At 39.1% G+C, this 57671-nt stretch carries 41 protein-coding genes (1 of these 41 running past the window's edge); 24 read left to right on the forward strand and 17 right to left on the reverse strand.

All coding sequences use genetic code 11. From position 1 onward, the window contains the following. Positions 1-767: 767 nt before the first annotated feature. Entirely contained in the window at positions 768-1466 is a 699-nt protein-coding gene (locus tag ACFSTG_RS09855; protein ID WP_380751854.1) for a DUF4294 domain-containing protein, read from the reverse strand. Between the two features lie 103 nt (positions 1467-1569). Between ACFSTG_RS09855 and ACFSTG_RS09860 the strand changes: the two genes are divergently transcribed. Continuing rightward, entirely contained in the window at positions 1570-2658 is a 1089-nt protein-coding gene (locus ACFSTG_RS09860) for a M42 family metallopeptidase (RefSeq protein ID WP_380751856.1), read from the forward strand. Between the two features lie 132 nt (positions 2659-2790). Further along, complete coding sequence (locus tag ACFSTG_RS09865; RefSeq protein WP_380751859.1) at positions 2791-3873, forward strand: DNA topoisomerase IB; 1083 nt, start codon at positions 2791-2793, stop codon at positions 3871-3873. 66 nt (positions 3874-3939) lie between these two features. Here the strand turns inward: ACFSTG_RS09865 and acs are convergent, their stop codons facing one another. After that, positions 3940-5844 (reverse strand): acetate--CoA ligase, encoded by a 1905-nt coding sequence (acs, locus tag ACFSTG_RS09870; RefSeq protein ID WP_380751862.1) that lies wholly within the window; start codon positions 5842-5844, stop codon positions 3940-3942. A gap of 213 nt (positions 5845-6057) precedes the next feature. Between acs and ACFSTG_RS09875 the strand changes: the two genes are divergently transcribed. From ACFSTG_RS09875 to ACFSTG_RS09885, 3 genes are read left to right on the forward strand one after another with little or no spacing between them, the layout of a single operon-like run. Next, entirely contained in the window at positions 6058-6984 is a 927-nt protein-coding gene (locus tag ACFSTG_RS09875; protein WP_380751865.1) for a DnaJ C-terminal domain-containing protein, read from the forward strand. Continuing rightward, on the forward strand, positions 6974-7267 hold the full coding sequence (locus tag ACFSTG_RS09880) for a chaperone modulator CbpM (protein ID WP_380751868.1): 294 nt from the start codon (positions 6974-6976) through the stop codon (positions 7265-7267). Before ACFSTG_RS09875 ends, ACFSTG_RS09880 begins: the two co-directional genes overlap by 11 nt. 15 nt (positions 7268-7282) lie before the next feature. Next, positions 7283-7585: a hypothetical protein gene (locus ACFSTG_RS09885; protein ID WP_380751871.1), complete on the forward strand. Its 303-nt coding sequence runs from the start codon at positions 7283-7285 to the stop codon at positions 7583-7585. A 209-nt stretch (positions 7586-7794) separates the two neighbouring features. On the opposite strand, the gene ACFSTG_RS09890 is transcribed toward ACFSTG_RS09885, so the two are convergent. Both ACFSTG_RS09890 and ACFSTG_RS09895 read right to left on the reverse strand, forming a co-directional pair. After that, the gene (locus tag ACFSTG_RS09890) at positions 7795-8745 is read right to left on the reverse strand and encodes a phosphoribosylaminoimidazolesuccinocarboxamide synthase (protein ID WP_380751874.1); all 951 of its coding nucleotides are present in this window, start codon (positions 8743-8745) and stop codon (positions 7795-7797) included. A gap of 67 nt (positions 8746-8812) precedes the next feature. Further along, positions 8813-9766: a PhoH family protein gene (locus ACFSTG_RS09895; RefSeq protein WP_380751877.1), complete on the reverse strand. Its 954-nt coding sequence runs from the start codon at positions 9764-9766 to the stop codon at positions 8813-8815. Positions 9767-9873: 107 nt separating this feature from the next. Between ACFSTG_RS09895 and ACFSTG_RS09900 the strand changes: the two genes are divergently transcribed. The 5 genes from ACFSTG_RS09900 (at position 9874) to dnaN (ending at position 15248) form a co-directional block, all read left to right on the forward strand. Next, positions 9874-10707 carry an SAM hydrolase/SAM-dependent halogenase family protein gene (locus tag ACFSTG_RS09900; protein ID WP_380751880.1) on the forward strand — a complete coding sequence of 278 codons (834 nt, stop codon included), beginning with the start codon at positions 9874-9876 and terminating at the stop codon, positions 10705-10707. A gap of 139 nt (positions 10708-10846) precedes the next feature. Continuing rightward, a complete protein-coding gene (locus tag ACFSTG_RS09905; protein WP_380751883.1) occupies positions 10847-11149 on the forward strand; it encodes a putative quinol monooxygenase in 303 nt (100 codons plus the stop codon). A 353-nt stretch (positions 11150-11502) separates the two neighbouring features. Further along, on the forward strand, positions 11503-12240 hold the full coding sequence (gldF, locus tag ACFSTG_RS09910) for a gliding motility-associated ABC transporter permease subunit GldF (protein WP_380751886.1): 738 nt from the start codon (positions 11503-11505) through the stop codon (positions 12238-12240). Then, positions 12237-13910 (forward strand): gliding motility-associated ABC transporter substrate-binding protein GldG, encoded by a 1674-nt coding sequence (gene gldG, locus ACFSTG_RS09915; protein ID WP_380751889.1) that lies wholly within the window; start codon positions 12237-12239, stop codon positions 13908-13910. Before gldF ends, gldG begins: the two co-directional genes overlap by 4 nt. Before the next feature lie 219 nt (positions 13911-14129). Next, on the forward strand, positions 14130-15248 hold the full coding sequence (gene dnaN, locus ACFSTG_RS09920) for a DNA polymerase III subunit beta (RefSeq protein WP_380751892.1): 1119 nt from the start codon (positions 14130-14132) through the stop codon (positions 15246-15248). 159 nt (positions 15249-15407) lie between these two features. Here the strand turns inward: dnaN and ACFSTG_RS09925 are convergent, their stop codons facing one another. The 3 genes from ACFSTG_RS09925 to ACFSTG_RS09935 all read right to left on the reverse strand — a co-directional run bounded on the left by ACFSTG_RS09925 (position 15408) and on the right by ACFSTG_RS09935 (position 17205). Continuing rightward, positions 15408-16016, reverse strand: coding sequence for a hypothetical protein (locus tag ACFSTG_RS09925; protein ID WP_380751895.1), 609 nt, complete (start codon positions 16014-16016; stop codon positions 15408-15410). 24 nt (positions 16017-16040) lie between these two features. Further along, complete coding sequence (locus ACFSTG_RS09930; protein ID WP_380751898.1) at positions 16041-16646, reverse strand: DUF4468 domain-containing protein; 606 nt, start codon at positions 16644-16646, stop codon at positions 16041-16043. A 220-nt stretch (positions 16647-16866) separates the two neighbouring features. Beyond that, on the reverse strand, positions 16867-17205 hold the full coding sequence (locus tag ACFSTG_RS09935; protein ID WP_380751901.1) for a DUF4870 domain-containing protein: 339 nt from the start codon (positions 17203-17205) through the stop codon (positions 16867-16869). 576 nt (positions 17206-17781) lie between these two features. Between ACFSTG_RS09935 and mnmE the strand changes: the two genes are divergently transcribed. The 6 genes from mnmE to ACFSTG_RS09965 all read left to right on the forward strand — a co-directional run bounded on the left by mnmE (position 17782) and on the right by ACFSTG_RS09965 (position 24155). Next, the gene (mnmE, locus tag ACFSTG_RS09940) at positions 17782-19242 is read left to right on the forward strand and encodes a tRNA uridine-5-carboxymethylaminomethyl(34) synthesis GTPase MnmE (RefSeq protein ID WP_380751904.1); all 1461 of its coding nucleotides are present in this window, start codon (positions 17782-17784) and stop codon (positions 19240-19242) included. Positions 19243-19473: 231 nt separating this feature from the next. Continuing rightward, positions 19474-20106, forward strand: a complete 633-nt coding sequence (locus ACFSTG_RS09945; protein ID WP_380751907.1) for a helix-turn-helix domain-containing protein — start codon at positions 19474-19476, stop codon at positions 20104-20106. Continuing rightward, positions 20084-21241 (forward strand): tyrosine-type recombinase/integrase, encoded by a 1158-nt coding sequence (locus ACFSTG_RS09950; RefSeq protein ID WP_380751910.1) that lies wholly within the window; start codon positions 20084-20086, stop codon positions 21239-21241. The genes ACFSTG_RS09945 and ACFSTG_RS09950 overlap by 23 nt, the downstream gene beginning before the upstream one ends. Positions 21242-21252: 11 nt before the next feature. Next, entirely contained in the window at positions 21253-22149 is an 897-nt protein-coding gene (locus ACFSTG_RS09955; RefSeq protein WP_380751913.1) for a hypothetical protein, read from the forward strand. An 86-nt stretch (positions 22150-22235) separates the two neighbouring features. Beyond that, complete coding sequence (locus ACFSTG_RS09960) at positions 22236-22589, forward strand: helix-turn-helix domain-containing protein (protein WP_380751916.1); 354 nt, start codon at positions 22236-22238, stop codon at positions 22587-22589. Positions 22590-22670: 81 nt separating this feature from the next. Further along, a complete protein-coding gene (locus ACFSTG_RS09965) occupies positions 22671-24155 on the forward strand; it encodes a hypothetical protein (RefSeq protein WP_380751919.1) in 1485 nt (494 codons plus the stop codon). Between the two features lie 253 nt (positions 24156-24408). On the opposite strand, the gene ACFSTG_RS09970 is transcribed toward ACFSTG_RS09965, so the two are convergent. From ACFSTG_RS09970 to ACFSTG_RS10010, 9 genes are all read right to left on the reverse strand, one after another. Then, positions 24409-26403, reverse strand: a complete 1995-nt coding sequence (locus tag ACFSTG_RS09970; RefSeq protein WP_380751921.1) for a hypothetical protein — start codon at positions 26401-26403, stop codon at positions 24409-24411. Between the two features lie 179 nt (positions 26404-26582). Next, positions 26583-28427, reverse strand: a complete 1845-nt coding sequence (locus tag ACFSTG_RS09975) for a hypothetical protein (protein WP_380751923.1) — start codon at positions 28425-28427, stop codon at positions 26583-26585. A gap of 531 nt (positions 28428-28958) precedes the next feature. Continuing rightward, positions 28959-30857 (reverse strand): P-loop NTPase fold protein, encoded by a 1899-nt coding sequence (locus tag ACFSTG_RS09980; protein WP_380751926.1) that lies wholly within the window; start codon positions 30855-30857, stop codon positions 28959-28961. Positions 30858-31029: 172 nt separating this feature from the next. Continuing rightward, positions 31030-31851 (reverse strand): hypothetical protein, encoded by an 822-nt coding sequence (locus ACFSTG_RS09985; RefSeq protein ID WP_380751929.1) that lies wholly within the window; start codon positions 31849-31851, stop codon positions 31030-31032. A 60-nt stretch (positions 31852-31911) separates the two neighbouring features. Then, complete coding sequence (locus ACFSTG_RS09990) at positions 31912-33384, reverse strand: hypothetical protein (RefSeq protein WP_380751932.1); 1473 nt, start codon at positions 33382-33384, stop codon at positions 31912-31914. Positions 33385-33522: 138 nt separating this feature from the next. Then, on the reverse strand, positions 33523-35412 hold the full coding sequence (gene drmB, locus ACFSTG_RS09995) for a DrmB family protein (protein WP_380751935.1): 1890 nt from the start codon (positions 35410-35412) through the stop codon (positions 33523-33525). A 5-nt stretch (positions 35413-35417) separates the two neighbouring features. Continuing rightward, positions 35418-39020: a helicase-related protein gene (locus tag ACFSTG_RS10000; RefSeq protein ID WP_380751938.1), complete on the reverse strand. Its 3603-nt coding sequence runs from the start codon at positions 39018-39020 to the stop codon at positions 35418-35420. Continuing rightward, positions 39017-40489: a hypothetical protein gene (locus ACFSTG_RS10005; protein ID WP_380751941.1), complete on the reverse strand. Its 1473-nt coding sequence runs from the start codon at positions 40487-40489 to the stop codon at positions 39017-39019. Before ACFSTG_RS10005 ends, ACFSTG_RS10000 begins: the two co-directional genes overlap by 4 nt. Continuing rightward, complete coding sequence (locus tag ACFSTG_RS10010; RefSeq protein ID WP_380751944.1) at positions 40486-41388, reverse strand: hypothetical protein; 903 nt, start codon at positions 41386-41388, stop codon at positions 40486-40488. Before ACFSTG_RS10010 ends, ACFSTG_RS10005 begins: the two co-directional genes overlap by 4 nt. Positions 41389-41810: 422 nt before the next feature. On the opposite strand from ACFSTG_RS10010, the gene ACFSTG_RS10015 reads away from it, so the two are divergent. From ACFSTG_RS10015 to ACFSTG_RS10040, 6 genes are all read left to right on the forward strand, one after another. Next, complete coding sequence (locus ACFSTG_RS10015; RefSeq protein WP_380751947.1) at positions 41811-42017, forward strand: hypothetical protein; 207 nt, start codon at positions 41811-41813, stop codon at positions 42015-42017. A 419-nt stretch (positions 42018-42436) separates the two neighbouring features. Next, the gene (locus tag ACFSTG_RS10020; RefSeq protein WP_380751950.1) at positions 42437-43804 is read left to right on the forward strand and encodes an outer membrane protein assembly factor BamB family protein; all 1368 of its coding nucleotides are present in this window, start codon (positions 42437-42439) and stop codon (positions 43802-43804) included. A gap of 9 nt (positions 43805-43813) precedes the next feature. Continuing rightward, positions 43814-45058 (forward strand): DUF5018 domain-containing protein, encoded by a 1245-nt coding sequence (locus ACFSTG_RS10025; RefSeq protein WP_380751952.1) that lies wholly within the window; start codon positions 43814-43816, stop codon positions 45056-45058. A gap of 137 nt (positions 45059-45195) precedes the next feature. Further along, entirely contained in the window at positions 45196-48900 is a 3705-nt protein-coding gene (locus ACFSTG_RS10030; protein WP_380751955.1) for a T9SS type A sorting domain-containing protein, read from the forward strand. Further along, the gene (locus ACFSTG_RS10035) at positions 48897-49571 is read left to right on the forward strand and encodes a hypothetical protein (protein ID WP_380751958.1); all 675 of its coding nucleotides are present in this window, start codon (positions 48897-48899) and stop codon (positions 49569-49571) included. Before ACFSTG_RS10030 ends, ACFSTG_RS10035 begins: the two co-directional genes overlap by 4 nt. Before the next feature lie 48 nt (positions 49572-49619). Beyond that, positions 49620-49841, forward strand: a complete 222-nt coding sequence (locus tag ACFSTG_RS10040; RefSeq protein ID WP_380751961.1) for a hypothetical protein — start codon at positions 49620-49622, stop codon at positions 49839-49841. Positions 49842-49844: 3 nt separating this feature from the next. On the opposite strand, the gene ACFSTG_RS10045 is transcribed toward ACFSTG_RS10040, so the two are convergent. Beyond that, on the reverse strand, positions 49845-56141 hold the full coding sequence (locus ACFSTG_RS10045) for a pullulanase X25 domain-containing protein (protein ID WP_380751964.1): 6297 nt from the start codon (positions 56139-56141) through the stop codon (positions 49845-49847). 510 nt (positions 56142-56651) lie between these two features. Between ACFSTG_RS10045 and ACFSTG_RS10050 the strand changes: the two genes are divergently transcribed. Together ACFSTG_RS10050 and ACFSTG_RS10055 are read left to right on the forward strand one after the other, a co-directional pair. Continuing rightward, complete coding sequence (locus ACFSTG_RS10050) at positions 56652-56876, forward strand: hypothetical protein (RefSeq protein WP_380751967.1); 225 nt, start codon at positions 56652-56654, stop codon at positions 56874-56876. Positions 56877-57335: 459 nt separating this feature from the next. Beyond that, on the forward strand, positions 57336-57671 hold the start of the coding sequence (locus ACFSTG_RS10055) for a spondin domain-containing protein (protein WP_380751970.1). It continues 414 nt past the right edge of the window; only the first 336 of its 750 coding nucleotides appear in the window; its start codon is at positions 57336-57338; the stop codon falls past the right edge of the window.

Raw genomic sequence — 57671 nt, forward strand, 5'->3', positions numbered from 1 at the left:
GAACATGACCCCCTCCGCCTTCGGCACCTCCCCCTAAAAGGGTGAGGATCATTCCGCCTTCGGAAGGATGTCTCTTGTGGAAATAAAAGGAGTTGAACCTTTTCTTTGTTACCCTTACCCGGGATTCCTTTTCAGTATAATTTGATGAACATTCGTTCTCGTTCTAAGCGGCTGCAAATATACAACCGATTTTAAAACCTGCAAGAAAAAAATTTTATTTTTTTTCAGGGAACTTCCCGAACTTGTTTTGTCACAAAAGCGGATGCAAACTTACAACCTTTTCCCGTTACAACACAAACAAAATTTCAATCTTTTTCAGAGAACTTGCCAACCAATCAAGGTGGGCTTTTTCGCCTTGAGACTCCTGCTCTACTGGGCCCGAAACTCCCGGTCTAATGACCCTTTGTTGTTTCTCAAAGCGGGTGCAAATATACGCCTGTTTCTTTCTCCCGCAAGTCCACAACCCATCTTTTTTAAGGTTTTTTTAAGCCTTTGAAATAAGGGGCTGAAAATGTGATTTTTGAGAGGGGATTTTTTTAGATTTCTTTGAAACCCTGTCAGGGATCCAAACCGATGACAGGGTTGATAACGAACGGGCGAGAACCGGGATCAGGTCGTATCGCGTTAGCGGGTGAAGCGTCATCTTTTAAAGCGCTTCCACATAAGGCGCTTTAAAAATACAGCGGAACACGCGACCCACCGTCCGCGTACCGCCAAAGCTTTAACGGAGGCGCAACCCCTCTGTGAAGGTGGGGAACGCCCAAATATTAAATAGCTTTACCCGGCTTCTTTGCCTCCTTTGAAGAAGAAGACCATTTATTGGTCAACTCCAAAAAATTAAAATCGAGCGCAGAGGGTTGTTTGGATAACTGTTTGTTTTGAAACGCCCTTTGCAGAATGTCTTCTATTAAATAATCTTCCTGGTCATGCTCGGGTCTGAACTCTTGCTTAAGAGAAATATCAAAAAGGCTGGCCGTGGTGTTATACCAGAAAGCCCTCCACCCGCTCTTTAGATCCTTAATAAGATCAAAGGCAGTAGTTCCGGTTTGCCTGTGAATGAGCTTTACCAGGATCTGTCCTTCTGTACGGGTCAATTTCTTGAGTTCTGCCGAGAATTGGTCTTCAATATAATCCTGCACTATTTTAGTATAGCGCTTCCTGTCCCTTTTAGTCTTGATCTGGTCAAGCCTGCTGTTCAATTCCACCAGGCGTTCTGAAGCCAGTTTGGCATATGGATACACTTTTATGGTCTTGCGTCGAAGGATCAAATATTTTCTGCGTTCCAGCTCACTGTCAAATTTGATCCTGCCCAGTACCAGTACCTCATCCAGATCGATATGTTCCCTGGCGATGGTATCCCCCTCTATGAGCATGTATCTCTTATACAGGGTATCTTCAACAGGAAACTGTTCCTGGGCCACTGCAGAAGCTGAAACCAAAAGCAATAAAAGAATAAGCTTATTCACACTTTTTGTTTTAGAAAATAACGCCAAAATCATTCCAAAATTACATTATCTATAAATTGTCAGCTGTATTATTCTTATTAAATTCGTGCCAAATATTTATTAAATGGGAAAAGAAAATATACTCACAGAGAAGTCGATCGATTTCCTTGAAAAATATCTGAACAATGCTGCTCCTACCGGTTATGAGTGGGAAGGACAAAAACTTTGGATGAATTACCTGAAGCCGTATGTAGATGAATTTATCACCGACACCTATGGTACCGCCGTAGGGGTGATCAACCCAAAGGCTAAATATAAGGTAGTGATCGAGGGACACGCCGATGAGATCTCCTGGTATGTCAATTATATAACCGATGACGGATTAATCTATGTAATAAGGAACGGGGGGAGTGACCACCAGATCGCTGCTTCCAAAAGGGTGAACATTCATACAAAGAACGGGGTAGTAAAAGGTGTTTTTGGCTGGCCGGCCATTCATACCCGGGACAAAGAAAAAGAACAGGCTCCAAAACTCGACAATATCTCAATAGATGTAGGATGCTCTACCAAAAAGGAGGTCGAAGCACTTGGAGTTCATGTGGGCTGCGTTATCACTTATCCTGATGAATTCTTTATCCTTAACGAAAATAAATTCGTGAGCCGTGCACTCGATAACAGGATTGGCGGATTCATGATCGCTGAAGTAGCCCGTCTTTTGAAAGAGAACAAGAAGAAACTGCCTTTTGGACTTTACATCACCAATTCGGTCCAGGAAGAGATAGGTCTCAGGGGAGCCGAAATGATCACGCAACGTATAAAACCAAATGTTGCCATCGTGACCGATGTTACTCATGATACCACAACCCCCATGATCGAGAAGAAGACCAATGGTTTGACGAAGATCGGGGACGGGCCGGTGATCTCCTACGCACCCGCAGTGCAGAACAGATTGAGAAACCTGCTTATTGAAACTGCTGAAGATAAGCAGATCCCGTTTCAACGCATGGCCTCTTCAAGAATGACCGGTACAGATACAGATGCTTTTGCCTACAGTAATGGCGGGGTTGCTTCTGCTTTGATCTCCCTGCCGCTGCGTTATATGCATACTACGGTAGAGATGGTACACCGGGATGATGTGGAGAACGTTATTCGTCTTATATATGAAAGTCTTCTGCAATTGAAGGACGGAGAAACATTCAGTTATTTTGAATAGTCTCTGAAAATCATATTTTAAAACCTCCTTATGCCTCCTTAATAATAGGAGGCTTTTTTATTTTTGAACTTTCACATTTTTTTAAAGCTGAAAGAAAGGGATGCAGATTATCTTTAGAAAAAAAATTTCTCTATGACCCTTTCACCTGAAGAGGTAACTGCCCTGATCTCCAATCCTGATCTTGCCGCCGAAAAAGCCAACCTGCTTTACATTTCTGAGGAAGACCTCTGTATTGAACGGCGTAAACGAGGTAAAGGATACCAATATCTTCAGGATGGGGAACCCGTAAAGCCCGAAGTTGTTGAAAGGATAAACAAACTGGTCATTCCTCCCGCATGGGAAAAGGTAATGATCTGCCCCGTTGACAACGGGCACCTGCAGGTCATTGGCAGGGACGTAAAAGGCCGGAAACAATACATCTATCACCCTGACTGGACGCGCATAAGGAACCAGACGAAATTCTTTAAAATGTCGGCCTTCGGAAAAGTACTTCCAAAAATAAGAGCGCAGGTAGATAAGGATCTTGACCTAAGAGGAATGCCCATGCGAAAAGTACTGGCACTGGTGGTAAGGCTTATGGAGGAAACCCATATCAGGATAGGTAATGACACCTATGCCCGTGAAAATAAATCTTATGGCCTTTCCACCCTAAGAAGCCGCCATATACAAGTATCCCGTGGAAAGATGAAGTTCAATTTTGTGGGAAAGCGGGGCATAGAACATTCGGTATCTGTACTTGACAAAAAACTGATCAGGCTGGTGAACCAGTGTGAGGAAATTCCCGGGTGGCAGGTCTTTAAATACTATGATGAAAGCGGGTCTAAGCAAAGTATAGACAGCGGGATGGTAAACCGTTACATCCAGGAAATAAGCGGGGAATTATTCTCAGCGAAAGATTTCAGGACCTGGAGTGCTACCAAGATCTTTTTTGAACACCTGCGGGAAAAAGGATATGCTGAAGATGAGAAAGAGAACAAAAGCAATATTTTGAGCGGTTTTGATACCGCGGCAGCGGCTTTGGGTAATACAAGAAGTGTTTGCCGCAGTTATTATGTTCACCCTCATGTAGTAGAGGCTTATGAAACCGGAGAGATCGTACCTTATTTCTTAAAGGTGAATAGAAAGAGAACCGTAAAACCCCATTTTTCGCAAACCGAGGAGGTACTATTGGAAATGATCAGGAATTTCGAGATCAACCTGGAAGAACAGGATTGAACTTATTACAAAAACCTCTCAGAAAGAAAAAACCGGAAATGCTTCCGGTTTTTCATCTTTTAGGGTCTATAGCGCTTTTTCCATTATCTCCTCCACCACTTCAGGATTGAGAAGGGTTGAAGTATCCCCAAGGTTGGAGGTGTCTTTTGAGGCTATCTTCCGCAGTATCCTACGCATGATCTTACCGCTCCTGGTTTTTGGAAGACTTCTTACGAACTGGATCTTTTCAGGTTTTGCAATAGGTCCCACGGTACTGGCAACCAGGTCGCGAATCTCTTTTTTAAGCTGCTCTGACTCCTCTATATGGTCATAAAGGATCACATAGGCATATAAAGCATTTCCTTTTACATCATGCGGGAAACCTACCACCGCACTTTCAACTACTCCTTCGTGTTCATCAATGGCATTTTCTATTGTGGCTGTTCCCAGGTTGTGACCCGAAACGATCACGATATCATCTACCCTACCCGTAATTCGATAGTTCCCGGTCGCGTCTCGATAAGAGCCATCTCCCGTAAAATACTTATTGTCATAGGTTGAGAAATAAACCTCTTTATACCTTTCATGATCGCCATAAATGGTCCTGGCGATTGAAGGCCAGGGGAATTTAATGGCAAGTCTTCCTTCCGCCTTTTCCTTCAGGTTGGTGATCTCCTCCCCATTATCATCCATAAGTGCGGGTTGCACTCCGGGTAAAGGAAGGGTTGCAAAGGTGGGTCGCGTTGGGGTGATTCCGGCGAGTGGCGAGATCATGATCGCCCCGGTCTCGGTTTGCCACCAGGTGTCCACCACCGGACAATTTCCTTTTCCTATGTTGTCATTGTACCAGTGCCAGGCTTCTTCGTTTATGGGCTCCCCTACACTTCCCAATACCTTCAGCGAAGAAAGATCATGTTTCTCCACAAATTTTAAGGGTTGCTTGGCCAGGGAACGAATTGCGGTGGGAGCAGTATAGAAATGGGTGACATTAAGTTTGTCACAGATCTCCCAGAACCTTCCGTAGTCAGGATAACTGGGAATACCCTCAAACATGACCGTGGTCGCTCCAGCAGCCAGGGGTCCGTAAATTATATAGGAATGACCGGTGATCCAGCCAATATCGGCGGTACACCAGTAGACGTCATTTTTCTCGGGCTGAAAAACATTCTCAAAGGTATAGGTGGTGCCCACCAGGTATCCTCCTATAGTATGAACCATACCTTTGGGTTTGCCTGTAGAGCCCGAAGTATATAAGATGAACAGCATATCTTCTGCATCCATGACCTCTGCCGGGCAATCTTTTTGCGCTTTCTGAAGTTCCTCGAACCAGAATTTATCCCGGCCCGGGGTCATTGTCGTGGGCTCTACCGTTCTTCGATATACAATAACCGTCTCAATACTCGGAGTGTTTTCCAGGGCCTTATCACAGATCTCTTTCAAATTCACCTTTTTGGAGCCTCTGTAAACTTCGTTGGCCGTGATCAACATCTTGCATTCAGAATCATTGATCCTACGTGCGATCGCGGCGCTTGAGAAACCTGCAAACACTATGGAATGTACGGCGCCAATCCGGGCACAGGCCAGCATGGCGATGGCAAGTTCAGGGATCATTGGCATATAAATGCATACTTTATCCCCTTTTTTGATCCCGTTATTTTTAAGGACATTGGCAAACCTGGAAACCTTCACGAACAATTGCCGGTAAGAGATGTAACGGGATTCTTCATCGGGATCATTGGGTTCCCAGATGATGGCGGTTTTATTACCAAGCTTTTCAAGGTGCCGGTCAAGGCAGTTCTCGGTTATGTTGATTTTTCCTCCCTGGAACCATTTGACCTCCGGCTTTCTGAAATCCCATTCCAGGGTTTTATCCCATTTTTTTTGCCAGGTAAAAGTCTCTGCGATCTCGTCCCAAAAAGCTTCAGGTTCCTTTACACTTTTTTTGTAAGCCTTCTTGTATTCGGCGAAGGTCTTTATCCTTGTATTTTCCATAATTCTAAATTAGCAAAACCCGTCTCAAAAACAAATCTTCTTCAGCCCTGATTTTAAGCAGTTTCTAAAAAGCAATATTTTCAGAAGCTCTTAAAATTAAGATCCCTGTAGATTCACAGAGTTTTAAGACTAAAATCCTTTCCTGCTTTTCTGAATTATGTATATTTAAAGGAGGAGAGTAAGAAATCCCCGAACCTTAAAGTCTCAAGATCCATGGAATTTATTGACTACTACAAAGTTTTAGGACTGGGAAAAAACGCTACTAAAAGCGACATCAAAAAAGCATACAGAAAACTGGCCCGGAAATTCCACCCGGACCTTAATCCCAATGACCCTGCAGCCCAAAAGAAGTTTCAGCAAATCAATGAAGCGCATGAGGTGTTGAATGATCCTGAAAAAAGGAAGAAATACGACAAATACGGCAAGGACTGGCAACATGCGGAAGAATTTGAGAAGGCCAGGTCACAACAGCAATATCAGCAACAGTATTCAGGAGATCCTTTTGGAGGTCGTTCTACGGGCGGATTTGGAGGAGGGAACTATGAAGAAGGCGACTTTTCTGATTTCTTCGAATCAATGTTTGGAGGGGCAGCCAGAGGAGGCAGGCGCACCACCCGTTTTAGGGGACAGGATTTTAATGCCGAGCTAAAATTGAACCTTACCGATGTTTACCGGTCTCAAAAACAAACCCTCACCATAAACGGTAAGAACATTCGATTGACCATTCCTGCAGGAGTTGAGAACGGGCAAACCATTAAGATCAAAGGTCATGGTGCCCCGGGAGTGAATGGAGGGCCGGCGGGAGATCTCTTTATCACCTTTGCCATTATTAACAACACCTCCTTTAAAAGGGAAGGAAAAGACTTGTTTAAAGACGTAGATCTTGATATGTACACCGCCGCGCTGGGGGGAGAGATCACGGTAGATACTTTTGACGGGAAAGTCAAACTAACCGTGAAACCGGAAACACAAACCGGCACCAAAGTAAAACTAAAAGGAAAGGGTTTCCCTGTCTATAAAAAAGAAGGACATTTCGGGGATCTGTATATTACTTATAGGGTAACAGTCCCAGAAAACATAAGTGCCAGAGAAAAAGAATTACTTAAGGAACTTCAAAAAATGAGAAAGCATGGATCCTAAGGAATATATATCTGTAACCGAATTTTGTGAGTATAACCACATCCAGTATTCTTTCATAAATTCCCTCAGCGAATATGGATTATTGAGTGTCACGATCATAGAAGAGAATGAATACATTGATCACGAGCAGGTAAGGGAGCTGGAAAAAATGATGCGTCTGCATTACGACCTGGAGATCAACCTGCAGGGAATTGATGCCATCAACCATTTGCTCAACCGGGTCTCAGAGATGCAAAATGAGATAAGGTTACTTCGCAACCGGCTCAAACGATTTGAAGAATAATTTAAACCAATCTATATGAAGATCTTATTGAATTTTTTTGCAGGCTTTGCCTTGTTCTTTTTCACCGCTACCTGCAATGACACTACAACCACCGGAAAAATGGAAATAACAGGAACTATAGAGCAACAGGGGATCACCTCATATCAGTATGGCACTCACACCCTTACCAATGAGGAAACATTTTACGCATTAAAAAGTGAAACGGTCAACCTTGATGATTATTTAGACCGTGAAGTAACTGTCGTAGCCGAGAAGATAGAGGGCTATCCCGTAGACGGGGGTCCGGATTATTTACTGGTTTTGGAGTTAAAGGAATAAATAGTTGGTAGTTATGAGTTATGAGTTGTGAGTTGGTAACGAAAAACTGACAACCCACAACTGTTTTAAATTTCATGCAGCTCTGCCTGGATGACAATACACCCAATCACAGCATCACTCCTTTCACCATCACAGCATCACTACGTCACAACATCACGCAGCTCTGTCTGGATGACAAAGAACACGGTCTACCGGCTACAGACTACCGACTAAAGACTATCCAAATACCTTAGGACGTTCTTTTCGATCCTCTCCTCAATATTGGAAATATCGGCTTTAATGAAGGTTTCCCCGGTGATCTGCTCATAGAGTTCAATGTATCTTTCGGAAACCGAATTGATGTAATCTTCACTCATTTCCGGGATCTGCTGCCCTTCCTTACCCTGAAATCCATTCTCGATAAGCCACTGCCTTACAAACTCCTTTGAAAGCTGTTTCTGGGGCTCCCCTTTTGTGAGCCGGTCAAGATACCCTTCAGCGTAAAAATAACGGGAAGAATCGGGAGTATGGATCTCGTCAATCAACACGATCTTTCCGTCTTTGTTCTTTCCGAATTCATATTTGGTATCTACCAGGATAAGTCCATTGTTCCTGGCGAGTTCACTTCCGCGGAGGAACAGCTGACGGGTATAGGTTTCCAGAGTATTATAATCCTCTTCAGAGACAATCCCACAGTCAAGGATCTCTTCCCTCGAAATATCCATGTCATGTTCTCCAGATGCTGCTTTGGTGGTAGGGGTAATAATGGGCACGTCAAAGGCCTCATTTTCCTTCATCCCGCCGGGCATCTTCACTCCGCTCAGGGTACGTTTCCCTGCAGTGTATTCCCGGGCCGCATGGCCTACCAAATATCCTCTTATCACCATCTCTACCTTGAAAGGCTCACACATTTCCCCAATAGCGACATTAGGATCTGGAGTCGCCTCCAGCCAGTTGGGGACAATATCTTGTGTGGCTTTCATCATTTTGGTGGCAAGTTGATTCAGGATCTGGCCTTTAAAGGGAATACCCTTGGGCATCACCACATCAAAAGCCGAGAGACGATCTGTTACGATCATTACCAATTTGTCATTTTCAAGTGTATACACCTCCCGTACCTTGCCTTTGTAAACTGATTTTTGTCCGGGAAAATTAAAATTTGTAGATGTTATGGTATTCATTTTTGAAATATGAGATTATAAAAAAAGATCCCATAGCAAAACCGGGATCTGAATATGAGGGTTATAACTATTCGGGAGTTTCTATTCTCTTATAGGCTGCAATGATCTGTTTTACCAGTTTATGCCTTATGACATCCTTTTCATCCAGGTGAATGATACCCACCCCCTGCACATCCTGCAATACGAGAATGGCTTCTTTCAAACCTGAAACTACCCGCTGCGGAAGGTCGATCTGGCCGGGGTCACCGGTGACCATGAATTTCGCATTTTTCCCCATTCGGGTAAGGAACATCTTCATTTGAGCATGCGTAGTGTTCTGGGCTTCATCAAGAATGACAAAAGCATTGTCAAGGGTGCGTCCCCTCATGAATGCCAGCGGTGCTATTTGAATGGTACCTTTTTCAATAAGACTTTCCAGCTTCTCATGAGGGATCATATCTCTTAATGCATCATAGAGCGGTTGCATGTAAGGATCCAGTTTTTCCTTCAGGTCGCCCGGAAGAAACCCAAGGTTCTCCCCCGCCTCAACAGCAGGTCGCGTAAGGATGATCCTTCTCACCTCTTTATCCTTCAGGGCTTTTACTGCCAATGCAACCCCGGTGTAGGTTTTGCCGGTCCCCGCGGGGCCAATGGCAAATACCATATCGTTCTTTTTCATAAGGTCAACCAGACGCCTCTGGTTTGCGGTTTGTGGTCTTATGAGCCGGCCACTTACGCCATGCACAAGCACTTCACCACTTTCGCTGGAAGTATCGTAATCCTCCTGCTTCTCACTGGTGAGCACCCTTTCCATGGTATTCTCATCCAGTTTATTGAACTTCCCGTAATGATCGATCAACATATTGAACCTTTTATCGAATTCTTCCAGCAGTTCCTCATCTCCGTAGATCTTGAGTTTATTTCCTCTTGCAACAATTTTTAACTTCGGAAAATACTTTTTCAGCAGTTCAATATGTGCATTTTGTTCTCCAAAAAAATCCCGCGGGTTTATTTCTGAAAGTTCAATTATAAGTTCGTTCAAAAGCGGATGGATTAAATTTAAAAATTGGGTTTTTTATCTTTAGATTTGCAATACAAACTTAGCAAATTAAAGGTTTAAGTTACTAAAAAATATTCTAACAATTGCCCATGGCTATTATTACCTTAACCACAGATTTTGGGGAAAAAGATCATTTTGCAGGGGCAGTTAAAGGAGCCATTTACACCGAGTTACCCATGGCGAGGGTCGTGGATATTTCACACTCCATTTCTCCCTTCCACATTACAGAAGCTTCCTACATTATAAAAAATGCCTACAAGAGTTTTCCCGAAGGCAGCATACATATCATAGGGGTAGATTCTGAGCTTACTCCGGAGAATAAACACATCGCCCTGAAACTGGACGGCCATTATTTCATTTGCGCCAATAACGGGATCCTGTCTTTGATCGCTTCAGAATATGTACCCGAAAAGATCGTGGAGATCAATATTCACGATAAGGTGGAAAGCAATTTTCCTGTGCTGGATGTTTTCGTGAAGGTAGCGGGGCATCTTGCCCGGGGAGGAACCCTGGAGGTAATAGGAAAACCCATTACTGAGATCAAACAGATCAAGGAGGTGGAGCCGTATTTCAATACAGAGCAAACACAGATAAAAGGTAATGTCCTGTATATTGACAACTACGGAAATGTGGTGACCAATATTTCAAGAAAGTTGTTCGACAAGATCGGGAAAGGCCGGAAGTTTACAATGAGGGCCCGTACCGCCACCTTTGACGAAATCTACAACACCTACAGCGATGCCATTAATTTTGACACCGATCAATTAAACCGGGAGGACGGGAAGAAGCTCGCTATTTTCAACTCGGGCGGGTATATTGAACTGGCGATCTATAAAAGCAACCCGAGTACGGTAGGCAGTGCTTCCACCCTCTTCGGACTGGAATGGAGGGATACGGTGACGATAAATTTTGAGAAGGAGTGATTGGTTAATCGGGGATTAGTTAATTGGGGATTAGGGATTGGTTAATTGGAATTTGGAATTCGGAATTTGGAATTTACAGTTTGGGATTTGGCCCTCCTACGCTTTTCAGCTCCGGCGGGTAAAAATTTGTAAATTAAATATGATAGTAAGAATTGTAAAAATGACTTTTAATGCTTCGGAAGTTGAAGCTTTTCAGGAGTTATTTCAACAGAATAAAGAGAAGATAAGAGGATTTGAAGGCTGTAATTTCCTGGAGTTGTACAGGGATAAAAACGAAGATAACATCTTCTTCACCTACAGTTACTGGGAAAATGAAGATGCCCTTGAAAATTACCGCACTTCCGCCCTTTTTAAAGAGGTATGGAGCAATACTAAAAAGATGTTCTCAGGCAAACCCGAAGCCTGGAGTGTGGATAAGGTTTGGAGCAGCGGGGATCGTTAATTCGTTAATTCGGGATTCGGGATTTGGGAATCGTTGATTCGGGAAACGGAATTCGGGATTGGTTAATCGGGGAATCGTTTATTCGGGAATCGGGATTCGGGATTCGGGAATCGGGAATCGTTAACTCGGGAATCGTTAATTCGTTAATTCGGGATTGGTTAATTGGGGAATGGTTAATTGGGGAATGGTTAATTCGGTAATCGGGATTCGGGAATCGTTGATTCGGGATTCGGGAATCGTTAATTCGAAATTTTGAATTTTGAATTTTGAATTTTGAATTTTGAATTTTGAATTTAATATCCAATATTCATTATACATTATACATTATTCATTAGAAAATATACATTCACAAAGTGTTTGCAGTTTTAAAGAAAGAAATAAACTCATTTTTTGCTACTCCCATTGGCTACCTGGTGATAGGATTGTTCCTGTTACTTAACGGACTATTCCTGTGGGTGTTCAAGGGGGAGTTCAATGTATTTGACAGCGGCTTTGCCAGCCTGGAACCCTTTTTTACCCTGGCTCCCTGGATCTTTCTTTTTCTCATCCCCGCGGTGACCATGAAGAGTTTTTCTGAAGAGATAAGACAGGGCACCCTTGAACTGCTGCTTACGAAACCTATTAGTTCATGGCAGCTGGTACTGGGCAAATATTTAGGAGCCCTGGCCCTGATTATTTTAGCACTTCTGCCAACCCTGCTCTATGTGGTGAGCATTGACACCCTAAGCAGGACAGATTCTCATGTTGACCTTGGAGTGATCACGGGATCCTATTTCGGACTCCTGTTTTTGGGTGGGTGTTATGCCGCTATCGGGGTATTCGCTTCTATCCTCTCCCCTAACCAGATCGTGGCCTTTATCCTGGCGGTGTTTCTTTGCTTTATCAGTTTTTTTGCTTTTGAAGCCCTGGCAGATCTCAACCTGTTCAGCCTGGGAGCCTTCGGCCCTGAAGACCTGGGTATCAATGAACATTATAAAAGTATTAGCCGCGGGATCATTGACACACGGGATCTTATCTATTTTTTTAGTTTTATTTTCCTATTTCTGGCGTTGACAAAATTCAACCTTGACAGTAAAAAATCAGTCTCTTGAAAAAAAATCATCCAAATATCTTCAGAGCCCTGATACTGTTTGCGATACTCATTTTTCTCAACGTGGTCTCATACCAGTTCTATGAGCGCTTTGATCTAACTGCAGATAACAGATACACCTTGTCCCCGGCTGCAATTTCGATCCTGGAAAAAGCAGAATCTCCGGTGGTGATAGATGTGTTCCTGGAAGGGGAATTTCCGCCCGAATTCCGCAGGTTACAGCAGGAAACCCGGCAATTGCTGGAAGAATTCTCAACCTATAATCCGCACATAGAATTCAATTTTACAGATCCGCTTGAAGGCGGTGGGAATGCACGGCAGGTCGCGACCTCCTTTTACCAGATGGGAATGACCCCTGCGCGTATCAATGTGGCAGAGAACGGACGTACCAGTGAAGCTATCATTTTTCCCTGGGCTATTGCCAATCATGGGAATAAGACCGTTAGTATCCCGTTGCTCAAGAACCAACTGGGAGCCACTACCGAGGAGCGGGTAAGAAGTTCTGTACAGAATCTGGAATATGCTTTCGCTGACGGACTCAGCAAACTCCTGGAACCCCGAAAGAAGAAAGTTGCCGTGATGCGAGGCAATGGGGAACTTAAGGACGCTTACATCGCCGATTTCGTGAAGAGCATCCAGGAATACTATTTCACAGCCCCATTTACCTTAGATTCTGTAGCCGTTGATGCACAGGGAACCCTGGACCAGCTGCGGGAATATGATCTCATCATTGAAGCCAAACCCACAGAACCTTATACCGAAGCTGAAAAATATGTGCTTGACCAGTACCTTATGGGCGGCGGAAAGCAGCTGTGGCTGGTGGAACACGTCGCGATGGAAACTGACAGTCTTTTCTCAGGTGCCGGCAGTGCTATTGCCCTTCCCCGTGACCTTAACCTGACCGATTATTTTTTCAAATACGGTTTGAGGGTCAACCCGGTCCTGGTACAGGATATCTATTCGGCACCCATCGTACTGGCCAGTGGGAGCGGGAATAATGCAGAATTCAACCCTTACCCCTGGTTCTACTATCCGCTTACCTTGTCGCCGAGCGATCATCCTGTAGTGAACAATATTGAGGCAGTAAGGTTCGAATACGCCTCTCCTATTGATACCCTCAAAAACGACCTTCAAAAAACGGTATTACTGGCCTCTTCCCCCAACAGTAAACTGGAAGGACTTCCCAGGGAAATAAGTCTTGATATTCTTGACCGGGAACCCGATTTGGATGCGTACAACGAGGGGGAGCAAGCACTAGCTGTGCTGGTGGAAGGCAGGTTCACCTCTGTGTATCAAAACCGGGTGAAACCGGTGCAAATCAGGGAGCCGCGGGAAGTAAGCGAGAAGACAGGGATCCTGGTGATCTCAGACGGGGACGTGGTGAAGAACCAGTTGCAACGCGGGGAACCTTTAGCCCTGGGATATGACCGGTATACGGGCACCAGCTATGGCAACAAGGAATTCCTGATGAATGCCGTGAATTACCTGCTGGATGATACAGGGCTGCTGGACCTTCGGTCAAAAGAGATCTCCATAGCCTTTCTTGACCTTGAAAGAACCGAAGAAAAAAGAACTTTCTGGCAGGTCATGAACCTGGTCATTCCGCTGGTGATACTGGGCATTTTTGCAATGCTGCTCCTGTATTTCAGGAGAAAAAAATACATTCGGTAATGATTGTTTTGACGGGTATTTTTCCGCAGAAAAATAAACGCAAAAAACGAAGAAGAACCTTATTAACAATTTTTGAGCAGCAGCAGCATTAATTCTCTGAAAAGTAGTGATATAGCGGGGCATTCAGCGATTTCCCTGTTAATAAAAAATAATGCCGCTGACCCCTATTTTTAAAGGATTAAGATATATTTGTATCAAAGTTAACTTATTACGAAGCCAATGAAATTTATTGTATCGAGCACTTATTTGCTGAAACAGCTACAAATACTCGGGGGAGTGATCAACAACAACAACACTCTTCCCATCCTGGATAACTTCCTTTTCGAACTGAACAACGACGAACTTACGGTTTCTGCATCAGACCTGGAAACTACCATGTCTGCCAAACTAAAGGTAGAATCTGAGTCTGAAGGAAAGATCGCGGTACCCGCCCGACTTTTACTTGAGACCTTAAAAACCTTCCCGGAGCAGCCTTTGACCTTTGTGGTAGAAGATAATAACACTATAGAACTTAGCTCCAATCACGGTAAATATGCATTGGCTTATGCCAGCGGCGAAGAATTCCCAAAAGCGGTGAGCCTTGAGGAACCAAGCAGTACCAGGATACAGGGTGATGTGCTGGCAACCGCAATAAGCAAGACCATCTTCGCATCAGGAAATGATGACCTGAGACCCGTAATGAGCGGGGTTTTCTTTCAGTTCACTCCTGAAAACCTGACCTTTGTTGCTACAGATGCCCATAAACTGGTAAAATATTCACGTGATGACATTTCTGCGTCTCAAACCGCCGAATTCATCATGCCCAAAAAGCCTTTAAATCTGCTGAAAGGTATACTTTCAGGATCAGACAGTGAGGTGCTGATAGAGTATAACGACTCGAATGCCCGATTTACTTTTGAAGACACTACGTTGGTATGTAGGTTGATCGATGGGAAATACCCGAACTATGAAGCGGTGATTCCAAAGGAGAATCCGAATAAACTGGTGATCGACCGCGGACAGTTCCTTAGCTCTGTAAAAAGGGTATCCATTTTCTCGAATAAGACCACGCACCAGGTGCGGTTGAAAATTGCCGGTGCCGAACTGAACATTTCCGCAGAAGATGTGGATTACAGCAACAAGGCCGAAGAACGCCTTACCTGTTCTTACCAGGGGGACGATATGCAGATAGGGTTCAATTCAAGGTTCCTTACAGAAATGCTTTCCAACCTGAACGCCAATGAGGTACAACTGGAGATGAGCCTTCCTAACCGCGCAGGGATCCTTACCCCGGTAGACGGACTGGATGAAGGGGAGAAAGTGACCATGCTGGTGATGCCGGTAATGTTAAACAATTAAGGCTTTCGCCTTGATTGTAGACCGCTGTGCTGCTGGATCGCTTGGCTGTTAGATGTTAGACCGCCTCTTCGGAGGCTGATACTAAAAAAAGAAGACCTCTGAAAAAATAAATTTTTCAGAGGTCTTCTTTTTGAATAAACCTTCAACAGGTTTGCCTGTTTAGATTGCTTTCCTGGGCTTCAATAATTTAAAGCCGTTAATGTATTTGGTGAGCTCTTTATCAATATTATCCAGGCCCTGGCCCCATAGGTCGAAAGGCTCCTCACTTATTAGATAGGAAAAGCAGTAAATGCTTCCATTGATCTTCAGGATCGTCAACCCCACCTTGGCATCAGGTTTATGTTGTACCCATTTCCCATCTTCCCCGGTAATAACCGCGCAGGGTGCCATTCCCGGTAGGGAGAATTGGTAGACCTTTGCTTTTCCGTAGACCGTTTCAATCTCTGTTGTTTTGCTGCCGGGTGGCAAATTCTTTTTGAACTCCTGCATCACAGGGCTCTGAAGCTCCCAGTCTTCCGCGGAAAGATCCGTTTCCCCATGCAGCTCAAGACTAAAGGTCCGGCATTCATCATCAGATATTGCCAGGCTTACCAGCTGCTTATTTTTAAGCTCTTCCTTTAATTTCGGCTTACCCAGTAAGTAAGAAAAATCGATCTGAAATTCCTTTCCGGGACTGGTGTAAACGCCTTTTTTGAGTTTTCCTTTCTGAGCGGTCAACGGCTGAACCATGAATACCATCATGAGTAGCAGCAGAAAATTTGTTTTCATTTTTTTCGCGAAGTGTTAAGTTCCTTACCATTCATCCTTAAGTCTTTGATCTGCGTAAGTCCCTTGTTTGATGGATCTTTCGAGAGCATCAAGCGCCTCAAGGGCTGCAAAATGAGATTTGTAAAAGGCCTTTCCCATCTTATTTTTGGTCTTCCCGTCAGGGTTGACGGGATAGGAATCGGCAACTTTAAAAGTCTGAAAGATGGAGGAGTAATCCATAATGAGTTCATTCTCAAATTCTGTGAGCACCAGGGAGGCACGAGCGCGGCCATCTTTGATATCAACGGCTATATTATGCCGGCAATCCACATAGTTATTGGGAAAGAAGGTGCTATGCACATCATCAAAAATCCCTTTACCTACGATCCTGTTGAGCACCCTGTCTTCAGTTTGAACCACAGAATTTCCCATACTATAGTAGTAAAGGAAAAAGTCCAGTACCCGGTTAAATATTTCGTCCTGTTCAACCCCGGGTGCCTCGATGATCCTTTGATACTCCACGTTGCCAGACTCGTTCAGAGCCCACTGTCCCTCTATTTCTTTTAACAGATCACGGGTATTGCGGTCCTGGGCAAAAGAGGCCGTGGTAAAGCCCAGAAAAAGGATCCAGAAACATGTTTTCATTTTCATCAGGTAATTATTTAGCTCCTTTAATTTCTGAAAAGAAAGTATATTAAAGAATGATTATTGTCAATCTTCCAGGATGGGGTAAAAACAAAAAAACCTGCTCGAAGAACAGGTTTTTTGGGGATTGGTGAATTGGGTCGCCAGGGATTCGTTAATTCGGGAAACGGGAAACGTTCAATCGAAATTTTGAATCTTAAATCTTTTAAATTGGTCCTCTGCCCTCTTACTTAATAATATTCATACTCAAAGGATAAGACGGGATCTCCCCGTTATTCACCTTGATCGCGTTAAGAATGGGAAAAACAATGGCGATGATCCCAATAATTATAATGAGTAATATTCCCAGCCCAAACAACAGGATAAGCGGAATGGAAATGATCGAATAGATGAAGAGGGATATCTGGAAGTTCAAAACCATTTTTCCATGCTCATCCATTCCAAGCACTTTATCTTTCTGGGTCAACCAGATCACCAGCGGCACGATGAATCCGCCTATTCCCGTCACCAGGTCCAGCAGTTGGCTCAGGTGGGTAAGCATTAGTAATTGTCTGTCTTCTCTCATGATTGTTGTGTTTGTGTGGTTCATTTTGATTTGATTGATGATTGTTTCTTCAAATATACGTTTTTATATAGTACTATGTTATAAAAGATACAGGTTTTTTACTGGTTCTCAGTTGTCGGTTTTGGGCTGCAAGTTGTGGGTTGTGGGTTGAAAAAATAAAAATTAAGAACCCAGTCTTTGATGTTTCCTGCAGATTTCGCTGATTTGCGCAGAATGCTAAAAAGCTTCAGCGGGTAATGCTTGAAATTTGCTGCCTGTAATTTGGAATTTCTGATGTTGCCGCGAACCTTCCACTGTCCTCTGCCCTCTGTCCACTCTTTGCTAATTGTATATTATATATTGTACAATGTAAATTGTCTATTGGTAATTGTTCACTGCTCATTGTTTATTGTTTATTGTTTATTGTTTATTGTTTATTGTTTATTGATCATTGATCATTGTTCACTGCTCATTGTTTATTGTTTATTGATCATTGCTCATTGTCACTTCTTCACTGCATCACTCCGTCACTTCACCACTCCCCGGAAGCATTAGACATTATTCAATATTCATTATACATTTTAATACCTTTGCCAAATGAAATTGAATGACAACATCGTAGCCCTTGCCACTCCTTCGGGAGCGGGAGCTATTGCCGTGATACGGGTATCGGGACCGGATGCTATTCACCTGGTGGCCCCGGTTTTTAAGTCTAAAGGCAATAAGGACCTGCGGGAACAATCTTCCCACACCCTGCACCTGGGGAATATTGTAGATGGCGAGCGTATTATTGATGAAGTACTGGTCTCTGTCTTCCACGGCCCGAAATCTTACACAGGGGAGAACACCATTGAGATCTCCTGTCACGGGAGCCCTTATATTCAGCAGGAGATCATTCAGTTATTGATACGGAAGGGTTGTCGTTCTGCGGAAGCCGGAGAATTCACCCTGCGTGCTTTCCTTAACGGAAAGATGGATCTGAGTCAGGCAGAAGCCGTGGCCGATCTTATCTCTTCGGAAAACCAGGCGAGTCACCAGATGGCCATGCAGCAGATGCGCGGTGGATTCTCCAACGAGATCCAGAAACTGCGGCAGGAACTGCTGAATTTCGCTTCTTTGATAGAACTCGAACTCGATTTTGCCGAAGAAGATGTGGAGTTCGCCAACAGGGAAGAATTCAAGAGCCTGGTGAGTAAGATTCAGCAGGTATTAAAACGGCTCATCGATTCCTTTGCGGTGGGTAACGTGTTGAAAAACGGAATTCCGGTGGCCATTGTGGGAGAACCTAACGTGGGAAAATCCACGCTGCTAAATGCTCTTTTAAACGAGGAACGTGCCATTGTTTCTGAAATTGCGGGAACAACCCGGGACAGCATTGAAGATGAGATCTCGATTGGCGGGATAGGCTTCAGGTTCATCGACACCGCCGGGATACGGGAAACCGAAGATGTGGTGGAAAGCATCGGGATCAAAAGGACTTTTGAAAAGATTGGTCAGGCGCAGGTTGTGCTATATCTTTTTGATGCCTCTCGTCTTCGTCACCTTCAGCCAGATTCTGAGCGTCATCCTGCCCCGAAGGATCGGGATGTTTCAGGATCTCATACTCCCGCCCCTACCCTCGAGCAGGTCAAGGTGGAGATAGGCAAGATCAAAAACCAGTTTCCGCAAAAGCCTTTGGTGATCCTGGCAAACAAAGTAGATCAGCTAAGTACGGAGCAGATAATAGATCTCAGATCGCAAATCTCAGATCTCAATACTATTTCAGCCAAAACCGGTGAAGGGGTAGAAGAACTCCAGCAGAAGCTGTTGCAGTTTGTGAACACCGGCGAGCTGCGCAACAACAACACCATCGTTACCAATACCCGGCATTACAACGCGCTGCTCAGCGCCCTGGAAGAGATCAACAAGGTACAGGAAGGGCTCAATAATGATCTGTCAGGAGACCTGCTGGCCATAGACATCAGGGAAGCCCTGCACTACTTTGGGGAGATCACAGGTGAAATTACTAATGATGACCTGCTGGGGAATATTTTTGCAAACTTTTGTATTGGGAAGTAACCGCACAAAACAAATCCATATTAATTCAAAATACATCGTGCTAATATAGTGTAAAGCCACCAAATCAACATCTCCCCCTATATTCCTATTTTGTAATGTTATTTGTTTTTTATGTTACAAGTTGTACCTCTCCTGTACCTTTCCAGTCTTTTTAAAAAATTTGTACCCAAACTTGCTTATTTGAGTTGACAAAGTTTACATAATAGTGTATCTTTGAATAAATTTATACAAATGAGCACCAATATTCGGATTGAGAAAATTTGCCGATTTTGCGAGAAGACTTTTATAGCAAAAACAACTGTAACTAAATATTGTGGTGACACTTGTGCGAAGAGAGCTTACAAGAAGCGAAAGAAAGAAGAGAAGATCCAAAAATCGTATAAGGAAACACGCAGCCATAAAAGCGAAAACCTGGAGAATCTTAAAGCAAAGGAATTTTTAACTGTAACTCAAGCATCTTTACTTTTAAACTGCTCTAGACAAAACATTTATAAGCTTATCAATTCCCACAAATTACCAGCATCTAACCTTCTACAAAAGAAAACGCTTATTCGCAGATCTGATATTGACGAACTTATTACAAACACTAAAACAGAGGCAAACCAAAGAAAAAACCTTCAACAAGGAGGGGACCAAAGCGGAATTATAGATCTCTACTCCATTTCAGAAATCCAAAGTTTGTTCGCAATTTCCGAAAGTGCTTTACAAGAACTTTTACGAAGAAATAGCGCTGTTAAATATAAACACGGGAGATCTGTTTTTATTCCCAAGGAAGTTATAGAAAACCTCATTTCACCCAAATCTAACCCCTCAAAAATCACTTATAATAATTCACATCTGAATGACAACAAAAGTAAAACTTAGACAGAAACCAATTAGTAAAGGTCGGAAAAGTCTCTATTTAGATTTTTACCCACCCATCCTCCATACAGAAACTGGTAAAAACACAAGACGCGATTTTCTCGGGTTATACATTTTTTCCAAACCTAAATCTTCGCTTGAAAAACAGCACAATACCGAAACTCTAAAAATAGGTGAAAGCATACGCCAAAAGCGTGAAAACTTCTTAAATAAACCTGAGATTTACAGCCAGTACGAAAAGGAGCAATTAAGGTTAAAGGAATTAGGAGAACATTGTTTTATTGAATACTTCAAAAAGTTAACCAACAAACGAAAAGCCAGTAACCACGATAACTGGGTTTCAGCCCTTAATTACCTTGAAGATTTTACTAATGGAAATTTGAAGTTTGCAGACCTAAATGAAAAATTTCTAAACGACTTCAAAGAATTTTTGCTTACCACAAAAAGCAAAAAGAGCAGTAAAACTACCCTTTCCCAAAATTCAGCAGTTTCTTATTTCAATAAAGTAAAGGCAGCATTAAAACAGGCGTTCAATGACGGTATATTACAAACAGACTTAAACGCTAAAATAAAGCCTATTAAAGCTGCCGAAACGAGACGGGAATACTTGACCATTGAAGAACTTAATAAGCTTGTAAAAACGCCTTGCAGCAATGCTTTATTGAAACGTGCAGCCCTATTTTCTGCACTCACAGGGTTGAGGTTTTCCGACATTCAAAAAATGAACTGGGGCGAACTTGAATACATAAAAGGGCAAGGGTATTTTTTGAACTTCAATCAAAAGAAAACCAAAGGCGTTGAGGTATTGCCGATTTCTGAACAGGCGTACAGCTTTACAGAAGGTACAGAAAAACCAGAGTCTATGCCAAAGGATCAGCCTGTATTTGAGGGGCTTAAATATTCAGCCTACCATAACAAACACTTGTTTCAATGGATTGGAGCAGCAGGAATAACAAAGGATATTACTTTTCATTGTTTCAGACATACCTTTGCAACCTTGCAACTGTTTAACGGAACAGACATTTACACCGTTTCGAAAATGTTAGGACATAAGGATCTAAAAACCACCCAAGTTTATGCTAAAATTGTGGATAGTTCTAAGCGAGTAGCCGCCGATAAAATTCAACTTGAAATGTAGTCAATAATCTTATGGAGAAATTAAATAATTTCAATTTACTGCATTCCAATATAATAATAGGCATGCATGCTAACGTCAACCTATCCTTAACTTTTACTGAGGACTTTAATAAGTGGCTGCATCATAAAGACAATGATTGGGGCATGGAAGATTTTAAAAGTAGAAACACCTTGTACGTTGGTTTTTTACATATTATTGACCTATCCGTTTTAAAGCAAATTTTTTATGATCTTGCCAGTATATATAAAAAACAATTTCCTTACGCTGAGAAACAAGCTTTCATTGATTATACTTTTGGTTTTACCATCGTTGACATAGAGAGATTTATATCCCGAGATTTCGGTTTTCTCGGATCGCCAACAATTAATTCACCATTAGAATACTACTACTGCTCTCTATCAACTGGGGAATTAATTGATTTTGCTATTCCCAAAGATTCCTCGATTGAACATTATAAACAATATTATAGGCAGGCTATAAATCTCATTAATAATATTCCTTATAACACTGCTTCACCCCTTCCTTTTAACTGCGAAATGCCCAAAATGTCTAAAGTTACCGACCAAAGTGAAAGTGAAGAACTCCAAAACACGAAATCCGACAACAATCAGTTTAGCGTTTTGCAATGGGCTACAATATTTTATTATGTTGATGAATCAGAATTTTCAACCAGTACCGACACCAAAATAAATCGTATGGAGCAATTTATGAAAGAGCAGAGCATCAACACAACCTTAAATAATTTCAAAAAGAATTATTATGAGGCAAAAAACAGAATAAATAAAAAAAATGATTACCCAATAAGAAAGCTTGAACCGCTAATTCAATACATGGAAGATAACTATCCTACGACAGTTAATCTCATCGAAACGGACTTGCGATTTCTCGAGGAAGAAAATGATATCTAAACCCATTATACCTATGCAAAGTAACCGTTAAGTAACCAGTTACCTCTCCTGTACTTGCAGCCATTGTTTAACTAAAATCAAAAACAATGGAACAAGTATTTTTTACCTTTCCTTTAGCAGAACTTGAACCCATCTTTAAAAGGTGGATTAGAGAGACACAAATTGAAACCGAATCTAAACAGGCTTCTTCCGAAACCACTGAGGACATATTAACCGTTCAGGAAGCAGCAAAATTCCTTGACCTAGCAGTTCCAACCGTATATAGCAAGGTAAGTAAAGGGGAGCTTCCTTTTATGAAGAGGAGCAAGCGCCTCTATTTTTCCAGTACCGACTTAAGGGAATATCTCAAAGCTGGCCGCAGAAAGTCAAATAGCGAGGTTGAGCAAGAGGCAAAAGCTTTGTTTTCAAGCACTCAAAAGGGACTGCGTAATGGAAAATAAACAGTTGCTCAGCCCCTATAGTTATTTGTGTTGGCGCTCTTTACAGGCGCAAACTATTATTTAATTTAAAAGATAATAGTTATGCGAGTTGAATTAAAGAATGAGAGGTTTTACATAACCCTCCCGCAACGCCTATATGTTGAACTTTTAGAATGGAATAAAGAGCATGAGAGGATGGATCTTGACTTAACAGCCCTAATCCTTCACTTTATCTTAAAACAGCAGTCAGAGCCTCAGGAATGGGTGCCACTGAGCTCTGTAATCCTTCGAAAATATGATAACGGAAGATATAAGTCAAGTGAACAAATTGAACTGCTACAGGAAGGAGAATTTATAGAGTTTCTGAACCACCAAAATAACATTCCTGGCAAAGAAAATTCTTGTAGGAGATTCAGGATATCATCAAAGTATTTTGAACAGGAAAAGGATGCTTCTAATCCGACTATCCACAGTTATGAAATAAAGCAACAGCCTCTTTTGAAAAAGCTTGAAAAGCATAATCGACACAGAAAAATTGAGGCTAGCAGTACCACAGCTCATCTCACAAAGTGGTTAGAATCTGATGGTTTCACCATTGACAAGGAAGCTGCTTTTAGTTACATTGAAGAAAAATACCACTCGGATTCCCGCAAGTATCTTACCCGATACGATAAAGTGGTTCAATTTGATCCAGCTCAGTCTTATTCGAGAGATGGCGATGACGATAGGCTCCATAGCATATTCACTCAACTCCCAAAGGATTTAAAACCATTTGTAAGTTATCAGGGGCAGCAGCTCATTGAGATGGATGTGAAAAATTCGCAGCCAATGATGTTCGTTATTTTACTTGAGGAGTTTTTACAGCATATTGATGATTTAAGTAAGAGTAAAAATGGAGTAAAGGAAGGAAGATTAAGAAAGAGGATTTATAATACTCTGAAGAAGTATATAAATAATAATGATACTGATTACTATAACAACAATAAGTATACAATAGATATAGAAACAATATCATATAGTATAACTATAATCTTGTTAGAAACCTTTGGAAGCCCTGATATTGCTGAAATTGATAATTTTATTTCGCTAGTTAACAGTGGGGCAATCTATGAAAAAACTGGTGAGTTGTTATTATCTACGGGAGCCATTTGGCAGGAAGAAGATACTTTTTTTACCATACTTTATAACAAGGAAAAAAATAAACAGGAAATTTCTGATTTTGGTTCCTTAAGAAAATGTGGTAAAACACTTATAATAAATGCTCTTTACTCTCCACGAGGAAAAGGCAGTGTAAGAGCCATAAATAAAGTAAAGGAATTATACCCTTCGATATTCCGAATTGTTGAAGCATTTAAGGATCCCAATTACAAGGATTTTGCTTTGATTTTACAGAGAATGGAAGCAAAATGTATTTTGGACCACTGTGCCAAGAATATTGCAAGGAAATATCCTGATATGCCTCTAATTTGTAGACATGACAGTTTATCCACTTCCAAAGCTTTTGGAGATGATTTATTTGAAGAATTTAAAAATCAAATCGAAAGTTATTTTGGCACAGAAATAAAAGTAGAAAAGGAAGTTTGGTAAAAACTCTTTCTTCTCGGCCTCTGAGGTAACCTTCTAAGCCTATATTTTACTCTATAGTTTTATACGGATAATAGTTGGAGAGGAAAATTTAATATCGGCTTTAGTAGCCTAACCATCAGCGATTTGAGTTATAGAGCTAATCTGTCAATGCAATCTGCTAATTTTTAGCATGATAGATTGTCCAACGTTCCGTATATAGTGTCGTAGCATACCGCAGGGTGCTATTCACTATACTCCTTATTAGCCCTTTTTTTTATTCTAAGAAGTTGTCACATTTTTCCGTTAGCCAACTTAGTGCGGAAAGGGTTATAGTCATATCTTCTTGATTTATATCCTTAGCATGGGCGTCAATTCTGTTTTCATTAGATAGCCCCATATAGATCTCAAATTTTCCCTTATCCACAAATATTTTTTCGAAATCCGCCCAGTTTTTAGAAATGTATTTTTGTATATCCAAAAAATAAACCTCTCCTGAATCAGAAAATATTTCGTTTAAGTTTAAATTGTTTAAACGTTCTCTTCTCTTTTCTTCGATAATTTTTAAAAATTCCGATTTACTTTTAGCTGAACCGAATTTAAATCTTAGTGAAAGTTTTAGGACGTTGCGCAATTTTAGTTCAAGACTATTTCTTTTTTTAGTTATAGTTGCCCACTTATCCTCAATTTTAGCATAGCTGTGTTGAATTTTAGTTTGGTCTAGTATATAATTTTTAACAGCATTTATCTTTACATGATAGACATCATTATCTGATTTTTCAATCAAATTATAGCCTAATAGGTGATTAATGGTTTTATCTGAAATTGAACTTATTTTTTCAAACTCTTTTAGATTTCCCAGTACTAAATGTTCTAGAAGTTCAAATTCTTGAGGATACCAGTTTTTTAATACATCAACAATTAATTCAACGTAGTCAGAAAGGTGTCTGTCAAAATTCTCTTTCTGTTCTCGGTAATAAAATTTGGTAACTTTTGCAGGCCTTTTAGATGTTGTTTCTCGATGAATTTTAGAACAAACTTGTCTAATTAAAAATGGGTGGCCACCAAAATCATCGGTTAAAAAAGTTATTATCTCTTCGTCAAAGTCTAAGCCCATATAGTTACCTATGTTTTTGACCATATCAGAGACATTTGAATGGTTAAATAATTTCAAATATGTTGGTGTAATCATTCTATAGATTGGATTATCATAACTTCCAATCAAACCAGTTTCGATTGTTTTTGGGTTAACCCCTGCTATAATAAATGAAAAAAGCCCTTGATTTTTTTGATAAATAGACCTAATGGACTGCCAAAACAAAATGAAATCATTATCACTAGTCCAATGTTCAGAAGGGGAGATATCAAAAGTTATGTTTTCAATTTCGTCAAAAATCAATAACAATCTATTACCACCAATAGCGTCATGAATTTTGATCATGTCTTCTTCAAAAGAGGTTGAAGCATCCTTCTCCGTATAATTAGTACTTAACTTTATATTGAGTTCAGGATGAGTTGAATTAATTATTTCATTTAATAACTGATTCGAAATGAACTCAAGGGATTCATTCCACCTTCGTTTATGAAATGCGGGTTCTTGACAATCAATAAATACAGCACTTTCGCTTCTTAAATTTAAATATCTTTTCAGAGCATATAAAACTGAGGTCTTTCCAATTTTTCGTAATCCGAATAATCCTGAATTTTCTCCTGATTTATATTTATCATAAAAAAACTGTACAGTTTCAGTTCTTCCGTAAAAATATGCATCATTCTGCAATGGGGACTCGAAAGCAAACAAGTCACGTCCATAAAAAAATTCTTTTAACCTTTGTTTTATTATTTCTTGAGGATTTGATTTAAAAAAATCTAAATAACTGAAGGGTATAATAATTCGAGTTTCTGGATTTTGTTGAGCTAGGCTGGTAATTTTTGACTTGATTTTTTTATCACCACTGATTAGAATAACACATAACTTATCTAACCTATTTTGATATTCAAACATTAATTTATCAACATAGTCAAATGTTCTTGTATCGAAATTTTCATAGGAATTTGTGATCAATAACATTTCACTTTGAAATCTGTATTTCTCCTTTAATTCTGTCGTAGGTTTTAAAAATGCAAAATTGTACCAAGCACCCTTGAAATTATGAGATTTCGCAAAGGAAATAGAAAAAAGAGCACTAAAATATTCAATGATATTTTGTTCTGTATGCCTGATTCCTGCCTTTTTTAAACTTACATTCGGATGTATTCCTGTTTCTGTCATTTATATTTTTTTAATAATGCTTAACGTCTCGTAAAAAACAGTGCAAGCTGGCATGCTTGATTGGCCGCAGGACAATCAGGCGCAGCAAGCGAACAAGGAGTTTCGATTTGAAACTAGACCAAATATTATTTTTATATAGTTTTACCAATTTTAGCGACACGTCTAATCAGGGATTAAAGCTACTTACTCAGCGCCTTTACTATTCTGTCTTCATTTATAAGTACATCTCTGAAGAGCACGTGTGGGAACTGCTTATGACTCGAGGACTTAAAGGCATCATGAATTTGCAGTAAAGATGAAGCTGTAATTAACGAAAGATTCAGTTCAGTATTCATCTCACAGTCCGTTATGAAATCATCACTAAATTCAGGGGCAAGAAGTAATATTTTTACCACGCGCCTATCATTATTTTCAACTAACTTCTTATACGCCTTTAACTGCCTCGATACAGTACTAAATTTATTATACCCTCTTTCCTTACTTGTCTTACATTCCACTATTATTACATCTCCATTTTCAATATGCAATAGGATATCTACCATGTCTTTGTTGGTATTTAATCGCTTCTTCAAGTTCTCATCCACATTAAATCCTAACTCTGTAAAGATTTTTCTGGTTAGCTCTTCAAACTTTAACCCTAGTTCGCTTTCTTTTGTAGAAATTCCATTGCTCTTAAGGGCATTCAGGTCTCTATAAGCAACCTTCTCATAGTTTTCGAGGAAAAGGTTCTCTGCATCTTTGTAGTGCTCCAGGATGTTCAAAATATCATCACCACGCTGTTTAATTCCATTCTCGGAAATGAATAGCTTCAGATCATCCTTTGCAATTAAATCAAGAATATCCCGTGGTTTTATGTTGTAATCAAGAAGAAATTCAGCACGTAAAACAAACTCCTCCTGAAGCACAAACTGTTTCTGAATCTGCTTGTTCAGTTTAGGCAAAGAAATATTTAATTCAGCTAACATCTTTTCATATCCGTCAAGAGCAATGTTTATTCTTTCATCGTTCTCAACATTCTCAAAATATTCAACCAGGCTCTGAATCTTGTCTTCAATAGTACTTCCTCTGAGATTCTCAATCCCCAGACTTTTTTCACAAAGCCTGTTTAGCTCGTTCTTTTTCTCAGTTAAAGTAGCTCCTTTTTTATGTATATCATTTTTCAACAGCCCCGTAAAAGAAATTCCTTCTTTGATGATCTCTTCAATTTTTTCTGAAAAACTAAGATCCTTATTGATGTTATGTTTTCGAGCTATTTGATTTATAACTGGCTCCCGAAGTATCCTCAAGGTTCTGCGTAAGAACTTGTCGGCTACCTCTTTTTCCCTGACTCTTCGCAGAACTCTTACCATTTCATCCGCAACGTAAATGGTATTCTCTTTCTTTGAAAAGAACAGCACACCTATATTCTTCAAGTTATTGATCACATCCAGCACGTCCACCTTTTTAATGGGAAGTATGGAATAGTTAATCAGCTTGATTTCTTCTTGAGATAGTTCTAACTCCTGAGATAAAGTAAGAATAATTGATAGTTCGTCTGAAGATATTCTGGCATCCCTATTGTTCTCAATATCGTTGTGATAAGCCGTTTCAAGACAGGCCGAATAAATAGTGTAGTCTCTTTTGCGCTCCTCAGAAATTTCAGATTTGTCGCTTTTTAGTTCTTCCTGGAGTTTTTTGGTTTTTGTCTTTAAGTTTCGAATTTCTGCTTCATATAATCTTGAAAACCAGTCCTGTTTCATTATACAATTGCCATCCTGAATTATGATATCTGTCAGAATATCGAGCTGAGAGGATGTATCCTGAAATTCACATTTCAAGTACTCATAAAATTCATTATTAATTAATGAAAATACTTTAGAAATATTTCTACTGTCAGCGGATTTCAGTCCCCTATCTGCAGAGCTTAAGATTTTCTCAATTTCTTTTGCGTTCTTAGGATTAGTGGAGATGATGTTGTCTATCACCTTTATGAACGAGTTTTTCTCTATTGAACCCAGGCGATCCAATATTTTCTCTAACTTCATTGTTTTCTTGTATTAAGAGTTAATCAAGTTTGTGCAATGAGAGGTAGGGGATCTTTTGCTTTAACTTAATAGGAAGTGTTAAATATATCAAAAAAAATTACGGACTGGTAATTTCTTCTGGGGAAATTATTTGAAAACAGGAAATAGAGCATAAAAACAGGATGGCGTGGATTTTTGAGAAGTTTTCTTGATATCAACTTAATTGCGAAAAACTGATATACAGAAGTTAATACAGTAGCTAATGAAACGCTTCTATACTCTGAAATTTTTTTTGTTGAGGTAGATTAAATCTGGAAGATAAAGACGTCTCAGAACGCCTGAAACACCCTTCTTTTGAGCTTAAATTCAAGTCGATGAGATGGCATCTACTCTTCAAAGAGCCAAACTGGAGACCTTCATTGCAAGCGGGCACAGAGTTTCGAGTTGAGACAGGCTTAGGCAGTGCTTCTACATATACTTGGCAGCGAAGCAAAAAGCTTCATTTACCAACTGAACTCCCAATATTTTTATAAGTGCTGTTAGCGTCTTTTTTTAAAGTTTTTTTATTGATTCTTCAATCACTGTGTTCAGTTCGTTTAATGAAAATTTTCTAATTACTTTTTTTCTATTCTTTTTACTTCTTATTTCTTTTAAAAGCTTGGATTGTAATTTCACTAGTAAATCCTTCTCTTGTCTTTGGTTGTCTTGGATTACCACATTTGTGTATGTTTTCTCGGGAAAATATCTGTACTCAATAAATTGCTTGAATTTAAAAATTCCGTCATTGTTAAGCTGAAAAATTGTCTCAGCAAACTTTTTAGGATTAAGTTTGGACAACATCGGCGTATGTTCAATAACATTACCTAAACTTTCATCGTAGACATCTATTTTCTGATACAATTCATCAACATTGTCATTTGAAATAGTGTAAAAAATATCTTCTACAACTCTTGTTGATTTTTCTTGTTTAATTTCCTGTAAAAGGTCCTTTGTAAATTTGACGAGTGATTTAAATTCATCCGATTTGTCTGATGCATAAGCTTTTTGCCAAGAACCCCAAGTCAGCATCGAAAAACCTCTTTCATCTTTAAACTCCGAAAGGTTTGTTTTTTTTATCAACTTCTTTGCTCTATTGATGACTTGTGACTTTTTTTTAGTCTTATATAAATTTAAATCTATGAGCGAAAATAAAATCCCCGAAATATGAAGTATTTCGGTTATGTGAAAATCTTCTGTCCTGAAAAAACTTGTACTTACTCTATTTAACAAAGGTGCAAAATCGTCATCATCCATTAATTGCCAATACCAGAGTTTTTCCCAATCCTTTTCAACTTTCCCTTTAGAAAAGATTGAAGAATTATTAATTTCAAAAACCAATTCTTCATAGTAACCATTTTTTATGAAATCAATTAGTTTAAATGGAGTAAATAACTTAGTCGAATGATGTAGAGAAAATGTTGTAATAATTTCCTCGTATTGCGTGTACTTTTTTTCACTTTTACCATCACTTAAAAGGTTTCTTTGTTGAAAGGAAGATATGTCTTCATTTCCTGTTTTAAATTCAAGAAAGTAAATTAAGAAATAACTTAAATAATTTTTAATCAACTCTTTATACCTTTCTTCGTCCTTCGATAACTCTTCCCCAGTGAAATTGAATAATCGTTCAAAATCGTAAATAGCTCTTTGTAAAACTCTTAGATTTTCTTTCTTAGAAATTTCAAAAGTTTTAATTATTATATCCTTAAATTCAAGTAAGTGTGATTGAATATCGCTTGTTACGGAATCTAAAAAGAAATTAATCGCTTGTTCTGTATCTGGTTTAATTTCAAATGTTTGCCCTATTATTTTCTCTTTAAAGATTGGGTACTTATACTTACTATCTTTTGTGGTTTTCTCATCTATTTTATCTTCGTCAGAAATCAAAATCACTTTGCACTGTGAATGTTCTACAAAGTCGTTAATAAAGCCATATAGCTCATCGATTGGAATTTTACAGCGCTCAATGTCATCGAAAATAAGAATACGATTTCCTTTGATTTTATCATTTGAAGATTTGAAAATAGAAATCGGGTCAAAATTTATGTTTATACTACCATCAGCTTTTTTGTCATTGTCATAATCAAAGTCAATTTTTAAGGTTGTTTTGATAAACCCTTTAAGAATGTCAGTTGCGAATTTTGTGCCTTTGGAATAAAGGAACGGTGATATTTTGGCTTTCAGGGATTCAACAATTTCACTTTTCTTAGAAACACCATTAAGTGAAACATAAATAGGTTTCAAATTTATTTCTTCATTATCAGAAATAATTTGCGCGTTCTCCCATTCTTCAATTATCCCTCTTATAAAATAAGTTTTTCCTGCTCCCCATTTCCCTTTCAGCATTACAGCAAAATTTGGGTTTTGAGAGGCTACGAAATAATTAAGATATTCCTTTGTAGTCTGATTTATCATTTAATTTTAGGTATGTGGATTTAATGTTACAGCTGATGTAACATCTCGTATGATAATACTGGGAGCTGGCGTCTGACCGTTCACTGGACAAAATGGCATTGCAAGAAGGCACAGACTTTTGACTGGAGACAGCTTGAACATGTTTTCTAACAAGTTCTTTGCTGTCAACAATTTAATCAACGCAATAAGAATTGGAGTAGTTCTCTTCAAATTCCTTTTGATATCTATCCAACAAGTTTCGGAGTTCCTCATTTCCTGAGTCATTCTTCAGAAGAATTTCAATACTTTTTAACTTTAATTGATTTACACATAAATATAAATGTGAAAAATAATTCGGACGGCCGATGTGGTGTAAATCCCAATTTCTATTTATCAAAGGATTCTCATAATGTGGAACCTTCTCAGTTTTTTCATAATCTAACCCTAGCTTTTTAAAAAGTTCCGTTAAATCGATTCTTAAAACCTTTGTGCTGTCAGATTCTGCGCAGATATCACAATAATTACTAATTGATTTTATATGTTCTTCAAGTTCATCAAAAAGATCAAGTATTTCTTTGTCGAAATCTCGTTCTACCTTGAGCTCTTCAAAGTCAAATTCTTTTTTAGATAATCTATTCCAGTAATAATCAATTTCAAACTTCAATTGTCTAATCATTTTTTCGGAAGCCTCCCTGCCTTCTTCTGAAAATTGAGCTTCGTGAATTTTTTTTATCTCCCTTAATTTTTCTTCAGGAAAGTCTTCAATGATATCAGTTTCTATATGGTGTCGATGGCACATTAGTAGCAAATTTTCATATGACCTCCTTTCTTCATCAGTTTGATCAGCATTGTATCTTTCGCCACCCTCATTTGCCGCATTAATATGACAAACTTGTGCTATTAAAATTCCATTCTTGTTGAAAATAGGATGATCACAACCTGGAAATGCACATTGATTTCCAGAGTGTGCAAATAATTGTCTTAATGTTTTTGTAGAAGGGGTTTTTCTCGCCATTTATTAAATATTGTTGCCAAAGTCCTGAGGCTATGATTTGGACCCATTGTTGGCAATTTTTTATTTTACATTTGATGCAGATAGTTTATTGTCACAAGCATCAATCAATACGATACTTGGGTTATTCTGAAGTTTTAATTCTTGTAAAATTTTATTCACCTTAACTAATTCCATATCGTCAAAGAACATTATCACTTTAATACTTTTACTGGTGTTATTAGCAGCTTCATAAACCCTTACCTGATTTTCTAAGTTCATTTTAAGTTTGGAATTTGATGCTAGTTTAAATTCAACTAAAGTTTTGTCTTTTGAGCCACTAGAAACGGTATAATCGACTGGTCCTCTTCCATTGTTCACCTCTCTGTTCACGTCAAATGGAGTTGCGTGCCAAGTCAAGCGGTAGATTACTTGTAAATCAGCCTCTCTCTTAATCGCTTTTCCTTTGGAATAAAACAGTCTATATCCGTCCTTATTTTCGATTACATCTTTCAAAAACTCAACTCTTTCAAGAGCTTCCTCAAAAGAACCTTTTGGATTGATTTCGTAGAAATCCGTTTTGTCTATCAGATCGCCAATTAGGGTTGAAACGTTTTGTATGAATACTTCTTCAACCTCTTCGACTCTTTCTTGAGATATATTTTTCGCACCTACCTTATTCTCTTCCTTAGTCTTTATATAGTATTTCAGAATGTCAGGAAACTTTTTTATAGTTTCATTAATAGCGAAGGAAAGTTCCTTTTGAGTCGGTCTTTTCTTTTTGGGTTTAGGAGGGATTTTTGACCGAAAATAATTATGTATCTCAGAGCGTAACTGGTCGTTCGGTATAGCATCACAAATGCTTTCAAAATTTCCTTTCAAGTCATTGCTATTTATCCAGTTGTCATCCTTAGTTAGCAAATCTTTTGGAGTCAGCAGCACGAAATCTCCATTAAGAAAGGGTAAGGTAAACTGTCTTGGCATCCATCTTTCCATTTCGTAATCAAAATAGACTTTGCTGACCATAATTGTCTTTACTTGTTCTTGCTTTAAGTTTTCTGTTGCAAATTTCTCAGTATATTCTGCTAAGTATCCTTTTATTAGGTTACAGGTAAAATCGCTGATGTTGTCCTTTCCAACACCTATTTGAAAGAGACCAGCTTTTTCTAAATGAGACGAAACTGTGACTCTCTCGTTATTCAAATCGTCATAAACAACGTGCATACTTGCGGACATCGCCTCTCCGAACTGCTTTCCTAATCCGCTTCCTCCGTTTCCCATCAAGCTGTATCCGAGCCAATTTTGCTTTACTTCTGAAAACTTATACCAGCTTTTGATATTGGCATCGGTAATATTCCCTTTTTCCGATTTTGTCTTTAAAAAAGTTAAGTACTCAATTATGTTTGTATGTAATTTTTGATATTCTTTTTCATTACTGCCAAAAAGTAAAAATGGATCAATAAATAATGGTAGGTCGTTAATCAGTGAAATATTGAATGCACCATAGTCTTCTAATATTTGCTTATCTACATTAAAATAATCTGAAAAGTATACCATGATTTATTTTTTTAATTACAGCGCCAACATCCAAATAAAACAGCGAGATCTGGCGAGCACATTTGTCACCAAGACAAGTAAATACTTGCTTTTACTTTATTTTGGAAAATTGTAAATGGCAGCAATAGCGTAAGCTTGTTATTCTATCATTGTGTTAAAATATCCAATTTCATTGTCAATTAATAAGTTCCTGTCTAAATATAAGTTCGAAAGTTCACAAGTGGTTTCAGGGGTTAAGCTACAAGAATGACAAGCAGCTAGGTTCAGTTGCCCAACTCCTTGTCCTTCAGATTCGATGCAAATGGGGTCAGAAGAACAATCGGTTGCTCTGAATATTGCACTTTCAATAATTTTTCTCAAATTTTCTAAATCATTGCAAAGATTAGAAAGTCCTCCCAAGTAACCGTCTGTACCGTCAAATGCAGATATTAAAAATCCGTGCATTGTTTCACTAACATAGAGTCTTTCTGATAAGGAAGATGATGGATAACCACATACATATTCCAATTCTCTAATTAGTAGATGGGAAAGTGTATGTATTAATACTTTTCTTGGAGTCAGTGTCTTTGCAATAATTTGATGAGATTTCCAATCCGCATTTTTTGCATTTGATTTGATTTTTTCGGTTCTTTCAATTACATATTGTTGTTTTTCCCATTGTTCTAGTTTGCTTTTATCCAAGACGAACAAAATACCTTCTCCATAGCTTTCTAAAGCAGGTAGGGTTTTAGCATCAAAATTATTCTTTGAAACCGATTGCCTTTGAACTGAATATTCGTATTCTGTTTGGTCTTGCAAGATTGAATCGATATCAATTGGTTCGTTTCTTGTAAAGGACGTCTGAACAGTTGTCTTTTTCAACTTGTCAATTTTCACCAATTTTGAGTAACCATGAATTTGTTCACTACAGTCAATTACTCTAAATTTTATCTGCTTATTGTCTGGTTGCTCTTTCTCTAAAAAATATTCATATTCAGTTTGGCGGTAAACATTATCTGGTATATATTTTATTTCACCTGATTCTAAATACTGCTGAATAAGTTCTTTATCAATTTTCTTTTGGATGCTTATTAGTTGAACAATTTGTTCAGTTGTGAATTGTTCACTTTCTACCATGTTGTCAATATCTATTCTTATTTCAACAGATAGTGGATTTTGAAGTTCAGGTATAAAGAGACTGCTCAGGCTATTGGCATAATATACGCTATTACTGGTTTTCAGTTTTACAGAAATACTAGGTTGCATTGTTATACCACATTCTTCCTCATGAAACTTACCATTTAATTGACCAAGCCAATATTTTTTACCATCACACTTTTTTTCGAAGTTGAAAATGCCTTTTAGATTTGCCCTTTTCTTGCAATTCTTACACTCAATCCAAATACCTGAAAGCTCAGTGTTTTCTCGGCTTATTTTATAAATCAAGTCTTGATGGTCACAACATTTTTTTGTGTAATCCAATTGAGGACCATTTAGCTTCTCAATCTTATTTTCATCTTCATTTTCTTCTACATTGTTTCTATCAGATGCTAAACGATTATTCCAATACTCCCAAGGTAAATCGTGAATATGTCCGTTGCTACAAGTCATAACAAAACGAAGTTGCTCTAAATGATTTTCCTTACAATCTCTATTACTACATTTAGGAGGATTGAAAAAGTCTAAATTCTTTCCCGCACTTCTCCATCTGGTTTTCCACTCAGAATAAAATGCAAAGCGATTACAATACGTGCAGTAAAACCATTTTGGAAAGTAGTTTGCTTTAGGTCGGACTTGATGTAAAAATGAATCTCTATCAGTAGGGATTGATACCAAATGCTTAAGATTGGGGAATCTATTTTTAAGACGCTGTAAAAGCCTATCATCTTTTATGATGTAATGAGCCAATTTTTCATTTAAATCGGAATAGCCCCAATTATCAAATGTTTCAATTATTACTGAATTATCTGTTGTCTCAATTAGTGAGCCAACACCACCATAGTTTGATATATGTTTGCTTCTACCGTGCCTGATTTTATCGTTTGGCATAACTACTAATATTGTCTAATTAATATTTCCGCACTAGGTTCAACACTTCTCATTGATTGCATTGCAACAAGAGTGTCATCATCACTTTTCTTTTCTTGCATAGGCACTATTAAAGATTCTTTTGGATGATTGTGCCAATAGTATTTTAGATTTTTTTCAGCATCAACCTTATATCTCCAATCTCTCAAAATGTTATCTGTCTTTTCCATTATAAGTTGAACATCTTCTTGAGCGAATTGATGATCTTGGAAAAGGTTTAATAAGTTATTTCGGAGTTCGCTTTTAATTCTATCATCAACTAATGCATTTGCCGCTTCGTTGGCCGTATAAGGAGTCGTGTGTCTGAAATAGGCGAGTATAAGAGTAAACAACATTTTGTCTAAGGCATTTTCAGCAAATGGAGTTACACTCAATGGTTCCACTTGCTTATAAAATGTTTTATGAAATTGAACAAAATCTTCATAGAACGATAAATCTCTACTGTTGAATGGGTCGTATAGTGTAAAGACAACACCTTTATTTTTCCTTGCAACACGACTGCTTGCCTGAATGTATTCAGCAGTATTTGGGGGCATTCCGTTCATTATCATAACTCCTAAACGACCTACATCAAGACCTACACTAATCATATTAGTTGCAAGAACAAGGTCATAAGCCTTATGGTCTTTTAAATTGCCATTAAATGGTATGTCAAGTTTATCCAGGTTCTTTTTGATTTTTTCGTTTGGAATACGGCTTGTTAATTCGATGTTTCTGTATGAAAGTTTGTTGTAATTATTTGCAGAATTAAAATCGTCAATTAAATACCTAACTTGTAATTGCTTAATTATTGGTTTTAATTCAGAGTTTATCTTGTTTGAAAAGCGACCGATTTCCTTAAGACTTTTGAAGTATGAAAGTAAAGTCCAAAAACTATCAGCATCAGATTTGTTGGTGGATTTTTTCCAAATTTCTAGCCTGGCAAACATTAGCGAAGCTAATAATTGAAGATTGGTAACTACTGTGGTCTTACCTGTAGGTAAGACACCAATGTATTTTCGTTTACTTTCATTAATTACTTTTGAGAAAAATGTATCATCTGAATTTGTAGCAAATTGTGGAAACACTTTTGCTTCACGACCGTATAACCCCAATATTTGTTTATCTACGTTTTTTACTGTTGCAGTTGAAGCAATTATTTTTGGGTTATGGCAAAGTTCTAAAAGGGCATTTTCAAATAAACCCACTAAACTGCCTAATGTCCCGTTTAATAAATGCAACTCATCTTGAATTATCAATTCGGGCTTTCTGTTTGAGCCATTATTAAAGAGTGCTGTAGATTCACCTTTCCATGCTAAAGCAGCAAATTTATCAACTGTCGCAAATAATATAGTTGGTGGTTTAGAATAAATATCATCATCAATCAAAACAATTGGTAAACCTCCATTTTTTTCTGAAAAGTGGCAAGCGGCATTCAAACAATAGCTTTTAAGTTGCCTGTCAACTCTGTGTCCAATCTGATAAATAGAATCTTTTTGGGAAAATCTTGTTATAACCTTTGTATTGCACCATTGACAGTTTGAAAGTTGAAATGGATTTACTACATAAGTATTGCCTTGATTCAGCTTTTGTTGAGTCGATTGTAATTTTTTCTGAGCATCTATTAGTCTGTTGGGAATGGTTTGTTTTCCAACCCAAAAACCTATTGTAATTTTCTTATCCCCTAAATCTTTAGAATTGCTTCTAATAAATTCACAAGCTAAAATCATTTTCGAAGCCCTTTCAAATTGCTGTGCAGAAAGAAGCCTAAGAGTATATCTAATTATGATATTAACACCATCATAAGTTTTCGGGTATTCGATTCTTCGCCAAAATATTAAAAATGCTGATACAGCCAAATATGCTTCTGTTTTACCACCACCTGTCGGGAAATACAATAAGTCAATTAACTCTTTTTCTTGGCTGTTTTCATCTACAAACGAAGCCATGCATTGCAATATAAAAGCTAACTGAAATGGTCTCCATTCGGGAACTCTGTTAGAAGGAAAATCTAATTTACCGTAATCTTGGAAACTATGTTGTAAAATTTCGTTGCGTTCCCAGACTTCAAAACCTTCTTTTTTTGTATTAAAATGTTGTGCAGTTTGGAACATTTGTAAGTAAATCGCAGTGTTCGCTAATTGAAATGCTCTTAATGCTTTTTCATTTTCTGAAAGTAATTTGATTCCGTTGTTTATTCTCCTATATATCTGTTCACATTTTTTAATATTTTTTAGTCCTAGCTCATTCTCACCTGATTTTATACGCTCTTCTTCAATCCAATTTTTATAGGCTTCTGAAACTTTAAAGAGATTTGTAATTATGCTTTTGGTGTCTGTATTGTATACCGTAAGATTTTTAATATCTAAAATCTCCCCTTTGATTTTGTCTGTCTCGGAACTTTGACTTTTTACATCATATTCAGGCAAAAAGGTTGATTGTATCCATTGTGGGGTATTAGGAGATTGTGCATTCTCCCAAGTACAGGCTGTATTATGACCTATTCCAAATGCCAATTTTTCTCTATACAAATAATCTAACATTTTATCTTCGTCAGTTTTGTACAAATGAGTTTTATAATCTCGGAACGGTAATAATTTTTCACTTTCAATTTTAATCTCTGTCTGAAAACAACTTACTTGATTAACTTTTTCTTTGGATAACGAAAACTTATCCTTTGGTATCTGCACTTTATTTTCAATTACTGCTTTAATGTAGTATTTATCGGCATAGTTGGAATACATTTTTAAATGGAAAACAAGGCTTTCTTTCATTTCCTTATTCCAATTTTCAAAGTTGCAATTTGGCTGTTCTGAAAGTTTTAACTCTAAATGATTGTTTAGAGAAGCCTCAATCTCGGCGACATTTATGTTTAAAGTAATTGAGTTATCAAATCTCCTGTACTTGTCTTTGAAAAATAGTTTTGAAATGACTTTGTAAAGTGCAAAATCCTTATCCGTTTTTTGCCTCAATGATTTAAGACAATCTTGAAAATGAAGATACTCAGGCGTGATTTTACCATCTTTAGTCCTTGGAACTTTTTGTGATTGAGTTAGTGTTTTATTTTCTGCATCAAAAGTTACAAAAGGGCTAAGTCCAAACTGCTCTAAAAGGTTAATTCCTTCACCGCTATATGCGATTTTGATTTCTGAAAAATTGGCTTTTTTGTAATTGCCGAAATTTATTGTTGCTTTAAAATTTTTACATGATTTATTAACGGCAAATGTTATCCCAAAATGTGAAGGGAAAAAGGTGTTTGAAGTGTATTTTGGTTGCGTGTCGGTTTTGTCTTTCTCGTCTTCATCATCTTCAAAAACCTCAATTTCTTTAATTTCTCCATCATTCAGATTGGATGTTAAATCAGTTAGATCATCCTCATCTTCCTCTTTCATCTCCTCTTGTCCATTATCACTTCCATTTGGTTGAAGTTGTTTTGGAAAAAGGATCCCTGAAAAATATCTTTGCAAAGGCTTTCCTTCAATTATTTCATTCCTAAAATCTTCTTTACATTGAAAAATATCTGAACCTGGTCCAATTATTTCCTTTTTTACTCGCTCAACTATTATATCTCTATTTTCTTTTACACTCATATTTCTATCAATTGTAAAGTCGATTCATCCAATGTTTCAATATTTTCACTAAAAACCTCAATGCTATTTACAATATGTAAAGGCATATAATCATCTACAAAATTTTTTAATGTGGTTACATTGAAGTTTCGCTTTTGCAAAATTTCTCCAATTTTATTCTCTTTTAAAAACAAACGTATTTCTTGTTTTATACCACGACCAAGAACAATCATTGTGCTGTTATAGGTTGTTTTAGATTTGAAAATTGGTTTTATCATTGAGTCTATTTCCATGTCTGAACTTTCAGAATAATAAAGTTTGAAAATAGCTCGTAAGTCATTATTAAACATTGGAAATTTTCTGTATCCTTTACCATAAGTAGCTAATGTGTTGGGCAATATTCTTAGCCCCTTTTCTTTTAATTTTTGATAAAGCAATTCATCTCTATATTTAAGTCGCATCTCATTTATTAATTGTTTCCAATAAACTGAGTGTTCTTCAACCTTTCCGAATATTTCAGGTTCGGTTTCTACAGCCACTTGGTATAAATTTTCAGCTAATTCTTCTTTTGGATAAATTCTGAGTCTATCGCCAACTTTAATTTTATAGGTTTTATTTAATTCACCCCGCTCCGTGAAAATTGTATCGTTACTTTCGAGGTACAATTCAGCAAGATTTGTTATGACCTTGTAAACCAGTTTTTCCTCACTGTCATTTAGCAAAATATCACATTCATTTCTGTAGCCTTCATAAGCTCTGTTTCCTAAATTATCCAACCTCGATACAATACCATTAATAGTCGAACTTACATCAACCGAGTAATCTCGAGTTTCTATATATTCAATTCCGCAAAGCGATAATCTGTCATGTGACTTTATCTCTTGTTCAATTAGCTTTTTTCTGTTATCTAAATACTTGTAGTAAAGATTTTTTTCTTGTTTATAAACTACAAGGATTATTTCAATATCAAGGTTATATAATAAATCGAAATCTTTTTGACCATTAAAACTGTGAAATACAAGTGTTATGTTTTCAAGGTGCAATTTTTTTAAGTCAGAAAAAGGCCGAATTTCTACTTTTCTATTTTTAATATGTTTTCCTGCAAAGTCAATATCATTATTGTCAAAAAAAGCAATTGTCCTTTTATCTGTTTGATTTAAGTGTTTCAATAAAATTTCTTGCTTGAGTAAATTTGATTTCAAAAAATCAAGAAATTCTAAGAGTTCATTTTTAGGATTATTCTCTCCAAGAAAATCAATTGTGTAGCCACCTGCGTTATCTAATGACTTTTCCAATTCTTTGTTGATTTTTACCCTGTCAACAAGGTTTTCAATGGTATCATATTGAATTGCGTTTATGGCGATTCTCAAAATATTACCATATGTTTTTAATTCAATGCCAAACTCAGAATTGATATATGATATTTTGTCGTCAAGTCTACCTATAAAGTCTTCTACTTCAGCACTAGGTATGTTTCTGAATTTAATCATATTGAATTTACTATGTCTACTTCTTCCTTAAACCAATTCCAACAAGGTATTGAGGTTATTTTTTGAGGAGAAAGGCTATTTGAAAGTACAATCAAATTGAAGCCAAATCTTTGTTGGTCAAGTCTCATTTGTTCAATGTTGCTTGCCTCTGTATCGAAGACAATTATGGATTTTATTTTTTTGCCTTGCTGTATAATTTGTTGATAACATACTTCATATTTTGGAGTGAAATAAACAAGACAATCTGTTATTGCTGGAATTGATTTAATTTCTGATAGGTGGTTTTCTTCTCTTGGATTAGGTAAATAGATTGATGGGATTTTATTTTTTTCATTTAAGCTGTCCCATAAAGGCTTTTTTGATATAAATACGGATATAGTTTCAAAATTTGTTCTCGGAAAATCTGTTTTTTCAAAATTTAGTGATTGAAAAAAATTGAAATAATCTTCAATAGTTTTATCGCTAACACCTGAATCAACTTTTACAAATTTTTTTACAAGTCGATCATATGTGATATTGGGGATGTCTGCTGGTAATTTTTGTTTTTTAGATTTTCGGAGTTGATGGTTTAACCTATAATGTGATTCACCAATTTTTTTCACTAAATAATATTCTCCATTAACTCTTCTTTTTACTTTATCTCCATCTTTTATTCCTGGCAAATCATAATGGTTAAGATAAATGTCATTTGCTAATTCAATATATAGATGTCCTGCAATTTTTAATAGTGTTTCTTTTGAGTTCTGAAAGTTTATGTGGAGAGTTTTGTTTTCTTGGTAGTGTTTAAGAATAATCTTTACAGTCAGGGCGATAACATTATTAGAAAATTTTGTTTCAACATGGTGGACACCACTAAATCTTTCAAAAAGTTTCTGATAATATGTTTCGTTTAATATCATTTATAAAAAGTCTGTCAATGTCAGCATTGAAGATTAAATAAAACAAAACTTATAGGGAAGTATTGAATGGGAAAGATAGAAATTTAACTTAACAAAATATTAAGAAGTGATTTTTTTCTCCAATTATTGCTCTCTTTATGCAATTTTCGAAAATTGAGCAATAAAGTCAAAATATATATGAGTCTCTTCGGCACTTCAGGGTACCACCCCAAAATGGCGTGCCAATGTTCGAAAAGGAAAACGAATCTAATTTGAGGGGAGGGGGTGCTCAATAAAAAATCTACGGCACCTCCTTTTCAACTTTTTTATGAGTAAAGGTTCCTCTCCAATTCTCATAGTGTATTCTCTTGAAAATGTATACCTTTAATAGCCCTGTTTATGAGGCAAACTTTTCAATCCTTAATTTATTTATACATTTCTTTATGATTACTGAAAAGCAGTTAAAAAATTTAGGTTATAGTGTAAAAACAATAATTGAACGTACAGGAACAATAGACTATCGCCACCCAGAAAAGAATTACCTTGTTAATTACGACCACGGAACGGTAACTGTAATTATACGTGGTGGAGTAAATAAATTGAAAACAGAAGATTATGAACGGTTTTTAGAATTTCATAATGATAATTAGTTCCACTTCGCACCTCATTTGTACCTTATTTGTACCTCAAAATTTGAAAGGCCTTATAAATACTTAAAAGATATATTCTGTATTGGCAAATAGAGAAGTCATTTAATCTGAAATCATTTGAGAGATAAAAAATGAAGCTTTGGAATATACTTTTCGCCAAAAAAGATTTTAACCATTAAATTTGAGCTGGTTCAATATCTTTTTCACTTGGTGCCTGGAAGAATCCATGTTTATTCCTTTTCCGACCTCAACTTGTAGGATGAAAGCCTTTACCCAACAGAGCTGATAATTGAGGGAAAAGATTGAAAATAATCTGTCTAAATTAAAAATTATGATTAGAAATAATAATTTTAAGATTTTTTTCACATATTTGCAATAAGAATTAAGCCCCCATCCCTACAGGCTTTCAACTTTATAAAATGTTGAAAAAAATAATTTCGGCAATCCTGTGCCTGTTATTGGTTGCCTGTTCTCAAGAAAGTGAAGAAGTAAATTCCAGCCCTTCACAATTTTCCCTGGAGGATATCTCCTTTGCAGGCACTGTGGCAAAAATCCGCTGGTCCAAAGCTCAGGACGCAGACCAAGATGAAGTCTTCTACAATGTTTATCTCAATTCCGAACTTATTAAAGGACCTGTTTCTCAAAATGAGATTACTACCACACTGGAATATAACAGGGATTATGAAGGTCTCATTATAGCTACAGATCGTAACGGAGGTACTACAGAGCTCAAATTCAATTTTAAAGGTCCTGCCAGTAAGATCATTTTGGTAAGTGACTTTCAAAGCGGACAGGTAGTAGCCATTGACCTCGATACTCGCAGCAGAATTTGGACAGCCCCAAACCAGGATGGGGTTCATAGTGTTAATAACGACCTGGTATATTCGGGAGTATTGAATCTTACTGCACATCATCTTTTTACAGGTGAGAAGGTATGGGAAAAACAACCTGTTAACAGGAGCTATGATATTGGTTACCGGCACTTAATGGCCGATGATCAGAACCTGTATTCCATTACGTCAGATATGACTATGGTGGCAATAGATCTTGAGCGACAGGAAAAACAATGGGAAATAAGCCTGTTCGACAGTAACTACAGATATGCAATGGATGAGGCTTATCTTTATATCCCGAAGCGCAATAATCACGAACTCATTGCAGTGAATAAATATTCCGGTGAAATCAAGTGGGAATTTGGAGTTGATAACCCTGTTAGCAGTCTCGCACCATTCATAGAACATGCGCCACTTGTTCATGGGGGAAACCTTTACTTTCAGGATAACAATGGGCGCTTTTATTCGGTAAACAAATTGAGTGGCGCCAAGAATTACAGCCTTGACCTTGGCAAGTATTCCAAAACAGCTCCGGTATGGGCCAACGGTAATGTAATATTCACAGCCCGTGATGAAATCTTCTCTGTAAAAGCCACTACCGGTACTATCAACTGGAGATATTATTTTGGGGATGTTTCCCAATCTTCCCCTTTTAAGGAAGATGGAAAAATCTTTGTGGGAGCCGGAAATCATCTTTTCTGCTTTGATGCTTTAACAGGAGCCTTGAGATGGAAATCTTCTGTTGGAGCTACTGTGGTATCCTCTCCTATTGTGTACGATGGAAAGGTCTACGTAAGTTCCCATTCGGCCCGTCTTCACTGCCTTAATGCCGAAAACGGCAATATGGAATGGGAAGTAGGAAATGTTACGTTTTCTGTTTCTTCCCCCACCCTGATCATTGGCAATAGCGAAAAAATTATTCATCCCTCAGATTATGGTCTGCATTACAATTAAATTCAAAAAATGAAAAAACTGGCAGCTTTTTTTATCCTTATATTTTGTCTCTCATGCAGCCAAGAAGAAGAGGAACCCAGAGTATTAAGCAGTGAAAATCAAATCACCTCCTTTGCCCTGAACTTCGCAGGTGAAAACATTGCCGGTGAAATTGATCAACACGAAAGAACTATTGTCTTTCAGACCGACGGTAAAGACGTTTCCTCCTTAACTCCGTCTGTAAACATTTCTCCAAAGGCCAGGATAGAGCCCGCCTCCGGTGTGGCACAGGATTTTACTTCAACGGTTCCCTATACCGTTTATGCGGAAGATGGAATTCCTAATGTTTACCGGGTAACTATAAACAACAGACCAATATCTGCAAATAATGAGATCAACAGCTTCAGTTTTGTGGTTGACGGAGAAACGATCGAAGCAGATATAGACAGAACAAACGGAATAATAAAAGCAGATGTGACCTTTACAGATATTAAAGAGCTTTCACCTGTTATTTCTATTCCCGGGTATGCTTCCATTGACCCTCCTGCTGAAACGGTCGTGGATTTTACCACACCTGTCACTTATACAGTAACTGCAGAAAATGGTGATAGCCGCAAATATGTCGTAAAGGTAAATGAGCCGGAAATACAAAGCGTCATACACCAGTATTTCCCCGGAAACCAAAGTTTCTTTGTTGGGGCCAAAGCGGGAATAATGGGCAGATTTTTAATGAACGAAGGAGAAGATCCAGACGTATATCTCTTGGACGGAACCTCCAAATATACACTTAACGAGCTGGAGTATCACTTTTCTTACAGCGACACCCACACCGGTATTGATTACTATGCCGTAAGTTTTGTTATTCCCGATGACACCCCCACAAATATTTATAAGGTCGTCCTGGAAAAGCAAGGATACAGGGTAGAGTTTGACAATTTTGATGTCAATTTAGAAGATGCTCCCAACCCCACCTCATTGAGTCAGGAGGTCTTTAGCAGAGAGGACGTTCTCAGCATTTATGGAGAGAATCTTACAGCGGGAATAATAATCCCATCTGATGGACAGCATTACCTGATCTTTAATTACACCACCGAATATACTAAGGTTGACATCCGGGTGAACGAAGAAAAAACAGAAATGAATTTTACACCCGATTACAACTACGACCGTCTTTACCCTGCATATTTTGCCCGGGAACCTGAAGAAAAGATCATTACTTTTTTTGATCCTGTATCCAAACGTATAGGCCGCAGTATCAAAACAGTATTTAAATAGAGAAACCTGAAGATTTTCTCCCCGGGCTGTAGGTCACGATGAGAATTGAGAGAAGCCCGAAAATATGGTTTTTTCACACCTTTTTCAGGTTTAATTTTTTAGAAAATAATTTTTTACGTCAACTTTAATACCTTATTATGTCAAGAATTTTACCTGTAGTTCTTCTGTTGTTTTTCTGCTATACTTCCAGGGCCCAGACATCCTGGGAATTACTAAATCCCACCCCTTCCTATGAAGCAGGAAAAAAAGTGGTGTTTACTTCCGCAGATAAAGGTTTTATAATCACCCAAAAAGACCTTCTTTATACTGTAGATGCCGGTGCAACCTGGAATAAAAAGATGGATCTTCCAGGTGCAAATGACATTCATTTCCTGGGAGATCTTGGTTATATGGCAGGAAGTAACGGTTCGGTGTATGTTTCTAAAGACGGGGGAGATACCTGGGCGCAGGTAAATACCGGCTCTAATGAAAATTTCAATACTGTACAGATCATTAATGAAACCACCATCGTACTAACGGGATCTAATTCCATAGTGAGGACAGATGATGGGGGAGCAACATGGCAGGATCATATAGTGGAGGGATATTATAAGGTCAATAAAACTTTCTTCACCAGCCCCCTTACCGGTCATGCCGTTTGTAATGGAGGTTTTATCCTAAAAACCAGTGATGGCGGAAAAACCTGGAAGGTTACCGAGAGTACAAATACATTTCCCAACGATTTCTTTGCTGTCTATTTCGTAAATGAAAATACAGGGTTTGCCTCAAAGCAGCATGATGCCCTGCTCAAAACCTCAGATGGTGGAGAAACCTGGCAGAAAATGGGAAGCACCACCGATGCTTTTTATACCTTCTTCTTTTTGGATGAATCCACGGGATATGCTGCCGGGGAACATGGTGCAGTCTATAAAACTTTGGATGGCGGTAAAACCTGGAAGTGGATAAGCTTTCAGGATGCCCGTATCTCTCACACGAGCATCTACGGAATTCATTTTCAGAACACTGGAGTTGGTTTTGTCGTGGGAGATCGGGGCATGATTTATAAAACCACTGATGGCGGCAGTACCTGGCAACCGAATTCACCATTTTACACAGATGTGCAAAACCTTCAGTTTGTATCCGGTACCGTGGGTTATGCTTCTAATTATACCGATCTGCTCAAAACCACTGACGGAGGTAAGACCTGGAATAAAATGGGATCACCATTGGAAGGAGCCGGAATATTTAAACTGGAATTCCTTGATGAGAATACCGGTTATGCTACTGTTGGTGTTCACAATTACGTCTATGAAGTCTTTAAGACAGTTGACGGAGGAGTTACATGGGTACAAACAAATAATGGCATGGAAATAATGCGGGATAATTTATACTCGCTGAAATTTATTGATGAAAATGTAGGCTTCGTAAGTGGCGGCTATAACCAGAAAGGGGTTTTTAAAACAACCAATGGAGGAGACAGCTGGTTAATTGTGGAAGACCTTAGCTTTGGAGAAATGCAGTTTCCCGATGAGACCACGGGTTACGGGATGCAGGTACATCAAATGTTAAAAAGGATTTTTAGAACAACAGATTCAGGAGAAAACTGGGAAGTGGTTTTAGAAACAGAAGACAATCTTACAAGCATGTATTTTGTAACAAAAGAAGTGGGATATGTAACTGCAGAATATGGGATCATGTACAAAACTACCGACGGTGGAGAATCATGGAGCAAACTGGATGTTCCCTATAATGATTACATGCACGTAAAATTTTTCAACGAAAATATAGGGTATGTACTGGATGATAGTAACGGGATCTGGAAAACGGTGAACGCAGGCTACAGCTGGGAAAGAATCTCTTTCCATTGGGGGATTAAGGCTATTGACATTACAGAGGAAGAACAGATCTTTCTTTCGGGAACCAACGGAAGGATCCTGAAAAGTTCTGTCACCTACAACTCCTTCAGCCTAACGCCGGGGCCCGCAGAAGAAATCTTTAGCAATAGCGCACGGCTTACCGGAAATGTTACTTCCAATAGTGGCATTATCAAAGAAATTCAGTTTGAGTACGGTACAAATTATAAGTTTGACAACGTAAAATCTGTAAGTCCGGGTACAATTGAAGCGAGCAAATCTGTAAACATGGCAGTTAAGGTAGATGGGCTGCTTCAGGAAACCACTTATCAATACAGAATTAAGGCCATTTATGAGGGCAAAACAGTACGTAGTGAGATCAGGGAATTCAAAACCAAAAAGGATTATGAATTAAAACTGCACTACAATCAAATAGACATGGCTACAAACACAGTAAAAGCTTCCGGACTTGTGGTTTCTAACAAAGCCGAGATCTCTGGAATCGAATTCCAGTACGGTACTGCCGAAGCTCCATTTTCTAAGGCTGTCTCTGCAACTCCTGCTGTTATATCGGGTATGGCTTCTTCAGATGTAGTGGCAACCATTACAGGATTGGAAGCCAACACCAAATACCAGATAAGGATCAAAGCAGTTCATGAAGGGGATATCATATATAGCCAGTCGCAGGAATTTATAACTTATCCGGAATTTCAAATCACTCTCAACAGCGTAGGGATCACAGAAAGTTCTGCCTCTTTTTCTGCTTATGTCTCTGCTATTTCTGCAGATATAAAGGATCTTGTTTTTGAATACGGCAGCCCCGAATTTGAGCACGAAGCAGTTGCAGATCCGGGTACGGTCGCTTTTTCCCACGGCGGTTATATTTCTGCGACAACAGGCGATCTTGACCCTTCAAAGACGTATTACTACAGGGTTAAAGGAGTGATGGGCGAAAAAACCATTTACAGCAAAACCGGGGTTTTTAACTTCTCTGCAGAACCTATAGTTATTCCCAGTGGTACTAATGCAAATGCAAACAGGACAGTAAATGTGGAGGGCCTGATCAATCCCGGAGCAAAGTACCTTTCGAACATCAGGTTTGAATATGGGCTTGATCAGGAATTTGATCTTTCTGTGCCTGCCTCGCCTTCTGCTTTAAGTGGAAACTTTACTTCCGCGGTTACAGCCGTTCTGGACAATCTGGTCCCCGGCAGCTCCTACACCTTTAGGATCAAAGCTCAGGAAGGCTCGAAAACGCTTATTTCTGATGCATACACCTTCGCTACAGAAGCAGCAGTTGTAATAGCGCAGGATGTTCTAAGTTTACAGGTTATTAACGAGACCTGTCTCGGCAAAAATAACGGTAGTTTTATACTCGCTGCAAGTGAAGAACATGATTTCACCGCCAGTATTAACGGAGAAGAACATGAATTCTCCTCTCAATTAAAGCTGGAAGATCTTGCCCCCGGCTTATACAACGTCTGTGTTACCGCAAAGTCTGTTCCCGATTTTCAACAATGTTATGATTTCAATATAGCAGCCGGAAACTCCATTGCAGGTATGGCAGTGATGGAACAAACTGCCACAACTAATTTTGCCAATATTAGTATGCAAGAGGGAACAGCTCCCTTTACCGTTAGCCTTAACGGCAGAGTTGTTGCCGAATATTTTTCAAATGATTTCTCTGTTAAGGTAAAGCAGGGAGATAAACTTCAAATAAGTTCCATGGCCTCCTGTGAAGGTGTATTTGCATTCGATGTGGACCTGAAGAATAACCTCACTGCCTATCCAAATCCTGCTTCTTCAGTTTTAAACATACTTATACCGTATGCAGAGAATGAAGAAGTTAATGTCGAGTTGTATAATAATCATGGCAGTCTCATCTCTTCCGGAATGTATACGGTGTCTAACAACACAGTCTCTGTATCCGTAGAGAGCCTGGCCTCAGGTTTTTATTTCGCCGTGGTTAAACTTGATTCTCCCAAAACGATCAAATTTTCAAAAAAATGAGAAAAATAAATTTCCTACTGTTAAGTGGCCTGATGCTTTTGTCCTGTACTGCTGAAGATCAGCCTGTAGAAAACAAAGCACCTTCGAAACCTTTACTTCTGGCACCGGAAAATGACCTTTTTTGTACAACAGATGTCCAAATCTTTGAATGGTCTCGGGCTACCGATCCTGAAGAAGACGAGCTGGTCTATAACCTGGAAATTTCAGAAGACAAGGAATTTAAAAATCTGTTTTTTTCAGGTGAAACAGGTAACCTGTCCAAAACCGTCCCTTTAAAAAAAGGAGAAGATTTTTATTGGAGAGTCTCTGCCCGCGATAAAAATGGAAATAAGAGTGAGTACTCTGCTTTCAGGAGTCTTTATACAGAAGCTGAAGCAACTTCAAACTTTTTACCTACTGCAGCCGTAGTAGTTTCACCCGAAGAAGGTGCGCAAATAAGTGGTACTACTACAAGCCTCGAATGGACTGCTGAAGATGCCGATGGCGACCAGCTTTCTTTTGATCTTTATTTCGGTAAGAGTGTGGAACCCGAACTGCTTAAAGAAAACCTGGCAGCTTTCACTTATGACGTGAGTCTGGAGACGGGCAGTACTTACTACTGGAAAGTAATCGTAAAGGATGAGCATGGAGGAATAACGGGCGGAAAGGTCTGGTCTTTTACGACCGAATAAAAGTTTGAAACATTAGTTCTCGGCGGATCCCCTGTTATTCAGACTGAAGTGCAACGGCGCGAAACCCGCCAGGCAAGAATCTCTTTAAGGGTAGTTGTTCTGCCAACTTTTGCAAAGTCAGGAATTGGCGAAGGGGAGCTGCAGTTCGCGAACACTGTACAGCTATCCAACAACAACACCATTGTCCCCGGCACGGGGCACTACAACGCGCTAAATTCTCAGAGAAAGTCTAAAAAACCAAAGGCCCATCTTACAGACGGGCCTTTTTAGCTCTTAATTTTTTATAAACCGTTTAAAGATAGATCCGTCGTCTGTTTCAAATCTGAGGATATAGGTGGCGTTTGGCAACGAATTTATTTCGACCCGGTCATTATTGATAATCCCCTGTTTTTTCATGACCCCCGAGATATCATAGATCATGTAAGGCCGGTTAGAAGTGGATTTTGGCCCTTTGATGTTCACTATATCGCTGGCAGCAACCGGATACAGAATGTATTCATAACTCCTATCCACAGCATCAACGGGTATTTCGGTGGTTTTGCGCTGGTCTTTGGCTACCGCTACAGTGACCGTACGTTCCGTAAAGTTTCCGGAATCATCGGTAACTTTTATGGTAATATAATATTCCCGTCCGGTTCCTTTACCAGATCGTTCTGCCCTTAACAGTACCTGGTGTTCATCCACTACTTCCCAATCGGGAGCTTCGTCGCCTTTTCCGGTACTTTCGGGCTCATTGCTGGTAATAGTGATTTCTGTGCCCGCAATGCTACAGTTATCCCAGGCGACGTAGTCAATGTAAACAGGAACCATTTTATGGTTTGGAGGCCATAGTGGCTCATAGTTTTCCTGCAGATCTGCAATTACCGGAGATTCTGTATCTGTAACCACCACCTCAAAACTACAGGTGGTCACCTCCCCTGTTGTTCTAACAAGCTCGAAGGTATTGGTGGTGGCACCAATGGGGAACAATGAACCGCTGGGGAGTCCTGCAGTTTGAGTGACGGACATGACATCACCACCGCAATATTCTGTGGCCACAAATCCGGGATAATCTACCATAGCCCCGCAGGTTCCGGGCGTGTTGTCTACAAAAATATTCTCCGGACATTGGTTTGCTGTCGATATATCAAAATAAGGGGTGGTAGTGATTATATGTGTTTCCGGGTCGTAAGTGAAGGTAATTTCCCCGTCTGCCGGAACAAATAACTTTATGTCATAACCCCATTCAACTCCGTCATCCCCATAGAAGGATAAAATATTACAGCTAACTGTTTCTTTCACCCAGTAGTTGTAACATCCGGCAGGAAGTGCAAAGGTTCCTTCCCATGCCCCCGTTTCGGGATTAAATTCTAACATCGGGCTCTCACATTCAAGATCAAAATCTGAAGTGCACCCCAATTCATTCTGTAGATTTCCCAGCAGGGATACTTTTGTCACCACCTCTGGAGCACCGCTATAAGGGGTCGAACTTATTTCATGGGTTTGCGGATCATAACTAAAGGCAATTTCTTCTTCTGACGGAACATACAACTGGATCTCATTAGCCCATTCAACTCCGTTTTCTCCATAAAGAATCACATTACAACCCGAGATTTCAACTATCCAGTAAGTATAACATCCGGCGGGAAGCACAAAGCTTCCTTCCCAGGCACCGGTATCAGGATTAAATTCCATTTCGGGATTGCCACATTGCTGGTCATAATCCTTTTCACAGCCGGTTTCCTCCTGCAGTGATCCATAAAGCCAGACTTTGGTTATCTCCTGCGGAGACCCACTATAAGGTGTGGAAGTAATCAGGTGTGTTTGAGGATCATAACTAAAGGTAATTTCTCCATCTGCCGGGATATATAACTTAATATCATTACCCCCTTCAACTCCGTCTTCCCCATAATACGATTTTTCACAGCCAAATCTTTCCTGTACATGGTAAATATAACATCCCTTGGAAAGCATAAAACTTCCTTCCCACAAGCCAGATTCAGGATTAAATTCCAGTGCTGAATATTCGCATTCATCTTCCCAGTCTTCATTACAACCCAGTTCCCTCTGTAATGTACCTCTCAAGGCCACTCCGGTCACTTCTTGAGGAACGCCGCTGTAGGGCGAGGAAGTCAGGATATGGGTCTGAGGATCATAACTGAAGGTGATTTGTGCATCTTCCGGTACATACAAACTTAAATTCTGTCCTGTACTTCCATTTTCGCCATAGTAGAAAACACTACACATCGATTCTTCTTTTACCCAATAATCGTAACACCCGGCAGGTAAGCTAAAGCTTGCCTCCCAGAAACCCGAATCGGTATTATATTGCAAGGCCCGGTCATCCGGAATGCCTGTAAGTGAAACTGCTGTTGCTTCCTGTGGAACTCCACTGTAGGGAGTTGAAGTTATAATGTGGGTTTCCGGATCATAGGTAAAAGAAATTTCCCCATCTTCCGGTATATATAACTGAATTTGCTCACCCCCAGTGGAGCCATTTTCCCCATAAAGAGTCCAGTTACAGCCAAATGTTTCTTTAACCCAATATGCATGGCAACCGGCAGAAAGAGTAAAGCTGCCTTTCCATTTAGCGGAATCAGGATCATATACCAACGCAGGTTGATCACATTCCGGATTATTAATGGATTCACATCCAAATTCCTCCTGGAAAGTTCCGGTGAGGGAGACACTGGTAATTTCCTCCGGAACACCAATGTAAGGAGTTGAGCTTAGGAGGTGAGTCTGTGGATCATAACTAAACGTAATTTCAGCTTCTTCCGGTATGTATAACTGAATTTCACCCCATGGATTTCCATTTTCTCCATACTCAAAAGCGCCACAAACAGTTACTTCCCTCACCCGGTAAGTATAGCATCCGGCAGGAAGTGTAAAGCTACCCTTCCAGGTTTCCGAAGCAGGATCATAGTCCAAAGCTGAATTTTCACAATCCTCTTCCGACGGGTAAGCACAACCCAATTCGTCTTGCATATCCCCTATAAGATATACGTTGGTCATCTCAGGTGGAACATCGCCGTAGGGTGTTGAACTGATGAGATGTGTTTGCGGATCGTAACTAAAGGTGATCTCCCCATTGGAGGGTACATATAAATGAATAACATCGCCAGACTCCTGTCCGTTTTCTCCAAACAGGATACCTTCATTACACCCAAATTTTTCTTTGATCAGGTACCAATAACACCCGGCAGGAAGTGTAAAGCTGCCTTCCCAAAAACCGGAATCGGGGTTAAAATTTAAAGCAGGTTTGTCACAATCGGGATTCGCTTCAGACTCACAGCCCAACTCATCCTGTAAAGAACCCAACAGAGATACTTTTGTGATTTCCTGAGGAACACCACTATAGGGTGTTGAAGATATTGTATGGGATTGCGGATCATAACTAAAGGTGAGTTCAGCTTCTGTTGGTACATATAGCTGGATCTCCTGCCCGTACACTCCATTTTCTCCATAGTAGGTTTCCACACAACCAAAGGTCTCTTTGACCCAGTAGGTATAACATCCTTCGGAAAGGGTAAAACTGCCCTCCCAAAGACCCGAATCAGTATTCAGGATCAGTTCATTTTGAAAAGAACCTTCAAGGGCCACTGCAGTTACTTCCTGCGGCGTACCGCTGTAAGGGGAAGAACTTATGATATGGGTTCGGGGGTCATAACTGAAGCTGACCTCCCCGTCTAGTGGAACATATAGCTGAATATAACCTCCTGTTTCACCATTTTCTCCGTATGATACAGTAATACATGCAGATTTTTCCTGTACCTGATAGGTATAACAGCCTTCGGAAAGAGAATAACTACCCTCCCATAATCCTGAATCAGCATTCAGGATCAGTTCGTTTTGTAAAGATCCTTCGAGAGATACTGAAGTGATTTCTTCCGGATAACCGCTATAAGGGGTCGAATTTACCAGATGAGTCTGTGGATCATACTTAAAGGTGATCTCAGCTTCTGCCGGCACATATAGTTCGATAGACGACCCATAGTATTCTCCATTTTCTCCGTAGTAGTTCTCATTGCAGCCAATGATTTCTCTTACCTGATAGGTATAACATCCTTCGGAAAGGGTAAAACTACCCTCCCAAAGACCCGATGCAGCATTCAGGGTCAGCTCATTTTGAAAAGAGGATCCTTCGAGAGTGACTGAAGTGGCTTCCTGCGGATTACCGCTATAAGGAGTTGAAGTTATCAGGTGAGTTTGCGGATCATAACTAAAGGTAATTTCAGCTTCTGTCGGCACATATAGCTGGATCTCCTGCCAGTATACTCCATTTTCTCCATAGTAGGTTTCCACACAGCCAAAGGTCTCTTTGACCCAGTAGGTATAACATCCTTCGGAAAGGGTAAAACTGCCCTCCCAAAGACCCGAATCAGTATTCAGGAGCAGTTCATTTTGAAAAGACGAACCTTCAAGGGCCACTGCAGTTACTTCCTGCGGCGTACCGCTGTAAGGGGAAGAACTTATGATATGGGTTTCAGGGTCATAACTGAAGCTGACCTCCCCGTCTAAGGGAACGTATAGCTGAATATAACCTCCTATTTCACCATTTTCTCCGTATGCTAAGGTGCTACACTCGGATGTTTCCTCAATCATATACGTGTAACAGCCTTTAGGAAGCATAAAGTTTCCTTCCCACATGCCTGAATCAGCATTAAACACTAATGTTGATTTTTCACAATAATATTCAGGAGCACACAAGACCTCCTGAATAGTTCCTGTAAGAGATACTTTTGAAATTTCCGGCGAAGAAAAAGGCGTTGATTTTATTAAATGGGTTTCGGGATCATAAGTAAATGATATTTCCCCGTCTTCGGGAAGATATAGCTGTATCTCGTCAATATTTCCCTTGGTTCCGTTTTCTCCATAAAATGTTACAGTACATCCAAATGTTTCCTTTATAAAATAAGAATAGCAACCCGAGGGAAGCCAAAAGCTGACTTCCCACATTCCGGTATCAGGGTTATTCTCTAACGCAGGCTTATCGCACCCGTAAAAGTCAAATTCATATTCACAACCCAGCTCATCCTGAAAAGATCCCACTAACGATACGTTAGTCACCTCCTGAGGAACACCACTATATGGGGTTGTTTGAATGAGATGGGTTTCGGGATCATAACTAAAGGAAATTTCACCAGCTGAAGGAATATAAATTTTATATTGCTCTCCCCCGAATGTACCCTCTTCCCCATAGAAATTGGTAGAATTACAACCAAAAGTTTCTTTTACATAATAAGAATAACATCCCGCAGGAAGAAAAAAAGTGCCTTCCCATTTACCGGAAACAAGATTGGAAATCAGAGCGGGATTATCACATCCGTAATAGTCATCATCAGTATAACAGCCTAATTCACTTTGTAAAGATCCTACGAGAGAGACTTGTGTTACCTCCTGTGGAGGATTGACGTATGGTGAGGAGGTCACGACATGACTGATGGGATCATAGGTGAAATGAGTCACTTCAGGATTAGAAGGAATATACAAGCTATAATCTTCTCCATTAAAAATACCTTCCTGTCCATAATTATTTTGCAAGTTATTGTCGAGTACCACTCTATAATTGTAGCAACCTGAAGGAATGTGAAAATCCCCCTCAAACAATCCCGATTCAGGATTCCAGGTAAGTGCAGTATTTGTGCAATCACCCATCCCATCACTACTGCAGCCTAATTCATCCTGAAAGCTTCCTGAAAGCACCACGATTGGCAAACAATCCGGTGAGAAGCCACTTGTCATTGGCGAAGTGGTGACCAGGTGGGTGACCGGGTCGTAGGTAAAGGTGACCTCTTCAGGGCCGGCAGGTACACACAGGAAAATATCAGCTCCGCCATAGTCCCCGTTTTCCCCGTAATTTATGTCCCAGCTGCCTCCCACTGCTACTTTATACCGGTGATTCCCCTCAGGTATCTCAAAAGTTCCTGAATATAATTCTGTGGAGGAATTAAAGGTAAGCGCGGTAATTTCGCAATTAGCATCCCAGTCTGTTTCACATCCCATAGCATTTTGAAATGTTCCCGAAATCACCACTTTTTCCGGCGGGGCAGGCCCCAGGTCCTGCAGGACCACGTTATCAAGGTAAGTGGTAGTCTCATTCCCGCCAAACTCAAAGCTGAGTTTGTGCAGATCAAAGACAGAAGTGGCTTCGAACTGCAGGCTTATGGTCTGCCATCCAGTAGAGAGATAAAAATAAATGCTTTCAATTAAGTTAATAGCATTGCCTCCCTCTTCTCCAAGGAATAACCGTACATAACGATCGGAGTCCGCCCTTACATCAAAGGTAAGTTGGTAAACATGCCCCTGGTTTAAGGGAAAACCAACTTGTGTCAATTGGACATCCGGATAATCGTATCCTGGGTTCAGGATCTGGATTTTAGCAACACCATCAACAACAGATGGGTTGGCTTCTGCTCCACTATTCTCATTTACCCGGTAAGCCCAGGTATTCAGAGGTGTGGGGGTGTCAAAAGGAATAATTTCGGTGGTTTCACTAAAATCACCATCACTTATCAGGTTCTGGGCCTGCCCCATACTCACTGTTAAGCACATTACTCCTACTACCAAAGAAATGTAGTGTGTTTTCATAATGGCTGGTATTAATTTTAAGCTACATTAATTTAGCAAACTGAGGATCAGCGGGTAATGACAAATGTCAGTGGTGATGAAGTATAATTCCTGTTAAATATTCAGAAAATACGATAAAGAGAGAGGGGCAAAAAATCCATTTCAAATTGATTAGAAAAGGGTAAAAACAGTTTTTTACTTTCGATTTACTTGCCATTATTCCTTTTTCCTTATACATTTTACATTTAACCGCGTCACCTTTTGTCGCCCTCCTCTCCTATCTTAGTACTACAAAAGGAAAACAAATGAGGAAACTGGAGATCAGATGGAGTTTTTCAGGGAATAGAGGTAATTATTCCTAATCGTTTATGTTCTTTTTTGCATTGCCCATGAACTTTGAACCTGACCAATCCTGAATTTTGAATCTTAAATTTTGAATTGAGCGACCTTGAACTTTAAACTTTGAACCCAATGTAAAGAGACAAAATCATCCTTACCTACCGCGCCCTCCTTGATACTCATGAAGAACTCATGGAGCGGATTATCAACATGGGCATGACAGGCGAATTTGCAGAAATCAATGAAATCTTTCGGGAAGGAGATACCTTTAAATTCGACCTGGAGATGTTCCGGGACAGTAAAGATCAAAACATGCAACTATTATTGGGGCTCTTTGATGAGCTGGAAACTGTGATGAATACGCTGGCGAATATCAATGGGATCACGGAGGAGGAATTGGAAGACGAAGATATTTGAAGGTGGCTTTACGAAGATGGAATCTTTTGTCATTTAGAGCGAAGTACAACGGAGCGAAGCCCGCCTGCCGGCCGGCAGGAATCTTTCGTTTCCACAAGAGATTCCTCCCTGCCTACCGGCAGACAGATTGAAAATTAATTAAATCCTATGGTTTGAGACGGATAATTGGTTAATTGGTTAATTGTGGATTGGATAATTGGGGGGCAACGTTGATTGGTAACGGAAAACACAAGTCCCCAGAATACTTTTCATGGCACAGTCGCTTTTGCTCTCCAGAACAATTGGGAATAAATATTCAAAATGCAGGAAAACATTATGCCTTAAATTATGCTTTTAAGACTGCCCTGAAAGCAGATTTTTTCACTACCTTTAATTATCTATTAGTCTCAAATACAATGGATTAAGATCTTCATGTTGTGTTGTGGTTTAAAAAATACATTAACCATTAAATCCACAACCATGAAAAAGTATTTAAAATTTTTTCTTGTTCTTCCACTCTTTATTTGGAGTTGTAGTTCAGATTCAGATGAAATTACTACGGAGTTAAATTCCACTATTGAATTAGAGAATTCGGCAAACGACCATGCAGTCTTTAGCACCTTTAAAGTGACCATTGAGAACATTGGACAGGATCAGAACATTCTGACTCTGTTTTCACCGGGGGTCTATGTAGTTCAAAAGCAAAGGTCTGAACCTTTGTTTGACCAGGGTGAGGAAGACTACGGCATGGGATTGGAAGCTATAGCCGAAGACGGCATGCCGGGTCCGCTTAATGAAAATCTTGAAAACCATCCA

The organism is Salinimicrobium flavum (genome assembly GCF_042684505.1).
Lineage (GTDB): Bacteria > Bacteroidota > Bacteroidia > Flavobacteriales > Flavobacteriaceae > Salinimicrobium > Salinimicrobium flavum.

Excerpts from the sequence above, each read along its gene's own strand:
- ACFSTG_RS09860 (WP_380751856.1), top strand. The coding sequence starts at position 1,570 with ATGGGAAAAGAAAATATACTCACAGAGAAGTCGATCGATTTCCTTGAA.
- ACFSTG_RS09865 (WP_380751859.1), top strand. The coding sequence starts at position 2,791 with ATGACCCTTTCACCTGAAGAGGTAACTGCCCTGATCTCCAATCCTGAT.
- acs (WP_380751862.1), bottom strand. The coding sequence starts at position 5,844 with ATGGAAAATACAAGGATAAAGACCTTCGCCGAATACAAGAAGGCTTAC.
- ACFSTG_RS09875 (WP_380751865.1), top strand. The coding sequence starts at position 6,058 with ATGGAATTTATTGACTACTACAAAGTTTTAGGACTGGGAAAAAACGCT.
- ACFSTG_RS09880 (WP_380751868.1), top strand. The coding sequence starts at position 6,974 with ATGGATCCTAAGGAATATATATCTGTAACCGAATTTTGTGAGTATAAC.
- ACFSTG_RS09885 (WP_380751871.1), top strand. The coding sequence starts at position 7,283 with ATGAAGATCTTATTGAATTTTTTTGCAGGCTTTGCCTTGTTCTTTTTC.
- ACFSTG_RS09890 (WP_380751874.1), bottom strand. The coding sequence starts at position 8,745 with ATGAATACCATAACATCTACAAATTTTAATTTTCCCGGACAAAAATCA.
- ACFSTG_RS09900 (WP_380751880.1), top strand. The coding sequence starts at position 9,874 with ATGGCTATTATTACCTTAACCACAGATTTTGGGGAAAAAGATCATTTT.
- ACFSTG_RS09905 (WP_380751883.1), top strand. The coding sequence starts at position 10,847 with ATGATAGTAAGAATTGTAAAAATGACTTTTAATGCTTCGGAAGTTGAA.
- dnaN (WP_380751892.1), top strand. The coding sequence starts at position 14,130 with ATGAAATTTATTGTATCGAGCACTTATTTGCTGAAACAGCTACAAATA.
- ACFSTG_RS09925 (WP_380751895.1), bottom strand. The coding sequence starts at position 16,016 with ATGAAAACAAATTTTCTGCTGCTACTCATGATGGTATTCATGGTTCAG.
- ACFSTG_RS09930 (WP_380751898.1), bottom strand. The coding sequence starts at position 16,646 with ATGAAAATGAAAACATGTTTCTGGATCCTTTTTCTGGGCTTTACCACG.
- ACFSTG_RS09935 (WP_380751901.1), bottom strand. The coding sequence starts at position 17,205 with ATGAGAGAAGACAGACAATTACTAATGCTTACCCACCTGAGCCAACTG.
- mnmE (WP_380751904.1), top strand. The coding sequence starts at position 17,782 with ATGAAATTGAATGACAACATCGTAGCCCTTGCCACTCCTTCGGGAGCG.
- ACFSTG_RS09945 (WP_380751907.1), top strand. The coding sequence starts at position 19,474 with ATGAGCACCAATATTCGGATTGAGAAAATTTGCCGATTTTGCGAGAAG.
- ACFSTG_RS09950 (WP_380751910.1), top strand. The coding sequence starts at position 20,084 with ATGACAACAAAAGTAAAACTTAGACAGAAACCAATTAGTAAAGGTCGG.
- ACFSTG_RS09955 (WP_380751913.1), top strand. The coding sequence starts at position 21,253 with ATGGAGAAATTAAATAATTTCAATTTACTGCATTCCAATATAATAATA.
- ACFSTG_RS09960 (WP_380751916.1), top strand. The coding sequence starts at position 22,236 with ATGGAACAAGTATTTTTTACCTTTCCTTTAGCAGAACTTGAACCCATC.
- ACFSTG_RS09965 (WP_380751919.1), top strand. The coding sequence starts at position 22,671 with ATGCGAGTTGAATTAAAGAATGAGAGGTTTTACATAACCCTCCCGCAA.
- ACFSTG_RS09970 (WP_380751921.1), bottom strand. The coding sequence starts at position 26,403 with ATGACAGAAACAGGAATACATCCGAATGTAAGTTTAAAAAAGGCAGGA.
- ACFSTG_RS09975 (WP_380751923.1), bottom strand. The coding sequence starts at position 28,427 with ATGAAGTTAGAGAAAATATTGGATCGCCTGGGTTCAATAGAGAAAAAC.
- ACFSTG_RS09980 (WP_380751926.1), bottom strand. The coding sequence starts at position 30,857 with ATGATAAATCAGACTACAAAGGAATATCTTAATTATTTCGTAGCCTCT.
- ACFSTG_RS09985 (WP_380751929.1), bottom strand. The coding sequence starts at position 31,851 with ATGGCGAGAAAAACCCCTTCTACAAAAACATTAAGACAATTATTTGCA.
- ACFSTG_RS09990 (WP_380751932.1), bottom strand. The coding sequence starts at position 33,384 with ATGGTATACTTTTCAGATTATTTTAATGTAGATAAGCAAATATTAGAA.
- drmB (WP_380751935.1), bottom strand. The coding sequence starts at position 35,412 with ATGCCAAACGATAAAATCAGGCACGGTAGAAGCAAACATATATCAAAC.
- ACFSTG_RS10000 (WP_380751938.1), bottom strand. The coding sequence starts at position 39,020 with ATGAGTGTAAAAGAAAATAGAGATATAATAGTTGAGCGAGTAAAAAAG.
- ACFSTG_RS10005 (WP_380751941.1), bottom strand. The coding sequence starts at position 40,489 with ATGATTAAATTCAGAAACATACCTAGTGCTGAAGTAGAAGACTTTATA.
- ACFSTG_RS10010 (WP_380751944.1), bottom strand. The coding sequence starts at position 41,388 with ATGATATTAAACGAAACATATTATCAGAAACTTTTTGAAAGATTTAGT.
- ACFSTG_RS10015 (WP_380751947.1), top strand. The coding sequence starts at position 41,811 with ATGATTACTGAAAAGCAGTTAAAAAATTTAGGTTATAGTGTAAAAACA.
- ACFSTG_RS10020 (WP_380751950.1), top strand. The coding sequence starts at position 42,437 with ATGTTGAAAAAAATAATTTCGGCAATCCTGTGCCTGTTATTGGTTGCC.
- ACFSTG_RS10025 (WP_380751952.1), top strand. The coding sequence starts at position 43,814 with ATGAAAAAACTGGCAGCTTTTTTTATCCTTATATTTTGTCTCTCATGC.
- ACFSTG_RS10030 (WP_380751955.1), top strand. The coding sequence starts at position 45,196 with ATGTCAAGAATTTTACCTGTAGTTCTTCTGTTGTTTTTCTGCTATACT.
- ACFSTG_RS10035 (WP_380751958.1), top strand. The coding sequence starts at position 48,897 with ATGAGAAAAATAAATTTCCTACTGTTAAGTGGCCTGATGCTTTTGTCC.
- ACFSTG_RS10045 (WP_380751964.1), bottom strand. The coding sequence starts at position 56,141 with ATGAAAACACACTACATTTCTTTGGTAGTAGGAGTAATGTGCTTAACA.
- ACFSTG_RS10050 (WP_380751967.1), top strand. The coding sequence starts at position 56,652 with ATGGAGCGGATTATCAACATGGGCATGACAGGCGAATTTGCAGAAATC.